49 protein-coding genes, 1 pseudogene and 1 riboswitch (1 of these 51 only partly in view) are annotated in these 57,477 nt (G+C 74.5%); of the genes and pseudogenes, 11 read left to right on the forward strand and 39 right to left on the reverse strand.

What is annotated here, in order from left to right:
• Positions 1 to 56 precede the first annotated feature (56 nt).
• Both AC0IVP_RS14995 and AC0IVP_RS15000 read right to left on the reverse strand, forming a co-directional pair.
• Positions 57 to 479 (reverse strand): universal stress protein, encoded by a 423-nt coding sequence (locus AC0IVP_RS14995; protein WP_471757524.1) that lies wholly within the window; start codon positions 477 to 479, stop codon positions 57 to 59.
• A 31-nt stretch (positions 480 to 510) separates the two neighbouring features.
• Positions 511 to 2,040: an APC family permease gene (locus AC0IVP_RS15000; RefSeq protein WP_471757526.1), complete on the reverse strand. Its 1,530-nt coding sequence runs from the start codon at positions 2,038 to 2,040 to the stop codon at positions 511 to 513.
• 156 nt (positions 2,041 to 2,196) lie between these two features.
• On the opposite strand from AC0IVP_RS15000, the gene AC0IVP_RS15005 reads away from it, so the two are divergent.
• Complete coding sequence (locus AC0IVP_RS15005; RefSeq protein ID WP_471757528.1) at positions 2,197 to 3,411, forward strand: saccharopine dehydrogenase family protein; 1,215 nt, start codon at positions 2,197 to 2,199, stop codon at positions 3,409 to 3,411.
• 56 nt (positions 3,412 to 3,467) lie between these two features.
• Here AC0IVP_RS15005 and AC0IVP_RS15010 read toward each other — a convergent pair whose 3' ends face one another.
• The 8 genes from AC0IVP_RS15010 to AC0IVP_RS15045 all read right to left on the reverse strand — a co-directional run bounded on the left by AC0IVP_RS15010 (position 3,468) and on the right by AC0IVP_RS15045 (position 15,774).
• Positions 3,468 to 7,448 (reverse strand): OmpL47-type beta-barrel domain-containing protein, encoded by a 3,981-nt coding sequence (locus AC0IVP_RS15010; protein WP_471757530.1) that lies wholly within the window; start codon positions 7,446 to 7,448, stop codon positions 3,468 to 3,470.
• A gap of 185 nt (positions 7,449 to 7,633) precedes the next feature.
• Positions 7,634 to 8,050, reverse strand: coding sequence for a LacI family DNA-binding transcriptional regulator (locus tag AC0IVP_RS15015; protein ID WP_200938861.1), 417 nt, complete (start codon positions 8,048 to 8,050; stop codon positions 7,634 to 7,636).
• A 25-nt stretch (positions 8,051 to 8,075) separates the two neighbouring features.
• The gene (locus AC0IVP_RS15020) at positions 8,076 to 9,167 is read right to left on the reverse strand and encodes an ABC transporter ATP-binding protein (protein WP_471757532.1); all 1,092 of its coding nucleotides are present in this window, start codon (positions 9,165 to 9,167) and stop codon (positions 8,076 to 8,078) included.
• Positions 9,167 to 10,201 carry a LacI family DNA-binding transcriptional regulator gene (locus tag AC0IVP_RS15025; RefSeq protein ID WP_471757534.1) on the reverse strand — a complete coding sequence of 345 codons (1,035 nt, stop codon included), beginning with the start codon at positions 10,199 to 10,201 and terminating at the stop codon, positions 9,167 to 9,169. Before AC0IVP_RS15025 ends, AC0IVP_RS15020 begins: the two co-directional genes overlap by 1 nt.
• A 74-nt stretch (positions 10,202 to 10,275) precedes the next feature.
• Complete coding sequence (locus AC0IVP_RS15030) at positions 10,276 to 11,163, reverse strand: carbohydrate ABC transporter permease (RefSeq protein ID WP_471757536.1); 888 nt, start codon at positions 11,161 to 11,163, stop codon at positions 10,276 to 10,278.
• Positions 11,160 to 12,104 carry a carbohydrate ABC transporter permease gene (locus tag AC0IVP_RS15035; RefSeq protein ID WP_471757538.1) on the reverse strand — a complete coding sequence of 315 codons (945 nt, stop codon included), beginning with the start codon at positions 12,102 to 12,104 and terminating at the stop codon, positions 11,160 to 11,162. The genes AC0IVP_RS15030 and AC0IVP_RS15035 overlap by 4 nt, the downstream gene beginning before the upstream one ends.
• A gap of 140 nt (positions 12,105 to 12,244) precedes the next feature.
• Positions 12,245 to 13,564 carry an ABC transporter substrate-binding protein gene (locus tag AC0IVP_RS15040; protein ID WP_056295371.1) on the reverse strand — a complete coding sequence of 440 codons (1,320 nt, stop codon included), beginning with the start codon at positions 13,562 to 13,564 and terminating at the stop codon, positions 12,245 to 12,247.
• 74 nt (positions 13,565 to 13,638) lie between these two features.
• Positions 13,639 to 15,774 (reverse strand): glycoside hydrolase family 36 protein, encoded by a 2,136-nt coding sequence (locus AC0IVP_RS15045; RefSeq protein ID WP_471757540.1) that lies wholly within the window; start codon positions 15,772 to 15,774, stop codon positions 13,639 to 13,641.
• Positions 15,775 to 15,891: 117 nt separating this feature from the next.
• Between AC0IVP_RS15045 and AC0IVP_RS15050 the strand changes: the two genes are divergently transcribed.
• Positions 15,892 to 16,914 carry an aldo/keto reductase gene (locus AC0IVP_RS15050; protein WP_471757542.1) on the forward strand — a complete coding sequence of 341 codons (1,023 nt, stop codon included), beginning with the start codon at positions 15,892 to 15,894 and terminating at the stop codon, positions 16,912 to 16,914.
• A gap of 60 nt (positions 16,915 to 16,974) precedes the next feature.
• On the opposite strand, the gene AC0IVP_RS15055 is transcribed toward AC0IVP_RS15050, so the two are convergent.
• The 12 genes from AC0IVP_RS15055 to AC0IVP_RS15110 form a co-directional block, all read right to left on the reverse strand.
• Positions 16,975 to 18,027, reverse strand: coding sequence for a C40 family peptidase (locus AC0IVP_RS15055; protein WP_471757544.1), 1,053 nt, complete (start codon positions 18,025 to 18,027; stop codon positions 16,975 to 16,977).
• A gap of 117 nt (positions 18,028 to 18,144) precedes the next feature.
• Entirely contained in the window at positions 18,145 to 18,450 is a 306-nt protein-coding gene (locus AC0IVP_RS15060; protein WP_471757546.1) for a hypothetical protein, read from the reverse strand.
• A gap of 112 nt (positions 18,451 to 18,562) precedes the next feature.
• Complete coding sequence (locus AC0IVP_RS15065) at positions 18,563 to 19,648, reverse strand: MSMEG_0565 family glycosyltransferase (protein ID WP_471757548.1); 1,086 nt, start codon at positions 19,646 to 19,648, stop codon at positions 18,563 to 18,565.
• Complete coding sequence (locus AC0IVP_RS15070; protein ID WP_056295383.1) at positions 19,645 to 20,460, reverse strand: carbon-nitrogen hydrolase family protein; 816 nt, start codon at positions 20,458 to 20,460, stop codon at positions 19,645 to 19,647. Before AC0IVP_RS15070 ends, AC0IVP_RS15065 begins: the two co-directional genes overlap by 4 nt.
• On the reverse strand, positions 20,457 to 21,785 hold the full coding sequence (locus AC0IVP_RS15075; RefSeq protein WP_471757550.1) for an MSMEG_0569 family flavin-dependent oxidoreductase: 1,329 nt from the start codon (positions 21,783 to 21,785) through the stop codon (positions 20,457 to 20,459). Before AC0IVP_RS15075 ends, AC0IVP_RS15070 begins: the two co-directional genes overlap by 4 nt.
• Positions 21,782 to 22,636, reverse strand: a complete 855-nt coding sequence (locus AC0IVP_RS15080; RefSeq protein WP_471757552.1) for a carbon-nitrogen hydrolase family protein — start codon at positions 22,634 to 22,636, stop codon at positions 21,782 to 21,784. Before AC0IVP_RS15080 ends, AC0IVP_RS15075 begins: the two co-directional genes overlap by 4 nt.
• Entirely contained in the window at positions 22,633 to 24,102 is a 1,470-nt protein-coding gene (locus AC0IVP_RS15085; RefSeq protein ID WP_471757554.1) for an MSMEG_0567/sll0787 family protein, read from the reverse strand. Before AC0IVP_RS15085 ends, AC0IVP_RS15080 begins: the two co-directional genes overlap by 4 nt.
• Complete coding sequence (locus tag AC0IVP_RS15090) at positions 24,099 to 25,139, reverse strand: MSMEG_0568 family radical SAM protein (RefSeq protein ID WP_471757556.1); 1,041 nt, start codon at positions 25,137 to 25,139, stop codon at positions 24,099 to 24,101. The genes AC0IVP_RS15085 and AC0IVP_RS15090 overlap by 4 nt, the downstream gene beginning before the upstream one ends.
• Positions 25,140 to 25,174: 35 nt before the next feature.
• Positions 25,175 to 25,708: an MSMEG_0572/Sll0783 family nitrogen starvation response protein gene (locus tag AC0IVP_RS15095; RefSeq protein ID WP_225232222.1), complete on the reverse strand. Its 534-nt coding sequence runs from the start codon at positions 25,706 to 25,708 to the stop codon at positions 25,175 to 25,177.
• A 33-nt stretch (positions 25,709 to 25,741) separates the two neighbouring features.
• A complete protein-coding gene (locus AC0IVP_RS15100) occupies positions 25,742 to 26,584 on the reverse strand; it encodes an amidohydrolase family protein (protein ID WP_471757558.1) in 843 nt (280 codons plus the stop codon).
• 136 nt (positions 26,585 to 26,720) lie between these two features.
• The gene (locus AC0IVP_RS15105; RefSeq protein ID WP_471757560.1) at positions 26,721 to 27,083 is read right to left on the reverse strand and encodes a Fic family protein; all 363 of its coding nucleotides are present in this window, start codon (positions 27,081 to 27,083) and stop codon (positions 26,721 to 26,723) included.
• Positions 27,071 to 27,277, reverse strand: coding sequence for a hypothetical protein (locus tag AC0IVP_RS15110; protein WP_056296523.1), 207 nt, complete (start codon positions 27,275 to 27,277; stop codon positions 27,071 to 27,073). The genes AC0IVP_RS15105 and AC0IVP_RS15110 overlap by 13 nt, the downstream gene beginning before the upstream one ends.
• A 186-nt stretch (positions 27,278 to 27,463) precedes the next feature.
• On the opposite strand from AC0IVP_RS15110, the gene AC0IVP_RS15115 reads away from it, so the two are divergent.
• Together AC0IVP_RS15115 and AC0IVP_RS15120 are read left to right on the forward strand one after the other, a co-directional pair.
• Positions 27,464 to 28,714 (forward strand): DNA polymerase III subunit gamma/tau domain-containing protein, encoded by a 1,251-nt coding sequence (locus tag AC0IVP_RS15115; RefSeq protein WP_471757562.1) that lies wholly within the window; start codon positions 27,464 to 27,466, stop codon positions 28,712 to 28,714.
• A gap of 251 nt (positions 28,715 to 28,965) precedes the next feature.
• Positions 28,966 to 30,864 (forward strand): hypothetical protein, encoded by a 1,899-nt coding sequence (locus tag AC0IVP_RS15120; protein WP_471757564.1) that lies wholly within the window; start codon positions 28,966 to 28,968, stop codon positions 30,862 to 30,864.
• A 102-nt stretch (positions 30,865 to 30,966) separates the two neighbouring features.
• On the opposite strand, the gene AC0IVP_RS15125 is transcribed toward AC0IVP_RS15120, so the two are convergent.
• From AC0IVP_RS15125 to AC0IVP_RS15135, 3 genes are all read right to left on the reverse strand, one after another.
• The gene (locus tag AC0IVP_RS15125) at positions 30,967 to 32,403 is read right to left on the reverse strand and encodes a glycine hydroxymethyltransferase (protein WP_471757566.1); all 1,437 of its coding nucleotides are present in this window, start codon (positions 32,401 to 32,403) and stop codon (positions 30,967 to 30,969) included.
• 20 nt (positions 32,404 to 32,423) lie between these two features.
• Positions 32,424 to 32,504: riboswitch (ZMP/ZTP riboswitch) on the reverse strand.
• 51 nt (positions 32,505 to 32,555) lie between these two features.
• A complete protein-coding gene (locus tag AC0IVP_RS15130; protein ID WP_471757598.1) occupies positions 32,556 to 33,935 on the reverse strand; it encodes a metallopeptidase TldD-related protein in 1,380 nt (459 codons plus the stop codon).
• Between the two features lie 5 nt (positions 33,936 to 33,940).
• A complete protein-coding gene (locus AC0IVP_RS15135; RefSeq protein ID WP_471757568.1) occupies positions 33,941 to 35,455 on the reverse strand; it encodes a TldD/PmbA family protein in 1,515 nt (504 codons plus the stop codon).
• Positions 35,456 to 35,498: 43 nt separating this feature from the next.
• Between AC0IVP_RS15135 and AC0IVP_RS15140 the strand changes: the two genes are divergently transcribed.
• Together AC0IVP_RS15140 and AC0IVP_RS15145 are read left to right on the forward strand one after the other, a co-directional pair.
• Positions 35,499 to 35,999: a low molecular weight protein-tyrosine-phosphatase gene (locus AC0IVP_RS15140; protein WP_471757570.1), complete on the forward strand. Its 501-nt coding sequence runs from the start codon at positions 35,499 to 35,501 to the stop codon at positions 35,997 to 35,999.
• 32 nt (positions 36,000 to 36,031) lie between these two features.
• On the forward strand, positions 36,032 to 36,829 hold the full coding sequence (locus tag AC0IVP_RS15145) for an MBL fold metallo-hydrolase (RefSeq protein ID WP_471757572.1): 798 nt from the start codon (positions 36,032 to 36,034) through the stop codon (positions 36,827 to 36,829).
• Positions 36,830 to 36,831: 2 nt separating this feature from the next.
• Here the strand turns inward: AC0IVP_RS15145 and AC0IVP_RS15150 are convergent, their stop codons facing one another.
• Positions 36,832 to 38,130, reverse strand: a complete 1,299-nt coding sequence (locus tag AC0IVP_RS15150) for an amidohydrolase family protein (RefSeq protein ID WP_471757574.1) — start codon at positions 38,128 to 38,130, stop codon at positions 36,832 to 36,834.
• A 51-nt stretch (positions 38,131 to 38,181) separates the two neighbouring features.
• Here AC0IVP_RS15150 and AC0IVP_RS15155 point away from each other — a divergent pair, with 51 nt between their 5' ends.
• The 4 genes from AC0IVP_RS15155 (at position 38,182) to AC0IVP_RS15170 (ending at position 42,115) form a co-directional block, all read left to right on the forward strand.
• Positions 38,182 to 38,895: a DedA family protein gene (locus tag AC0IVP_RS15155; RefSeq protein ID WP_082556903.1), complete on the forward strand. Its 714-nt coding sequence runs from the start codon at positions 38,182 to 38,184 to the stop codon at positions 38,893 to 38,895.
• Positions 38,892 to 39,569 (forward strand): HAD-IA family hydrolase, encoded by a 678-nt coding sequence (locus tag AC0IVP_RS15160; RefSeq protein ID WP_471757576.1) that lies wholly within the window; start codon positions 38,892 to 38,894, stop codon positions 39,567 to 39,569. The genes AC0IVP_RS15155 and AC0IVP_RS15160 overlap by 4 nt, the downstream gene beginning before the upstream one ends.
• Before the next feature lie 105 nt (positions 39,570 to 39,674).
• Entirely contained in the window at positions 39,675 to 41,498 is a 1,824-nt protein-coding gene (locus AC0IVP_RS15165) for a MinD/ParA family ATP-binding protein (RefSeq protein ID WP_471757578.1), read from the forward strand.
• Positions 41,499 to 41,503: 5 nt separating this feature from the next.
• Positions 41,504 to 42,115 (forward strand): alpha/beta hydrolase family protein, encoded by a 612-nt coding sequence (locus AC0IVP_RS15170; protein ID WP_471757580.1) that lies wholly within the window; start codon positions 41,504 to 41,506, stop codon positions 42,113 to 42,115.
• A 95-nt stretch (positions 42,116 to 42,210) separates the two neighbouring features.
• Here the strand turns inward: AC0IVP_RS15170 and AC0IVP_RS15175 are convergent, their stop codons facing one another.
• The 5 genes from AC0IVP_RS15175 to AC0IVP_RS15195 form a co-directional block, all read right to left on the reverse strand.
• The gene (locus tag AC0IVP_RS15175) at positions 42,211 to 43,107 is read right to left on the reverse strand and encodes an SRPBCC family protein (RefSeq protein WP_056295429.1); all 897 of its coding nucleotides are present in this window, start codon (positions 43,105 to 43,107) and stop codon (positions 42,211 to 42,213) included.
• Positions 43,108 to 43,209: 102 nt separating this feature from the next.
• Complete coding sequence (locus AC0IVP_RS15180) at positions 43,210 to 44,070, reverse strand: FAD binding domain-containing protein (RefSeq protein ID WP_056295431.1); 861 nt, start codon at positions 44,068 to 44,070, stop codon at positions 43,210 to 43,212.
• Positions 44,067 to 46,547: a xanthine dehydrogenase family protein molybdopterin-binding subunit gene (locus AC0IVP_RS15185; RefSeq protein ID WP_471757582.1), complete on the reverse strand. Its 2,481-nt coding sequence runs from the start codon at positions 46,545 to 46,547 to the stop codon at positions 44,067 to 44,069. The genes AC0IVP_RS15180 and AC0IVP_RS15185 overlap by 4 nt, the downstream gene beginning before the upstream one ends.
• Positions 46,544 to 47,050 (reverse strand): (2Fe-2S)-binding protein, encoded by a 507-nt coding sequence (locus AC0IVP_RS15190; protein ID WP_056295440.1) that lies wholly within the window; start codon positions 47,048 to 47,050, stop codon positions 46,544 to 46,546. Before AC0IVP_RS15190 ends, AC0IVP_RS15185 begins: the two co-directional genes overlap by 4 nt.
• Before the next feature lie 168 nt (positions 47,051 to 47,218).
• A complete protein-coding gene (locus AC0IVP_RS15195; RefSeq protein WP_471757584.1) occupies positions 47,219 to 48,448 on the reverse strand; it encodes an MFS transporter in 1,230 nt (409 codons plus the stop codon).
• On the opposite strand from AC0IVP_RS15195, the pseudogene AC0IVP_RS15200 reads away from it, so the two are divergent.
• A pseudogene (locus tag AC0IVP_RS15200) lies at positions 48,375 to 48,539 on the forward strand (hypothetical protein); the annotation flags it as partial. The gene AC0IVP_RS15195 and the pseudogene AC0IVP_RS15200 sit on opposite strands and share 74 nt — an antisense overlap.
• Before the next feature lie 123 nt (positions 48,540 to 48,662).
• Here AC0IVP_RS15200 and AC0IVP_RS15205 read toward each other — a convergent pair.
• The 8 genes from AC0IVP_RS15205 to AC0IVP_RS15240 form a co-directional block, all read right to left on the reverse strand.
• Positions 48,663 to 49,979 carry a sigma-54-dependent transcriptional regulator family protein gene (locus AC0IVP_RS15205; RefSeq protein ID WP_056295444.1) on the reverse strand — a complete coding sequence of 439 codons (1,317 nt, stop codon included), beginning with the start codon at positions 49,977 to 49,979 and terminating at the stop codon, positions 48,663 to 48,665.
• A 107-nt stretch (positions 49,980 to 50,086) separates the two neighbouring features.
• Positions 50,087 to 51,400, reverse strand: a complete 1,314-nt coding sequence (locus AC0IVP_RS15210) for a multidrug effflux MFS transporter (RefSeq protein ID WP_235564778.1) — start codon at positions 51,398 to 51,400, stop codon at positions 50,087 to 50,089.
• 57 nt (positions 51,401 to 51,457) lie between these two features.
• The gene (gene mftF, locus AC0IVP_RS15215; protein ID WP_471757586.1) at positions 51,458 to 52,867 is read right to left on the reverse strand and encodes a mycofactocin biosynthesis glycosyltransferase MftF; all 1,410 of its coding nucleotides are present in this window, start codon (positions 52,865 to 52,867) and stop codon (positions 51,458 to 51,460) included.
• Positions 52,864 to 53,247, reverse strand: a complete 384-nt coding sequence (locus AC0IVP_RS15220; protein ID WP_471757588.1) for a type II toxin-antitoxin system VapC family toxin — start codon at positions 53,245 to 53,247, stop codon at positions 52,864 to 52,866. The genes mftF and AC0IVP_RS15220 overlap by 4 nt, the downstream gene beginning before the upstream one ends.
• Complete coding sequence (locus AC0IVP_RS15225) at positions 53,244 to 53,480, reverse strand: type II toxin-antitoxin system Phd/YefM family antitoxin (RefSeq protein WP_471757590.1); 237 nt, start codon at positions 53,478 to 53,480, stop codon at positions 53,244 to 53,246. The genes AC0IVP_RS15220 and AC0IVP_RS15225 overlap by 4 nt, the downstream gene beginning before the upstream one ends.
• 28 nt (positions 53,481 to 53,508) lie before the next feature.
• Positions 53,509 to 54,930, reverse strand: a complete 1,422-nt coding sequence (locus AC0IVP_RS15230) for a purine-cytosine permease family protein (protein ID WP_471757592.1) — start codon at positions 54,928 to 54,930, stop codon at positions 53,509 to 53,511.
• Positions 54,931 to 54,962: 32 nt separating this feature from the next.
• Positions 54,963 to 55,658: a mycofactocin biosynthesis peptidyl-dipeptidase MftE gene (gene mftE, locus AC0IVP_RS15235; RefSeq protein ID WP_471757594.1), complete on the reverse strand. Its 696-nt coding sequence runs from the start codon at positions 55,656 to 55,658 to the stop codon at positions 54,963 to 54,965.
• Positions 55,655 to 57,477, reverse strand: partial view of an oxidoreductase gene (locus tag AC0IVP_RS15240; RefSeq protein WP_471757596.1) — the 3' portion only. 106 nt of this gene lie beyond the right edge of the window; only the last 1,823 of its 1,929 coding nucleotides appear in the window; its start codon lies off the right edge, out of view; it ends in the stop codon at positions 55,655 to 55,657. Before AC0IVP_RS15240 ends, mftE begins: the two co-directional genes overlap by 4 nt.

Below are 57,477 nucleotides of genomic sequence, written 5' to 3' on the forward strand. Positions count from 1 at the left end.
AGGGTGGACGGACTCTGATCAGGGACCCTGATCCAAGGTCCCGGGGGCGGGAGGGGTCAGGCGGCGGGGTCGGCGGGGACGCAGAGCACCGGGCGGGTCGACAGGTGCAGCAGCTTGTAGGCCACCGAGCCCAGGAAGGCACCCTTGAGCGGGCTCTCCCCGTAGGTGCCGACGACGATCACCCGGGCGTCGTGCCGGTCGCCGGCGGCCAGCAGGGCCGGCACCGGCTTCTCGGCCACGACCTCGACGACGGTGGTGACGTCGGCCGCCTCGGCCTCGGTGACGGCGTGCGCGAGCGCCGTCCGGCCGATCTCGGTGAGGGCCCTCGCGTGCTCACCGGCCTCCTCGCCCACGACGCCGGGCGGGGCCGCGCCGTAGACGAGCACGAGGGGCTCCTCCAGCTTCCCGGCCAGGTCGATGGCCAGTCCCAGGGCGCGACGGGCGCCCGGGGACTCGTCGTAGCCCAGCACGATGCTCACTCAGTTCTCCTCAGGGACGACGGGGCGGGGGTCACGGGGCTGGGTCCTCGACGGCGGCGGCGCTGCGGCCGGCGGCGATGTCGGCCTGCAGCCGCTCGGCCGTCGTCGTCTTCTCGGCCCAGAAGCGGGCGTCCTTGAGCCGCCAGACCAGCATGAAGACCACGCCGACCAGGAAGATGCCGACGCCGATGACCAGCGGCGGGCCGAGGCCGAACCAGGCCTCACCGCTGTAGGAGTTCGCCGGGTCGGCCAGGTCCCCGATGCTCTCGACGAGCAGCCAGATCAGCAGCAGCGAGCCGATGACCGGGCCGACCCCGATGAGCAGGAAGTCCTTCACGCTGCGGGTCAGCTGCCGGCGGTGGAACACCGCGCAGGCGATGCCGGTGAGGGAGTAGTAGAAGGCGATCAGCAGCGACAGCGCGGTGAGCGAGTCGAAGAGGGCGTTCTCGCTGATCAGGTTGACCACCAGGTACCAGGCGATGGCGATCGCCGCGACGGTCCAGGTCGACACGTCCGGGGTTCGGAAGCGCGGGTGGATCCGGGCCAGCGCCGGGGGCATCGCGTGCCGCCGGGCCATCGACAGGCCGGTGCGCGATGCCGGCAGGATCGTCGTCTGGGTGGAGGCGATGGCCGAGGTGGACACCGCCAGCAGCAGCACCCAGTCCCAGGGACCCATGACCTCGGTGGCCAGGGTCGCGAAGATCGTCTCCTCCTCCCCCGACCGGTCGGCCAGGAACGCCGGGCCGAAGTAGCTGAGGATCGCGATCGTCACGCCGAGGTAGGTGACCAGCAGGACGACGGTGGAGACGATCGCGGCCTTGCCGGGGGTGGACTCGGCGTCCGTGGTCTCCTCGGTGAGGTTCACCGCGGACTCCCAGCCCCAGTAGATGAAGACGCCCAGCAGCAACCCGCCGGTGAGTGCGGCGCCGCCGGCACCGAAGGGGTTCAGCCAGGACAGCGACGGGCTGAGGCTGCCACCCTCGGCGCCGTGGCCGCGCAGGCCCGCGGTCAGCGCGATGCCGGCGAAGACCAGCAGGGCGGCCACCTGGGCCACGATCAGGCCGTTCTGCAGCTTGGCGCTGATCTCGGTGCCCAGCACGCAGACCGCCGTCATGGCGATGATCAGCAGCACCGTCAGGGTCCGGACGACGAACACGTTGCCGGCCAGGCCGTCCAGCTGCAGGGCCAGCAGCCCGAACCGGACGCCGACGTCGGCCAGCGAGCCGATGACCAGCACCCCGGTCATGGCGATGGCCCAGCCGCCCAGCCAGCCGATCCACGGCCCCATCGCCCGGGTGACCCAGGAGAAGGTCGTCCCGCAGTCCTGGTCGGCGCGGTTGAGGTAGTAGAAGGCCGAGGCGATCAGCAGCATCGGGATGAACGAGGCCAGGAAGACCCCCGGCGCGTACACCCCGACCAGCGCCACCACGGCACCGACGACGGCGGCCAGCGAGTACGCCGGTGACGTCGAGGCCAGCCCGATGACGAGGGCGTCGACGAACCCGATGGCCCCCTGCTTCAGCTGGGGCTGGGCGTCGGCCCGGTCGGCCGGTGCGCTCACCGCTCGCTCTCAAGTCCGGTCATGCGACGGTTATCGCAGGTGCCGAGGGGCTGCACAAGGGTTTCGCGTGTTACGAGTTGGTGCGGCGACGGAAGCCGTCGCCAGTGACGACGATCTCCCCTAGGGTCGCAGCACCGTCCCCTCTGAGAGGTCCTCATGCGCATCCTGCTGGTCGGCGCCGGTGGCGTCGGCAGTGCCATCGCCGCCATCGCCGCCCGTCGTGACTTCTTCGAGGCCATGGTGGTCGCCGACTACGACGGCGCGCGGGCCGAGAAGGTGATCGCCGCCGCCGGGGGCGACGCCCGGTTCACCGCCGTGGGGTCGCTGGACGCCGGGGACGAGTCCGCCGTCGCGGCCGTGCTGGCCGAGCACCGCTGCGACGTGCTGATGAACGCCGTCGACCCGCGCTTCGTGATCCCGCTGTTCCGGGCCGCACTGGCCGCCGGGGCCGGCTACCTGGACATGGCGATGTCGCTGTCCAGGCCGCACCCGGAGGACCCGTACAGCAAGACCGGCGTGAAGCTCGGCGACGAGCAGTTCGAGATAGCCGGGCAGTGGGAGTCCGCCGGGCAGCTGGCGCTGGTGGGGATGGGCGTGGAGCCCGGCCTGTCCGACGTGTTCGCCCGGTACGCCGCCGACCACCTGTTCTCCGCCATCGAGGAGCTCGGCGTGCGGGACGGCGCGGACCTGCAGGTCGCCGGCTACGACTTCGCACCCTCCTTCAGCATCTGGACCACGATCGAGGAGTGCCTCAACCCGCCGGTGGTCTACGAGGAGGGGCGCGGGTTCTTCACCACCCCGCCGTTCAGCGAGCCCGAGGTGTTCGAGTTCCCCGAGGGCATCGGACCGGTCGAGTGCGTCAACGTGGAGCACGAGGAGGTGCTCCTCATGCCGCGCTGGGTCGACGCGAAGCGGGTCACCTTCAAGTACGGCCTGGGCGAGGAGTTCATCGACGTCCTCAAGACCCTGCACAAGCTGGGCCTGGACCGGACCGACCCGGTGACCGTCAAGGGCGTCCAGGTCAGCCCGCGCGACGTCGTCGCGGCCGCGCTGCCCGACCCGGCCACCCTCGGTGACGTGATGACCGGCAAGACCTGCGCCGGGCTCTGGGTGAAGGGCACCGGCCAGGACGGCGAGCCCCGCCAGGTCTACCTGTACCACGTGGTCGACAACGAGTGGTCCATGCGCGAGTACGGCCACCAGGCCGTCGTCTGGCAGACCGCGGTGAACCCGGTCGTGGCGATGGAGCTGCTGGCGGCCGGCACCTGGTCCGGCGCCGGCGTGCTGGGCCCGGAGGCCTTCGACAGCACACCGTTCCTGGAGCTGCTGACCGCCTACGGCTCCCCGTGGGGCATGCGCGAGGGCGGCTGACGCGCGGGCGCACCGTCGCGGGGGCCAGGGCTCCTCGCCCCCGCGACGGTGTGTCCTCAGCGGGTGACCGTCACCCGCCCCTGGGCCACCGGGTCACCGTCACTGCCCCTGGCGGTGAGGGTGGTGGCCCCGGCCACCGTGTCGGCCGGCACCTGGAAGGTGATCCGGGCGGACCCGTCCGCGCCGGTGAGCACGGTGGACACCTGCGCCGGTCCGAGGGAGAGCGTGGTCAGGTCCCACCGGTCGAAGCCGGCGACGGCCACCGTCAGGTACCCACCCGCCGCGACCCGGGACGACAGCGCCCGGACGCTGGGCGTGACGTCGGCGGTGATGGCCACCGTCAGCGACCGGACGGTGCTGACGTTCCCGGCGACGTCGGCCGAGCGGTAGCTGACCAGCGAGCTGCCGACGGTGTCGAACCGGACGCCGTCGGCCGGGGCAGCGGTCCACGCGCCGTTCCCCACCCGGTACTCGATCCCCGCCAGACCGGAGTGCGCGTCGGTGCCGGCGAAGGTGAGCCGGACCGGGTTGCGCGGGGTCCCCGATGCGCTGGGTAGCGCCGCCACCGAGACGGTCGGACGCGCGGTGTCGACCGAGACCGACACCTGCCCCTCGGACCCGGCGACGACCACGGAGGAGCGCAGCAGTCGGTGGTCCACCGTGTGCGCGCCGTTGGCGCTGACCGTGAACGGCCGGCTGTAGGTCCGCCAGCTGCCGCCGTCGACCCGGTACTGGACGGCCGACGTCGGACCGGCGGGCTCGGTCAGGGTGACCAGGACGGACCCGCCGTACCAGCCGGCCACCGGCTCGTCGGCCGAGGACAGGGACGCGGTGGCCCCCGCCACGGCGGCCTCGACGGTGGACTGCTGCCGGACCGAGTTGCCGGCGACGTCCGTGGTGCGGACGACGACGTCGGTCCGGGCGGCACCGACGGTCACCGGGGCGGTGTAGGGCGACCACGTCGTCCCACCGTCCAGCGACCACTCGGTGCCGGCGACCCCGGAGGTGGCGTCCGCGGCGGTCGCGGTGACCGTGCGGGCCGCCCGGTCGACCGTCAGGGTCGACGTCGGGTCGGTGGCGTCCACCTGGACCGGCACGTCCTGGACGGCCGAGTACTGGCCAGCGGAGTCGACCGCCCGGACGCCCACCACGTGCGGGCCGTCGGTGCCCACGACCAGGCCCGTGGTCGAGGCGGCCCACGCCCCCCCGTCCAGCCGGTACTCCACCGTCGGCGCGGGTGCGTCGTCGGTGGCCGTGCCGGTGACGGTGACCGGGCCGTCGACCCAGCCCGCCGCGTTCGGCGCCGGCGCGGACGTCGCGCTCAGCGTGGGCTCCGCGTCCGCGGTCGAGACCGTGGTCGGGGTGCCGAGCACCGTCGGGGCGATGGTGACGGCGTTGACGTCGGGGGCGAACGCCCCGGCGTTGCCGAACACCAGCGGTGCGTCCGACGTGGTGAGGGTGACCGGGATGGTCCGGTTCTGGAAGGAGTTCCAGGCGTAGGTGTAGCGGAAGTACGCCTCACCCACGGCCGTTCCCGCCTCGGTCACCTGCAGCCTGCGGTCGATGACCTGCGGGTTGTAGGCGTGCTGCCCGATCGTCTCGGCGTTGGCGTAGGAGACGACCACCTCGTAGTCGCCGGGGGCCGCGAACCCCGCCTGGCGGGGGATCGTCAGGGTGGCGCCCCGACCGAGGTAGCCCACGGAGGCCCCGCCGGTGACGTTGCTCCCGCTCGATGCGGCGATGGTGCCCACCCGGGCGCCGCCGGCGAGGACACCGGACTCGGCCTCGATGCGGGTGGCCGCCGCATCGGCGTCCGGGGTGCGGACGGTGCTGACCTGCTGCAGCAGGGTGCCCCCGGCGGAGCGGACCTCGATCTCGTTGATGCCCTCGGAGAGGAACACCCGCGCGGTCGACGCCCAGGAACCGGCGCCCGGTGTGGTCATGGCGGGCACGGCCCGGCCGTTGACCGTGATGGAGACCGACGAGGCGCCCTGGGTGACGTGGTCCAGGACGACGTCGTGGTAGCCGTCCTCCCAGGCGCTGACGTACAGGTCGGCGCGCTGGTCACCGCTGATGGAGGCGAACCCGCGGGCGTCCGGGGTGGTCCAGTCCAGCCCGGCCCCGTCGTAGAAGCGCAGCGTGCTGGCGGGGTGGACCGTCCGCTCGCCGTCGGTGACGTCGGTGAGCAGGAACCGGTCCAGGGTGATGTCGGCGTTGGGCAGCACCGTCGTGCCGTCGGCGCTGGCGCGCACGGACAGCGTGTGCGACCCCGCGGTCAGCTCGACCTCCATCTCGGTGGACCCCCGGTACTTCCACCGGCTGGTGTCGTTGAGCGCGAGGTTCGCGGCGTACTGCACCGTGCCGGCGGCAGCTCCGTCGACGAACAGCGCGTGCTGCCCGGGTCGACCGGGAGTGGCCCCGACGACCTGGAACCGGTACGTGCCGTCGCGGGGGACCTCGACGGTCCAGTCGGCCCGCGAGCCCGCGTTGTTGAACGAACCGACGTCCCGGCCACCGGAGGCCAGGAAGTTCCAGCCACCGTTGGCCGTGGGGCTCTGGGTGTAGACCTGCGCGCCGCTGAGCCGGGTGTCCTCCGCCTCGACGGCGGCCGACCAGGCCTGCTCGGCACCGACGGTGGAGTCCCCGGCCGGGGTCACGACGACCTGGTAGCCGGCGTACCGGTCCAGGTTCGACACCGTCAGGGTGAGGTCGCCGTCGGACAGGGCGACGTCCTGGGCCGCCTGCACGACCCGCGGGGTGGCGGAGAGACCCTCGGCCCCGGACAGCGGGGCCTCCCGGACCTCGACGTCCACGGCGCCGCCGAAGACGGCGGGGTCCAGGTCGGTCATGGCCACCTGGACCTGGTCGGCCGCGGACCCCCCGTAGAGCACGGTGGCCCGACGGTCGGAGGTGTCGACGGCCCCGATGCCCTGCAGGGTGTCGGGGACGTCGGGCTGCGGCGGGGTGACCGCCACGGTCCGGCTGCCCTCGAGGTCGCCGTACCACTTGAACAGCCACCAGCCGGCGTTCGCACCGTTGGCCCGCGCGGTGTTGTCCGACAGGTTGCCGGCGTAGTTCCAGTACGCGGTCTGGGCGTCGACCTTGGCGTCCTCGAACATCGAGAACCACTGGATCAGCTGCCCGGGCACGCTCATGTCGCGGAGCAGGCCGTACTCGGTGATGTTGACCGGGAGGTCGGCGATGCCCAGCCGGTCCTCGATGGCGCGGTACTCGGCCAGGTGGGCCGGGAACGTCGCCAGGTTGTCGATGCCCAGCTCGTGCCAGATCGCGATCTCGGGCAGGTTGCCCGCCTGCTGCGCATGGGTCATGAAGACGTCGGTGCGCTCGCGCTGCCAGGACGCGTCGCCGGGACCACCGATGCGCGGGACGGGCTTGCCGGCTGCGGTGTAGACCTCGCTGATGACGGCGTGGACGGCGTCCCAGTCGCCGAGGAAGAACTGGTCGAAGACCCCTCGGTCGCCGTACCAGTTGCCACCGTCGGGCTCGTTGAAGGGGATCAGCACGTAGTCCGAGGCACGGTCGGGGTCGCTGGCGAGCTCCGTGGCGACGATCCGCACGACCTCCAGGTAGTCCCAGGTGCCGTTGGGCTGGTTCGCGTACTCGCCGGTGGCCAGGTCGTAGCTGCGGTCGTCGCCCGGGCGGCGCCCGCCGTTGTAGGCCCAGTCCGGGTAGTAGTCCTGCATGTAGACGTACATGTCCTGGCCGTGCTTGGCGTAGAAGTCGCCCTGCACGTCGAAGATGTCGCCGCTGGGGTGCTGGGTGCCGAACGGCGGCTTCTGCGAGGTGTTGGTGACGTGGGCGCCGTTGACCAGGGCCCGGGTGGGTGCGCCGGTGTCCCCGAAGCCGTACAGGGTGCCGCTGGCCCCGCCGCGGAACTCCCCGGTGTCCTGGTCGAAGTCGACCGCGAGGGTCTCGCTGGTCGCGGCCGCCGCCGTCGGGGGTGGGACGGCGAGCGTCCCGCCGATCACGAGGCTGGCCGTCAAGGCGGCCAGGGTGGGGAGGGATCTCTTCGTCATGGGCGTCGTCGCTCCTGGACGTAGGGCCCGGTGTGAGCCGGGTCTCGCATGTCCCGCTCTGTGTAACCGCTTACAGAAAGCGGTGTCAAGCCCTGACGCGTCGCTGACCTGGGCTGATGCTTCGAGGTACCGGAACACGCCAGCAACCCCCTCCCGCATGCGGGAGGGGGTCGCAGGGAGAGCGGTCAGACGAGGACGACGACCACGCCGGGGCCCTGGTCCTGGGCCAGCAGGTGGGCCAACACCTCCGGCGAGGTGCTCGCCGGGACCTCGCGGAGCCTGAACCCCGCCGCGTACAGCGCCGCCGCGACGCCGGCGGGGACCGAGCCGGCCGCCACCACCGGGGTGCGCGACGGCGGGGCACTGCACCCCGGGTCCCCCGGCACCTCGCAGGGCAGGTCCGGTCGCGGGGAGTTGCGACGACCCAGCGCCTGCGCCGCCGGGTCGGGCGCCCAGTCCAACACCGTCATGGCCGCCTGCACCCGGGCCCGGGTGGCCACGGCGACGTGGGGGTGCTCGTTGAGCACGCGGGACACCGTCTGCCGGCTCACCCCGGCCATCCGGGCGACGTCCTCGACCGTGGTCGGGTGGTCCGGCGCCACCCGAGCACGGTCGAGCGCGGGCGGGTCAGCCCGCAGCGTCGACGCGGGCACCGTCGCCTCCCCGGAACAGGTGCACCTCGTCGGGCCGCAGACCCACGTGCACGGTGCTGCCGGCCCGCGGCGGGGTGCGCCCGTCGACCCGCACCACCAGGGGGCGACGGTCGTCGCCGGCCCCGAGGGAGCCGTGCAGGTAGGCGTCGGCGCCCAGCTCCTCCACGACGGCGACGTCGAGCCGCAGGCCGGTCCCGTCGCCGGTCAGGTGCAGGGCCTCGGGACGCACCCCGAGCTGGGCGCCCTCCCCCGACCCCAGGGCGCCGCGGGCCACCGGGCCGACCGGGACCGTGAGGTCACCCAGTTGCACCCCCTCCGCCGTCAGCGTCACCGGCAGCACGTTCATCGCCGGGGAGCCGATGAAGCCCGCGACGAACACGTTCACCGGCCGGTCGTAGAGCTCCCGAGGGGTGGCGACCTGCTGCAGCACCCCGTCCTTCAGGACGGCGACCCGGTCGCCCATCGTCATCGCCTCGGTCTGGTCGTGGGTGACGTAGACGGTGGTGGTGCCCAGCTCCCGCTGCAGCGAGGCGATCTCGGTGCGGGTCTGCACCCGCAGCTTGGCGTCCAGGTTCGACAGCGGCTCGTCCATCAGGAACACCCGCGGCGAGCGCACGATCGCCCGGCCCATGGCCACCCGCTGCCGCTGGCCGCCCGACAGCGCCTTGGGCTTGCGGTCCAGGTACTCGGTGAGGTCCAGCATCGCCGCGGCCCGGGCCACCCGGGTGGCGATGTCGGCCTTGCCGACCCCGGCCAGCCGCAGCGCGAAGCCCATGTTCTCCCCCACCGTCATGTGCGGGTACAGGGCGTAGGACTGGAACACCATCGCGATGTCACGGTCCTTGGGCGAGGCGTCGGAGACGTCGACCCCGTCGATCCGGATCTCCCCCGAGGTCACCTCCTCGAGCCCGGCCAGCATCCGCAGCGCGGTGGACTTGCCCGACCCCGACGGACCGACCAGCACCAGGAACTCCCCGTCGGCGATCTCCAGGGACAGCTCGTCGACCGCGGGGACCGGGTTGCCCGGGTAGAGCCGGGAGGCCTTGACGTACTCGACGGTGGACATCAGTGGCTCTCCGGTGCGGTCGGGGGTGGGGGTGCGGTGCTGTCCCGGAGGACCAGCAGGGGTCGGTCGGCGGAGAAGGCGGGCACGTCCTCGTCGGAGAGCAACGCCAGCAGCAGGCCGAAGGCCCGCCTGCCCAGGGCCGCGAAGTCCTGGGCCACGGTGGTGAGGCTGGGCGACCAGAGCTCGGCCAGCGGGTGGTCGTCGAAGCCGACGACGCTGACGTCCTCGGGCACCCGACGGCCGGCGTCGGTGAGGCCGCGGACCACGCCCATGGCGATCTCGTCGTTGCCGGCGAAGACCGCGGTCACCTCGTGGTCCTCGGCCAGCGCGCGGCCGATGGTGCGGCCGGTGGCCGCCGACCAGTCGGCGTCCCACAACGGGGGGACCGGGGCACCGGCGTCGGCCAGCGCCCGGCGCCACCCGGTGGTGCGCCCGTCCTCGTCGCGCGAGGGCGGGATGCGGACGTGGTGCACGGTCCGGTGCCCCAGGGACAGCAGGTGCTCGATGAGCTCGACCGCCGCGCTGTACTCGTCGAGGACGGCCTGGGGTGCGTCGCTGCCCGGCGCCCCACCGGCGACGACGAGGGGCACGTCGGCCGGGATGCGCTCACGCAGGGCCACCCCGGCCGGGTCGAACTTCAGCAGCACGATGCCCGCCGCGGTCTGGCCGAGCACCAGGTCGATGGCGCGGTCGACCTCGGCGTCGTCGGTGGTCTCGGCGACGGTGATGGACACCGTGTATCCCGCGGCGCGGGCGGCTTCCTCCACCCCGCGGATGGTCTCGGCGTAGCCGTAGTGCGAGGTGTTGCCGGCCAGCAGCGCGATGTTGCGGGTCTGCCGCAGCGACAACGCCCGGGCCGTGGCGCTGGGGCGGAAGTTCAGCTCGGCGATGGCGGCGAGCACCCGGTCCCGCTTGTCCGGACGGACCACGGCGGACCCGTTGAGCACCCGGGAGACGGTGGGCACGGAGACGCCGGCGAGCTTGGCGACGTCGGCCATGACAGCCGGCCGCTGACGTCGGACAGGAGGGGCCATGGGGGTCATGGTGCCGGGCTCCCCGGCACCCGCGGGTGCTGGATGCGGCGCGCTGGTGGGGGCGTGCGTGAGGGTCACTTCACCGCACCCCCGGTGATGCCCGAGATGATCTTCCGCTGGGCGATGACGAAGGTGAGCAGCAGCGGCAGGCTCATCACGATCACGTAGGCGAAGATCAGGTGCCAGTTCTGCAGGTACAGCCCGGCACTGGCCACCCGGAACAGGTTCAGCGGCAACGTGTCCAGCTGCCCGCCCAGCACGAACAACGCGTAGAACACGTCGTTCCAGATGTAGAGCACGATCAGGATCGTCGCGGTCGAGAGCACCGGGGTGAGCAGCGGCAGGATGATCGTGAAGAACACCCGGACCGGGCCGGCCCCGTCGACGCGGGCAGCCTCCTCCAGCTCGTGCGGGACCGTGCGGATGAAGCCGGTCACGAAGAACACGACCGTGGACAGGTACATCCCGGTGTAGACCCCGACCATCCCGGTGGGCGTGCCGGCCAGGCCGAGCTGACGCAGCAGCAACACGATCGTGACCACGGCGGGCGGCAGCACGATGCCGCTGATCATCAGCGCGTAGACCACGGCCATGCCCCTGCCGCCGCGGCGGGCCAGCACCCAGGAGGCCATGGACCCCAGCACCAGGACCAGGAAGACCGAGGGCGCGACGACCAGGACGCTGCCGAAGAACGCTCGGACCATGTCGCCGTCGGTGACCACCTCTCGCACGTTGGTGAGCAGCTGCCAGCTGCCCGGCGGGGACAGGTCGGGGTCGAAGGCCTCGGCCTGGCTCTTGCTGGCGGTGGACACCACCAGCCAGAACGGCACCCCCAGCAGCGCCAGGGTCGCCAGCACCGCGACGACCGGCTGCAGCGCACCGCGTCCGCGGCGGCGCCGGGACGCCGGCTGCCGGGTGGGGGCGCGCAGGTCGGCCGGGACGGGGGCAGCGGCGATCGTCACAGCACGTCCTCACGCTTGCGCAGGTACCAGATGACCGGGACGGCCATGAGCGTGACGGTCACGAACAGGACCAGGCTCATGGTCGTGGCCTGGGCGAACAGCCCCTGGCCGAAGGTCCGGAAGATGAAGATGTTGAGCAGCTCGGTGGTGCCGCCGGGCCCGCCCTCGGTGGTGGCCTGGACGACGTCGAAGCCGTTCATGGACCCGAGCAGGGCGGTGGCGAAGTTGAAGGTGACCGCCGGGGCCAGCAGGGGGAAGCGGATCCGGCGGAAGGTGTCCCACCAGGTGGCGCCGTCGAGGCGGGCGGCCTCCAGCACGTCCTCGTTGATGGTCTTGAGACCGGCGAGGTAGATGAGCATCGACAGGCCCATCCACTTCCAGGCGTGGATGAGCGCGACGACGACGATGGTCCAGGTCGTGTTGCCCAGCCAGGCGATCTGGACCTCGGTACCGGAGAGGAACCCCAGGGCCTGGTTGAGGCCGCCGTCGGGCTTCAGCAGCGCCTGGAAGACGTAGCCCACGGCGAGCGCGGACATGATCACCGGGATGAAGAACAGCACCCGGCAGAGCCGGTTGAGCCGGTTGTCCCGCTCCAGCAGCAGGGCCAGGACCAGGCCGAAGAGGTTCTGGAAGACCGCGACCAGCACCGCGTAGACGACGGTCACCCGCAGGGCGTCGAGCAGGGTGCCGTTGTCGAAGAGCGCCGTGAGGTTGTCGGTGCCGACGAAGGAGATCTCGGACTTGAAGCTGGACCAGTCGGTCAGCGCGTAGAAGAAGTTCGACAGCGTGGGCAGGAAGAAGAAGACGAAGACGACCACGAGGGCGGGGGCCAGGAACCACAGCGGGTGGTCGCTGCGTCGTCGTCGCTTGCCCCGGGGGGCCGCGGGTGGCTGGTCGCCGCCGTCCAGTCTCGGGCGTTCCCGCAGGTCGGTCATGGTCATCGCGAGTCCCTCGTCGGAGTCGGGAGGGGCGACCCGTGGCGGGTCCCCCACCTCGTCGTGGGTCGAGCTGGTGGTGGATCGGTCCGGGACGCGGACCGGTGGTGCCGGGGCGGGCGGTGCGCCCGCCCCGGCACCGTGGGTCAGAAGCCGTCGGCTCCCTGGGCGCGGGCCAGCTCGGCGAACTGCGCCTGCGTGGCCTCGGCGACCTCGGCCGGGGTCTTCGTGCCGGCGATCATGTCGGCGAGGTAGATGTACAGGTCCGGGTTGGCGATCGCCAGGGCCTGCATGGAGCCCACCGAGCCGGACACGGAGTCGGCCGCGGCCTGCAGGGCGTCCGGCACGGTGTCCGGCGTCGTCACGTCGGGCATCAGGGAGACCGTCGACTGGTCGTCGACGAAGTCCTGGTACCCGTCGCCCAGCCAGTAGGACAGCAGCTGACGCGCCGCGGCCTCCTGGTCGTCGTCGCCGGTGTTGAAGGCGACCAGGGCGTTGGTCTGGTCCGGGATGTAGGTGGCGGTGTTGCCCGAGGGCGAGATCGGGAAGAACCCGATGTCGGAGTTCAGGGTCTCGGTGTCGCTGAGCTCCTGCAGCTGGTTGAAGAAGCTGTTGACCTGCACGACCATCGCGGCGTCACCGGCGAGCAGGGCGGCGCCCTGGTCCTCGAAGGTGGCGGTGGCGATGTCCTCGTTGAACAGCCCCTCCTGGATGAGGGCGTCGTAGCCGTCGATCGCGCCCTGGATGGTCGGGTCGGTGAAGGACTCCTCGTTGGCGTTCACCCGGTCCCAGAGCCCGTCCTGCGCTGCGTCGGCGAGCTGCACCTGGACCCACCACTGGGTGGCCCAGCGGTCCCCGCCCATCTCGAAGAACGGCGTGACGCCCTGGCTGTCGAGCTGCCGGCCCAGCGCCAGGAAGGAGTCCCAGTCGGTGGGCAGGTCGGTGACACCGGCGGTCTCGAAGACGCTCTTGTTGTAGTAGACGCCCTCCACGGAGGGCATCGAGACCAGCGCCGCGTACCGGGTGTCGTCCAGGATCCCGGTGATGTCGCGCAGGTCCGGGTCGTAGCCGTCCAGCCACGGCGCACCGTCGAGGGACTGCAGGTTCTCACTGGCGTTGAGCGCGGTGAGCTGGGACGCAGTCGGCTGCCAGAAGGCCAGGTCCGGCATGTCACCGGTGGCCACCCGGGTCTGCACACCCTGCTCGTAGGGGTCGGCGATGGTCTCGACCTCGACCTCGGCGCCGGTGAGCTGCTCGAACCCGGCGATGACCGAGTCGGGCACCGAGGTGGAGTTCTGCGCCGCCCAGATGGTGAGCGTGGTGCCGGACAGGTCGCTGTCCTGGGCGGGCCAGGACGCGGCCTCCCCCGACCCGTCACCGCCGCCGGTACCAGGGTCGCTGCAGCCGGTGAGCGCCATGGACGCGGCCACGACGGTGACCGCCATGCCTCGCAGGGCCTTGGACATGGGTGTGCCTCTCTCGTACAGGGGACGTCCGGACCAACGGTGGTCCGGACGATCGTGCCGGTGGGGTCGTGGGCTCACGACGGTCTCGGGACGACGTCGAAGACCCGGGCGCCGACCCCGGGTGCGGGCGCGTGCACGGTGAGCACGCCGGCGGTGTGGTCCCAGGAGGTGTCCCAGGACGGGAGACCGGCCGGGAAGGCGACGGTGACGTCGACCTCGCGTCCGGCCAGGTGCGGGAGGTGCAGGTGCACCGGGGTGGCTGCCTCGCCGCGCTGCCAGACGGCCACGAGGTCGCCCTCGGCGGTGCGCAGGCCCAGCGACAGCGTGGGGTCGGTCCACCCGGGCAGGCCGGTCGGCCACACCGGGGACGACGTCCGGATGCGGTGCCGCAGGACCTTCGCGACCTCCACCGCCTCCACGACCAGTGCCAGCTCCGACGGGGCCATCCGGTTCAGGTAGCCGGACAGGTAGAACCGGCCGAGCAGCCCGGTGACCAGGCAGAAGGCCACCTGCTCGGGGCTCATGCCCGGCTGCGGGTAGGCCCAGTTGGCGACCTGCTCGGGCAGCACGGACAGCGGGGTGCTGGCCGCGATCGGCGGGTACTTCCACGGGTCCTGCTGGTCGGAGCTGGACTGCATGGCGCTGCGGGACAGGATGGCGGCGTCGGCGCGCATGGCGCCCGAGGAGCAGCTCTCCAGCACCAGGGTCGGGTGCCGGTCCAGGACACCGTCGAGCCAGGCCAGCACGGCGCGGCTGTGGCCGAGCAGCCCGTCGCCGAGGCTGTCGCTGTCGTGGTCGGTCCCCGCGCCGGGGTCGATGTTGTAGTCGAGCTTGAAGAACCCGACCCCGAACTCGGCGACCAGCCGGTCGACGACGGCGTCCAGGTGCGCGACGGCAGCCGGGTGCCGCAGGTCCAGGTGGTACCGGTCGTGCTCGACCACGCGCTGACCGTGCCGGAGCAGGAACGCCTCGTCGGGCAACCGGCCGGCCAGCGGGCTGGCGACCCCGACGACCTCGGGCTCCAGCCACAGGCCCGGCACCATGCCGGCTGCGCGGATGTGCTCGACGACCTCGCCCAGTCCGCCGGGGAAGCGGGTGGTGGAGGGCAGCCACTCACCGACGGAGTCCCACCAGTGCCCGCTGTCGTCGTACCAGCCGGCGTCGATGCAGAAGACCTCGGCACCCACCGCCGCCGCGGCGTCGACGAGCGGGAGCAGCTTGTCCGTCGTCGGGTCGCCGTCGAGGGTGTTCATGTAGTCGTTGAAGACCACGGGCATCGCGGTGTTGTCCGCGTGCTCGCGGCGGGCGGCCCGGCGGTGGGCGGTGAGTGCCGCAGCAGCCCCGGGCAGTCCCGCCCCGACGGCCACGGTGGCCGGCACCGAGGTGAACGAGGCGCCGGGCGCCAGCACGCGGGTCCACCCGGCGAGCCGCTCGGTGGGTCCGGACAGGGTCAGCGTCCACCCGGCCGTGTTCTCGGCGACCTCGGTGGCCCAGGGGCCGTTGTGCTCCACCTGCCAGGCCCAGGCCAGGTCCCACGGCTCGGAGACCAGCAGCCCCACGGGGAGCGGACCCGAGGTGGACCAGGTGCCCGTCGAGCTGGCCGTGTGGGCGTCCCTCGGGTCGTGACCGGTCAGCTCCTCGGCCAGCTCGGGGAACAGATCGGCCCGCAGCGACCGGGTGCTCCAGCGGTTCTCGGCGAGCCAGTCACTGCGCCCGGAGACCAGCTGCCACTCCGCGGGGAGGTCACCGGTCGAGCCGGCCGGGACGCCCAGCGACATCGACCAGGAGGGGACCGCCTGCAGCACGAGGGGCCGGTCGGAGGTGTTGGTGACGGTGACGGTGGCGCGGAAGGCGGCCACCCCCTCGTGGGCCTGCAGGCTCAACCGGGCGCGGAGCGCGCCGTCCGGGGTCTCCTGGTCCACGACCAGCCCGTCGTCGACCAGCTCGTGACCGGTGTACCGGAGCCGGCCGCCCAGGGTCGTGTGGTCCAGCCGGGGCGACGCCGGTGCGTGCCCACCCCCGACCGCCAGCAGCTCGACCACCGGGACACGGTGGGCGAACCGGACGTCGTGGTCGGGGGTGCGCACAGCGGCCAGCGACACGGGTCCGTCGATGGGTCGGTCGAGGGTCAGCGTCAGCTCGGACGAGCCCCAGACCAGCACAGGTGCCTGCTGGTCGGTGCTGCTCGCACGGTCTGTGATTGCGGTCACGAGCACAAGATACCGATTTCAAGGCGCTTTGCAAGCGCTTTCTCCGCGGTGGCTGACACGTGTCGTGCCTCGACGTCCGCTGGTGAAACCGCTTGCACCACGTGCATGATGCCGGGCATGCAGACACGAGCCCTCGGGCGCAGCGGATGTGCGGTCTCGGCCCTGGCACTGGGCACCATGACCTTCGGGGCGGAGGCCGACGAGGACACCTCGCACGCCCTGCTGGACGAGTTCGTGTGCGCGGGCGGCACGCTCGTCGACACCGCCGACGTCTACGGCGCCGGGGTGTCCGAGGAGATCATCGGCCGGTGGCTGCGGACCCGACCCGCCGACGTCACCGCCGAGGTGGTGCTGGCCACCAAGGGCCGGTTCCCGATGGGCGAGGGTGCCAACGACGTGGGCCTGTCCCGGCGACACCTGCGCCGCGCCCTGGAGGACTCCCTGCGCCGCTTGGGGGTCGAGCACGTGGACCTCTACCAGGTGCACGGCTTCGACCCGGCCACCCCGCTGGAGGAGACGCTGTCCTTCCTCGACGACGCCGTGCGCAGCGGCAAGGTCTCCTACGTCGGGCTGTCGAACCACACCGGCTGGCAGGTGCAGAAGACCGTCGACCTCGCCGTCCACCGGGGTCTGACCGTGCCGGTGACGCTGCAGCCGCAGTACAACCTGCTGGTCCGCGAGGTGGAGTGGGAGATCGTGCCCGCATGCGTCTCCACCGGGCTGGGGCTGCTGCCCTGGGGCCCGCTCGGCGGCGGCTGGCTGACCGGCAAGTACCGCCGGGACGAGCAGCCGACCGGGGCGACGCGGCTCGGTGAGGACCCGGCCCGCGGGGTCGAGCACTGGGCCCGGCGCAGCAGCCGGGAGCGGACCTGGGACGTGGTCGACGCCGTCGTCTCCGTCGCCGACTCCCGTGGCTGCACCCCCGGCGAGGTGGCCATCGCCTGGCTGCTGGCCCGCCCCCAGGTCAGTTCGGTGCTCCTGGGCGCCCGGGACCTCGCGCAGCTGCGGGCCAACCTCCCCGCCGCCGACCTTGTGCTGGGAGCGGAGGAGACCGCCGTCCTCGACCGGGCCAGCGACCCCGCTCCGGCCGACTACCCCTACGGGGCGTTCGGCGAGGAGCAGCGGGCCCGCTCGATCTGAGCCCCGGACACGACTGCGCCCCCGGGCCCCGACAGGGCACGGGGGCGCAGCCCGGAGAGGTCAGGCGGTGGGGCGGCGCGCGCCGGCGTAGCCGGGCTTGTCCACGCTGGTGACGGCGACCGGGCGGCCGGAGACGCTGGCGTGCACCATCTGGCCGTTGCCGATGTACATGCCGACGTGGCTGACCGGGCTGTAGAAGAACACCAGGTCACCGGGCTGCAGGTCACCGCGGGAGACGGCGGGGCCCATGCCGGACTGGGTGCGGCTGGAGTGCGGCAGGGAGACGCCGGCCGCGGCGTAGGCGTACTGGGTCAGGCCGGAGCAGTCGAAGCCGTCGGGGCCGGCGGCGCCGACGACGTAGGGCTTGCCGACCTGGGCGAGAGCGGTCTGCACGGCGATGGCGGCGGCCTCGGTGGGCGCGGCGGCCGGGGCCGCCTCCGCGGCGGCCGCGGTGGCGTCCTCGGACACCTCCGGGCCCACGACGGTGCGGAAGACGGTGGCCTGCGCGGTGGCGGTGAGCCGGGCGAAGTCGGCCTCGTAGCCGGCGAGCTGGGTCTCCAGCTCGGCCTGCTGCGCCTGGACGGCGGCCAAAGCCGCGGTGGCGGTCGCGGCGGCCTCGTCCGCGGCGGACCGGGCGGCGGCGGCCTCGGCCTGGGCGGCGGTGAGCTCCCCGACGGTGGCGTTGGTGCTGCGGGTCAGCTGCTCCAGCGTGGCCAGCCGGGTCACCAGGTCCTCGGCGGACGTGCTGGTCAGCATTGCCTCGAGGCCCGAGGGGGTGCCGCCCATGTAGCCGGTGGTGACGATGGCGTGCACCCGCGGGGCGAGCTGGGCGACGGCGGCGTCCGCGGCGTCGGCGAGGGCGTCGGCCTGCGCGGCGGTGGCCAGCTGGGTGTCGGCGGCCAGCTGGGCGTCGTTGACCTGCTCGCCCAGTGCCTCGACCTGCTGGGCGGCGGCGGCCACGGCGGCAGCGGCCTCGGCCGGGGTGTCGGGGGCCGCCGTGGCGGTCCCGGGCACCAGGGCCACGGCGAAGCCGGCCGCCACGGCGAGCGCGGCGACGCGGGTGCTGCGTCGGGTCGTCCAGGTCACGAGGGCCTCCAGCGGTGCGCCGTCCACCGGGGAAGGGGTGGATCTCCGAGCGCGTCTCGACGGACGGTAACGACGAGTTGGCTCAGCGTGTGCTCGCCACGCGGGGCACGATCGACGTGTCGACCGGCGCGTCGGGCTCGACGATCAGCCGGCGGCCGGCTCCTGGCACTCCAGGGCGGCGACGGCGGCGGTGTCCCGGAGCACGGCGAGGAGCTCGGCCGACGTCCACGGCTCGCAGCAGTCGCACTCCCCGCCGTCGGCGAAGCTGCGCAGCCCGAGGGTGCCCCCGGCCCCGTCCTCCCTGATGCGGAGCTGGCCGTCGGCGGGGTCGCGGTGGCACGCGCACTGGGAGGCACACATGCCCAGCCCCCAGCCGGCGACGACGGTGGCGTCCCCGTCCTCGCGGACCTCGCCCAGTTGGAAGACCGACGGCTTCTGGCTCCGCGTCACGCTGCTGCCCCCTCGCCCCGCCCCGTCCTGGACGGACTCGTTCCTGCCGGGCCCCGAGTCTGGGACCGGGTCGTTTCCGGGCCGTGTCGGTGCCGTGAGAGGTGGGTTCCGATCACCGCAGGTCGTCGTAGAGCCCCAGGTGGGCAGCGGCAGCGGCATCCCAGTCGTGCGCCCCCGCCAGCACCCGGCCCGCTCGGGCACGGGCCGGGTCGCGGGTCGCGGCGGCGCTCACCAGCGCGTCGGCGAACCCCGGCGGGTCAACGGCGAAGGCGGCCGTGGCACCGAAGACCTCGCGCAGCACCGGCAGGTCCCGGGTCACCACCGGCACCCCCGCGGCCAGGGCCTCCATCGCGGCCAGCCCGAAGCCCTCCTTGGTCGAGGGGAAGGCGAACACGGCCGCGCCGGCGACCAGCGCGGGCAGCTCGTCGTGGTCGACCGGGCCCAGCACGACCGGCCGGACGCCGAGCTCCGCGGCCCGGGCATCGACCTCGGCCCGGTAGGTCCGGTAGTCGAAGAGCGTCTCCCCGCCGGCGACGACGAGCGCGAGGTCGGGCCGCTGCCGGTGGACCAGGGCCATCGCCTCGACCAGGTCGCGGGTGCCCTTGCGCGGCTCGATCCCGCCGACGGCCAGCACGTAGGCCCCCAGCCGGTCCCGCCACCGTCGTCGCCCGGCCGCGCCCGCCGGGCCGGCGGACCGGGCGAACCGGGCGGCGTCCACGCCGTTGGGGATGACCGTGGCCACCCGGCCCCAGCCGGTCGCCACCTCGGCGGCCACGGCGGCCGAGACGCAGACCAGTGCCCGCGGTTCGACGACGGCCCGCTCGTGGCAGGCCGCGAGCTCCGGGGTGGTGAACACGTCCAGGTGGTGCACGGTGCGGACGCAGCCGGGCACGGCGTTGGCCGAGATGCAGTCCTGGGCGTGCACGACGTCGTAGGCCTCGTCCCGGAAGGCCGCGCCCAGCACCGCGATGGAACGCAGGATCCGCGCCCCGACGTCCTCACCCGGGACGTCGGGGAAGGGCACCAGCCGCAGGGTCACCCGGGGGTCGACGGCGCGGAAGAACGCGCTGTCCCCGCCGCGGCCCAGCGACCAGACGTGCACGTCGTGACCGGCCCGGGCCAGCGCCTCGGCCAACGCCAGGGTGTGCACGACCCCGCCGCGGGGCTTCGTCGAGTAGGTGAGCAGCGCGAGCCTCACGAGTAGGCGTCCGGACGGCGCTCGCGCAGGTGGGACAGCACCAGCCGGGAACGGCTGACCTCGCCGGCGACGTCGAGATCGGCGACGGCGAGACCGGCCTTGGCCCAGGTCCGGGCCAGCACGTCACCGCCGGGTCCGACCACCTTGGACTGGCCCAGGAACCGCAGTCGGCCCATCGTGCCGGTCTGGTTGGCCGAGACCACCACGACCTGGTTCTCCGCGGCCCGGGCGCAGTCGTAGAGGTCGAAGAGCCGGGACTGCCGGTCCTGCAGCAGCCGCGGCGCCCGGTCGGTCAGCGAGGCCGGCCACGCCGACAGGCAGGCCAGCAGGTGGACGCCGTCCCCGGCGAGGGCGCGGGCGGCCTCGGGGAAGGTCTTGTCGTAGTCGACCAGCATGCCCAGCCGGCCGACCGGGGTGTCGAAGGCGGTGAACGCGTCACCGGCCGAGTAGGCGGCCACCTCGCCCGCGGGCTGGTGCACCTTGCGGTGCCTGCCCAGCACACCGTCCCCGGTCAGGCAGACGGCGCTGTTGAAGAACCGGCCGTCAGCGGCCTCGCGGTAGGCCAGGCAGACCACCGTCGGACCGGCCGCGGCGGCCACCCGGGCGAAGACCTCGTCGTCGGCGGCCAGCGCCGGCGGCAGCCCGGTCTCCCCCACCGCACCGAACCCGCCGAGGTAGCCGCCCAGCGTGGCGTCGGGGAAGACCAGCAGGTCCACCCCCTGTGCCCGGGCGTCGGAGGTGATGGCCTCCACCTTGGCCACGCAGGCGCCGACGTCCCGGCCGAAGTGCGCCGAGACCGCGGCGAGCCTCACGCCGTCCGGGACGCCGACGCCGCGGCGGCCGTGTCCGGTGCGCTGCCCAGCCCGGTGCGGGTACCCGCCGCCGTGAGCTCGGTGATCCGTTCGGCGACGAACTCGGCGTCCCGGGCGATGCCGGCGAACCGGCCCGATCCCCAGGTGTGCAGCCACGGCAGCCCGAGCACGAAGAGCCCGGGCGCGGCGGTGACCCCACGGACGTGGGTGGGGTACCCGGCGCCGTCGAAGACCGGCACGTCCACCCACGACCAGTCGGCCCGGAACCCGATCGCCCAGACCACGCTGCTGATCTCGGCGACGTCGAGTGCGGTCGGGTCCTCGTGGGGTGCCCAGACCGGCACGTAGCGGGGCTCGGTGGGCGCGTCGATGCCGGCGGCGTCCACGTGCCGGTCGATGACGTCCTTGGCGCTGTCGTCCACGGCGTCCGCGCGGTCCAGGTGCTCGGTCAGGTTCGGCGCGAAGGTGAGGGTCGTGCCGGCCAGCCCGGTGAGCGTGCCGTAGAGCCGCATGCCCTCCGCGGCGAACGCGCGCAGGTCGATGTCGCGGCCGCCGTCCCGGCCGGTGACGTAGTGGTTGGTGCCGACCCGGGCGGCCTCGCCGTCCCGGTGCTGCTCGACGGGCAGGTCGTAGTGGCCCATGTCGTGCAGCCAGGCGACGACGTCGCGGCCGCGGTACCGGCGCGCGATCCGGGGCGCGCTCCCCACCGCCAGGTGCACCCGGCGGCCGGCCAGGTGCAGGTCCTCGGCGATCTGCGCGCCGGACTGCCCGGTGCCGACGACGAGCACCTCGCCGTCGGGCAGCTGCCCGGGGTTCCGGTAGGCCTGCGAGTGCAGCTGGGTGATCCCGTCGGGCAGCGCCGAGGCGTAGGGCGGGACGACGGGCAGGTGGTAGCCGCCGACGGCCAGCACGACCTGGTCGGCGTGCAGCTCCCCGGCGCTGGTGGCCAGCGTGAAGCCGCCCCCGGCGGCGGGGGCGAGCCGGGTGACGGCCACGCCCTCGTGCACCGGCGGGTCGAACGACGCCGCGTAGGACCGCACGTAGTCGACGATCTCCTCGCGCAGCATGAAGCCGTCGGGGTCGTCACCGGCGTACGGCCAGCCCGGGAGCTGGCACTGCCAGTTGGGCGTGACCAGGCAGAAGGTGTCCCAACGGGCGTCGACCCACTCGTGTGCGACGGTCTCCCGCTCCAGCACGACGTGCTCGACGCCGCGCTGGACCAGGTGCCAGCTGATCGACAGCCCGGCCTGGCCCCCGCCGACGACCGCGACCGGCACGTGTGCCGGCAGGCCGGTGCGGGTGCCGGCGGCCTCGGTGAGCGTCATGCCGGCACCGCCAGCCCGTAGGTCTCGGGACGGCGGTCCCGCAGGTGCCCCATCGACCGCCGCGCCCCGGCGAGCACCTCGCCGACGTCGACGGTGGCGACCGCGGTCCCGGGCGCGACGCCGGTCGTGGCCAGCACGTCACCGCCCGGTCCGACCACCTTGGCGCTGCACACGAAGCGCAGCGAGCCGAAGGTGCCCGACTGGTTCGCCGACACCCAGACGATCTGGTTCTCCAGCGCCCGGGCCTGGTCGAACAGGTCGAACCGGCGGGTCCAGCGGTCCTCCGCCAGGTCGGCGGCAGCACCGGTCCGCGAGCCGGGCCAGGCAGACATGCAGACCACGATCTCGGCCCCGTCGACGGCCAGCGTGCGGGCCGCCTCGGGGAAGGCCTTGTCGTAGCAGATCATCATCCCGATCCGGCCGACCGGCGTCTGGAAGGCACGGAACCCGTCGCCGGCCGCGTAGGAGTTCGACTCCCCCAGCGGTTGGTGCACCTTGCGGTGCACGCCGAGGACGCCGTCCCCGGTGACGGCGACCGCGGTGTTGTACCGCCGGGTGCCGTCGGACTCGCAGAACCCGGCGGTGACCACCACGTCGCCGGCGATCGCGGCCAGCCGGGCGACCTCGGGTCCGTCGACGTCCAGGGCGGGGGGCAGGGCGTGCTCAGGAAGCACCTCGGTCACGCCGTGGTCACCCAGGGATGCCAGGTACCCACCGAGGGTGGCCTCGGGCAGGGCCAGCAGGTGGACGCCGCGGGCCCGGGCGTCGTCCACCAGGGACTGGATCCGGGCGAAGGTGGCGTCGAGGTCGCGGCCGAACGGGGCGGCGACGGCGGCGAGCGTGGTGCTCACGAGCTCTCCTGGAGGTTGCCGGGTGGAGTGCCACGGCGCGGGATCTGCGTCCCTGCCACTCCACGGGAGGCGCCCAGACCGGTCACCGGACCGGTCAGGGCGGAGGTGGTGGAGCCGTCGGGCCAGCGCAGTCGCACGCCGGAGCCGGGGACGAGCTCGCCGCAGGTGCCGGTCGTCGCCGGCCCGGCGGGGGCGACGGCGCGGTCGGCGTCGTCGGTGGTGAGGAAGGCCGAGCCGGGGAAGCAGGTGAACCAGTCGCCGACGTTCGCAGCGTCCGGTCGGGGCACGGCCGCGACGTCCAGGACGGCGCCGCACCCGCTGGCCTCGGCGAGCATCCCCAGCGTCCCGACCAGGCCGGCCATCGAGACGTCCTTGGCCGCGGCGGGGGCGGTCCGGGCGACGACCGAGCCCATCAGCTGCAGCTCGGCCGTCGTCCGGCCGGTGGTGGAGTCCCACTGCCGGCCGGTGGCACCGGGCCGCCAGTCCCCGCCGAGGTCGGCCGTCAGCCGGACCTGCTGGCCCGGTCGCCCGCCCGAGGCCGGGACCGGGCGGTCGGTACGACCCAGCGCGGTCACGCTCAACGCCGCGGGGACGCCGAGCTGGGTGTGCCCGCCGAGCACCGGCACGCCCCAGGCCTGCGACCCGGCGCGCAGGCCGGCGACGACCCGGGCCGCGAAGGAGGCGTCCCGCGCGCCGACGGAGTCCAGCAGCCCGAGCGGGGCCGCACCCATGGCGCTGAGGTCGTTGACGTTGACCAGCACGCCGCACCAGCCGGCCCAGCCCGGGTCGCGCTCGACCATCGAGGGCAGGATCGCGTCGCACGCGGCGACGACGTCGGTGCCCGGGACCGGGGCGCCGTCGTCGCCGACGAAGCCCGGGCCGCCCAGGTGCAGGCCGGCCAGCAGGCCGCCCAGCGGGGACTTCGTCGCCTGCGCCAGCGCGGCCAGCCGGCCGATCGGCCAGGTGACGGCGGTGTGCGGCCGCCCGGCGACCTCGGCGGGGCCGACGGTCAGCCAGCCGAGCCGGGTGAACATCGACACGAAGCGGTCCTGCACGGTCGCGTCGAAGCGCAGCGCCCCGGCCTGCTCGGCGCGGGCGCAGGCCGCGGCCACCAGGGCCGGCCCGGTGCCCGGTGCGCTGCCCGGGGCGACGACCAGGCGGGAACCGGTCCACCAGCCGACGTCCGGGCCGTCCGGGTCGGCGGGGGCGAGCCGCACGCCGCCCAGCACCTCGCCCGTTGTTCCACGTGCAACCAGGACGACGGTCCGCCCGTCCAGGTCGGTCGCGTCCCGGTCGGAGCCCTCGAAGAGGCCCTGGTCCTCGACGAACGCCCGCCGCCGGAGCTGCTGGTGCGCCCGGACCCCGTCGTCGTCGGCCTGCTCGAGGCGCCACGCCGGCGGCACGGCGGGCAGCCGGTGGTCGACCAGCAGCACGTTGCGCTCGAGGGAGTCCACGGGCGCCCTCATGCTCCGGCCGCCTGGAGCGCACTGCAGGCACCGCACGCCGCGCAGCCGGCGCCCTGGTCGGCACCGCGCATGCCCAGCGCGCGCAGCCCCGCCGCGACCCGGGTGGTGACGTCCTCGAGCACCGCGGGGTCCGGGGCACCGACGCCGTCGGCCACCGCCAGCGTGCCGGCGAGCGGGCGGTAGGGGACGACGAAGGGGTAGACACCGCGGCGGGCGAGGTCCAGCGCGCCGGCGACCAGCTCGTCGGGGTCCTCCCCCAGCCCGACCAGCAGGTAGGTCGAGACCCTGTTGCGCCCGAAGACGCGCACCGCCTCGTCCCACGCGGCGTCGTACTGGCTCATCGGCACGGTGGCCTTGCCGGGCATCCAGCGGGCCCGTACGTCGTCGTCCAGGGACTCGACGTGGATGCCGATCGCGGTGGCCCCGGCGTCCTTCAGCTCACCGATGGCATCCAGGTCCTGCGGGGCCGGCGGCTCGCACTGCACCTGGACCGGCAGCCCGGGCACCGCCGCGGTGACCGCCCGGACGCAGCGGGCCAGGTGCCGGGCGCCCCGGTCGCGGCCGTTGGTGGTGCCGGTGGTCATCACCATCTGCGCGACGCCGTCCAGCCGCACGGCGGCCTCGGCGACCTCGGCCAGCTGGGCCGGCGTCTTCACCGCGGTGGTCGACCCGGCCGTCAGCGAGGCCTCGATGGCGCAGAACCGGCAGCGGTCGGCCTCGTCGTACCGGATGCACGTCTGCACCACGGTGGTCGCCAGCACGTCCTTGCCGTGCAGCCGGGCCAGCTGCTCGTAGGGGACACCGTCGGCGGTGGTGAGGTCGTAGAAGCGGGGCCGCTCGATCGCCTCGGCGTCCAACCCGAGGTCGGCGCCGTCGAGCAGCAGCCGGCCGCCGCTGATCGAGTAGGGGCTGTCGGCGTTGAGCGGCACCGCCGTCCCCATGCCGCCGAGCAGCACGTGGCCGTCGTCGGAGGGCCCCGCCCCGGCCCGTCTCCGGACCGGGGCGTCGACCCGGACGCCGAGGATCGCGACGTCCACGCGGGTACTCGTCGTCCGGGTCATGGCCGCGCGACTCAGAGGTTGTAGGTGCTGTTGATGATCGCGCCCTTGCGGGCGTAGTGGATCAGCGCGTCCTGCACGTCCAGCGGGTGGCAGGGGATGCAGCCGGCGATCAGGTCCTCCTCGCGGAGACCGTGCAGGGAGAGCCCGAAGCGGCAGACGTAGACCGTGCCGCCCTCCTCGATGAACTTCTCGATCTGGCTGTTGATGTTCTGCTCGCCCGGGAAGGCGGAGTCCCCGGTGGTCGGGAAGCCGCGGGTGGCCATCGCGTTCATGGCTGCCGGGCCGTAGAAGTACAGGACCGACTCGTACCCCTTGCGCAGGGCGCGCAGCGCCTGCAGACAGGCCACGAAGCTCACCGAGGACTCGTGCGCGATGCCGTGCACCAGGGTCAGGTAGCTCTCGCCCTCGCCCGCCTGGTAGTCGGGGAAGATCTTGGTCGAGCCGTACAGGTTGCTGCCCTTGGGCAGCGAGGGGTGCGGGATCTCGGCGAGGCTGGCCTCCGCGTTGGCCTTGATCTCCTCGGGCGATGCGAGCGGGGTGGTCACAGGGTTCCTCCGTGGGTTGGGGTGCTGCGGGGGTCAGGTCAGGCGGTGGAGCTGCTCGAAGTTGCGGCGGAAGACCAGGTCGGCGAGCTCGCCGTCCCCGGTGGCCGCCGCGAGGCGGGCGTGCTCGCCCGCGAAGTCGCCCCAGGGCTGGTCGGAGGCGAACAGCACCCGGTCGTGGCCGACGCCGTGCCGCTCGATCTCGGCGGCGAACCAGCGCGGGGCGAAGCCGATGGCCCAGCTGGTGTCGGTGTAGACCCGCTTGCCCCCGGCGACCCAGGCGAAGAACTTCTGGCCGATCAGCTTGATGTGGCCGCTCATCCCGCCGCCCATGTGCACCAGGTGCACGGCGACGTCGTCGGCGTACCGGTCGACCAGCAGGCCGACCTCGTCGATGTCGCTGGCCGCGCCCGGACTGGTGTGCACGTGGACGACGAGGTGGTGCTCGCGGGCCGCTGCGAAGATGCTGTCCAGCTGCGGTCGGCAGGCCTCGTCGGTGGCCCGACCACCCAGCAGGAAGGACAGCTTGAGCGCGCTGACGCCCTGCTCCCCGGCCAACGCCAGTGCCTGCGCCGTGGCGTCGGCGTCCTGGGGGCGGGGGCTGGTCCACAACCCGGCCCGGATCCGCTCGTCGGTCTGGGCGGCCTCGACGACCAGCTCGTTGAGCGCGAAGGACGCCGTCGGGTCGGGCACGCCGTAGTTGGGGATGACCAGGGCGAACTCGGTGCCCTCGCGGTCCAGGTCGGCCTGCAGCTGGGCGATCGTGCCGCGCGCCGTGGTGTCCGGGTTGACCGGCGGGCCGCCGTAGAAGGGGTGAGCGGGCAGCACGCCGAGGTGGCGGTGCGCGTCGTGCACCCGCTGCCGGGCCCCCGTGGTCATGGGGAGAACGGTGGTCGCGCGCGGTTTCGGTGTGGTGACGTCCGGAACGAGATGTCGTTACGTGTGACGGGCTCCGGGGGGCCGTGCGTCTCGCCGGTGTTGCCGAGTGCGCACGGCCCCGCCCTCAGCCCTGCCCTCAGCCCCGCAGGGCCGCGGCGATCGCGCCGACGTCCTCGACCTTGCCGGTGACGATCGACGTCACCAGGGCGACCGCGGCCTCGTCGGAGATGCCGGCGGGCTCGTCCTCCATCGCCATCAGCGCGAGCGTCGCGGCCAGCGCGAAGGGCCGGTTGCCGTCCACCAACGGGAACGAGGTGGCCAGGGAGTGCAGCAGGGCCGCGCCCTTCTCGGCCACCGTCGGGTAGACCTCGACCCCCGCCGCGGTCGCCCGGGTCCGCGCCAGGGCGGCCACCAGCAGCCCCGCGTCACGCACCCGGACGTCCTCGCCGACCACCCGGGCGGCGATCTGCAGCAGGTCCTCGACGGTCAGTCCCTCCACCGGCCGAGCTCCTGCAGTGCCACCCCGTGCCGGGAGATCTCGTCGTCGAGCACCAGGTCCAGCGGCGTGCGCCGGTCGTGGGCGGCCAGGTACTCCGTCAGCGCCCGCTTGGCGACCTCCTGCATGGAGGCGTGCTCTTCCTGCGCGCGGCGCCGCAGCGCCTCGGTCTGCGCGGCGGTCAGCCGCAGCGTCATGGCCATCTGAACCCCCGACAGAGTGATACCACCAGCGGTACCACTCCGAGCCGTTTGTGCCGTCTCGTGACTCTGTGCACCCGGGACGGAACGGTTCGTGCCTGGTTTCAGCGCGACACGCCGTCATCGTGCCCGATCCGGGGTGACGGGTGGTGATCGGGGTCACGGCTTCCTAGCTTTCGCCCCGTGACCCAGCCCGCCGTGCCCACCGAGGACGGCCGCCCGCCGTCCGGTGGCCGGCCGTGGCTGCGGCGCGTGTTGACGGGAGCCGTCCTGGGCCTCGGTTCGGCCGCCGCCCTCACCGCCCTCGCCGGACCCGCGGCCGCCGACGACCAGTCGCCCGCGGAGGACCCGGTCGCCACCCAGAGCACGGCCCAGCCGGCACCCGGGGACGGGCCGTCGCCCGCCGACGCCGACCCGGGCGCGGTCCCGGACGCGGCCACCACCAGCCTCCCGGTCGACCCGACGGCCCCGGCCGACCCCGGGCCCGCACCAGGGTCCGCGGACGACGCGTCCGCCGCGACGGCGCCGGCCGGCGACCCACCACCCGCCGACGAGCCCGGCGACGGCGACGGCGACGGCGACGGCGCCACGACCCACACGACCCCGACCGGCGCGGCATCGTCCGCCGTCACCACCACCGCGGCAGTCCTCGACGGGGACACGGCGGTGGCCCCTGCCGACCCGACCCCGGACACCACCGGGACCACCACCACCGGGACCACCACGACCGCCGGCACCCCGTCGACCGCGGGTCCCTCGACGGCGGGTCCCTCGACCTCGGGTCCGCCGACCGAGGACCCGACCGCCGGCACCGCGACGGCCCCGGCCACCGACGACACCCCGGCCGAGGCCGACGGCGACCCCCGCACCGTCGACGGCGCCGCCGGGTCGACCGCCACCCCGGCCGCGGACGGCACCGTCGCCACCGTGGCGGCATCCGACACAGCGACCGCGGACGGCGCCCTGCCGGTCGCCGTCGCCGGCACCGCGGTCGACCCCGGCGTGCACTGCCTGGCCCCCGCCGGCACCGCCGCCGCGGCGGGTCCCGCCGGCGGCGCCCGGTCGGCTGCGGCCGGCGCCGAGCGCGGGGCCCGCCCGACGCACGCCGGCACCACCGCCACCGCACTGACCGAGTCCGCCCAGCTGCTGCCCACCCCGGCCGGCTCCGCGGTGCCCGCCGGGGCGGACACCGGCCTCCCCCTGGTCCCCCTCGCCCCGGTGCCCGGCAGCCCGGAGGCCCCCGTGGCCGTCTCGGCCGGGTGCAGCACCAGCAGCGCCGGGACCACCGGCAGCGGCCCGGTCGGCGCCCCCAGCGTCGTCGTCCCGCACCCCCCGTCGTCGGCCCTGCTGGCCGGCACCGCCACCGCGCGCAGCCTCGCCGCCGTGGCCCCGGTCGTCGCCGTCGCCGACGACCCCAGCGCCCGCCCCGACTGACCCGGTCGCCCGCGCGCCTCGCCCCGTCCCCGCTGTGTCCGCGGGGGGCACACCACGACGGGCGACCCGGCAGGCAGAACCGGACTGCCTCCCGGACCGCGCACACGGCCCCGCCCACCGAGCACCGCTCGGGACGCCGGCACCACGGGTTCGCGCCACCCACGGGGGCTCGACCGCACCACCCCGCAGCACCCATCCCGCACCACCGTTCGTGCGCAACGACGCACACAGCGCGAAGGAACACGACACAGATGAAGCGAACAGTGCGCAACGGCCTCGCCGTCGCGACGATGGCCGGAGGGCTCTTCCTCCTCGGCCAGGCAACCGCCAGCGCAGAGGACGTCAGCGCGACGTCCGAGGCCGTCGGCTCGACCTCCGTCACGGTCGTCGACGTCGGCACCGCCGCCGGGGGCGGCGAGGCCGTGGGCAACACGGCCAGCAACTCCGGTGACGTCACCGGCGGGGACGGCGACAACTCCGGCTCCGCCACCAGCTCGGCCACCACGGTCGTGGCCTCGGTGGACGTGCACAGCGACGGCAACTCCTCGCCCACCACCAGCTCCGGGCCGGCGACCAACACCAGCGACGGCGGGAACGGCGGGGCGGCCACGAACACCACCACCGCCACCGGCGACACCACGGCGGGAGGCGGCACCGCGACCGGCGCCGACGTCGACGCCAGCTCCGAGTCCGTCGGCGGCGGCGGCGGCTCCTCCGAGGGCGGAGCCGGGGGCGGCGCGGTGACGGCGGTCGACGCACCGACCGTCGCCGGCGGCGGCGAGGCGGTCGGCAACGAGGCCGACAACAGCGGCGACGTGACCGGTGGGGACGGCGACAACTCCGGTGCGGCCACCAGCGGGGCCGGTGGGCTCGTCCTGTGCGCGAACGTGCACAGCGACGACGACTGCAACCCGGAGACCTCGTCCGGGGCGGCCACCAACACCAGCACCGGCGGCAACGGCGGGGCGGCCGGCAACACCACCACCGCCAGCGGCACCACCAGCGCGGGCGGCGGCACGGCGACCGGCTCGGACGTCGACGCCTCCTCCGAGAGCGTGGACCTCAGCGCGTTCCTGGAGTGGCTGGCCGGCCACCTCGGCGGCCAGCAGGGCACCGGTGGCTCCGGGGGTGCCGGGGCCGGGACCGTCGTCTACGCCCCGACCACGGCCGGCGGCGGGACGGCGACCGGCAACACCGCCGTCAACAGCGGGGACGTGACCGGTGGAGACGGCTGGAACAGCGGCTCCGCGGACAGCAGCGCCACCGTCTACGTCGTCTGCTTCAACTACAAGAGCGACATGAACTGCAACCCGGTGACCACCACCGGGCCGGCCACGAACACCAGCACCGGGGGCAACGGCGGGAACGCCGCGAACAACACCTCGGCGTCGGGCAGCACCTCGGCCGGTGGCGGCAAGGCCGTCGGCGGCGGGGTCTCCGGCAGCTCGGAGTCCGTGGGCGGTGGCGGCGCGGGCACCCTGGTCATCGCCCCGACCGTGGCCGGCGGCGGCAGCGCCGAGGGCCAGTACGCGCACAACAGCGGCAACGTCACCGGCGGCAACGGCCACAACAGCGGCTCCGCCACCAGCAGCGCCACCGTCTACGTCATCTGCTTCAACTACAAGAGCGACAACAACTGCAACCCGGTGACCACCACCGGCGCCGCCACCAACACCAGCACCGGCGGCAACGGCGGCTCCGCCACCAACGGCACCTCGGCCTCGGGCAACACCTCGGCCGGCGGTGGCTGCGCGGTGCACGCCGCCGGCGGCTGCCCGGTCGACCACGTGGCGCAGCCGGGCACCCCGGCCCACCCGGGCACCCCGGCCCAGCCCGGCACCCCGGCGCACCCGGAGACCCCGGCTGCCCCGGCCGCCCCGGTCGTCCACCCGGCGGCCCCGGCCGTCGCGCCGGTCGCCGTCCACCCGGTCGCCGTCGTCCACCCGGTCGCCGTCGTCCACCCGGCCTCGGCCGCGGCGGTCCACACGGTCACCACCGGCTACACGCCCGTCGCCGCCGGCTCGTCCTCGGACTCGCTGGCCTACACCGGTGCCGACCTCGCCGCCCCGCTGTCCCTGGGCCTGCTGGCCCTGGGCGCCGGTCTCGGCCTGTCGCTGGTCTCGCGCCGGCGTCAGCTGCAGGAGGTCTGACCCACCCCCGGACCGCCGTCCCCTGCCCCGGGGCGGCGGTCCGGAGCACCACCCACGACTGCCCCGTCCCCGCTCCGGGGGCGGGGCGGTCGCGCGTGCGGGTCAGACCAGCTCGACGCCGGGGTACAGCGGGTGGGCACCGACGATCTCGGCCGCGCGGGCCCGGGTGCGCTGGGCGACGGCGGCGTCCAGCCGGTAGCGCACCTTGGACTCCCCCTCGGCCTGCGTGGCGGTGAGGACGTCGGCCACCAGCTCGCCCACCTCGGTCAGCTCGGCCTCCCCCAGCCCGCGGGTGGTCAGCGCGGGGGTGCCGAACCGGATGCCGGAGGTGTACCAGGGGCCGTTCGGGTCGGCGGGCACGGCGTTGCGGTTGGTGACCAGCCCGGCCTCCAGCAGCGCCGCCTCGGCCTGGCGCCCGGTCAAGCCGGCGGCCCCGACGTCGGCGAGCACCAGGTGGTTGTCGGTGCCACCGGTGACCAGCCGGACGCCGCGGCGCAGCAGCCCCTCGGCCAGCGCCCGGGAGTTGGCGACGACCGCCTGCGCGTAGTCCGCGAAGTCGGGACGACGGGCCTCGGCGAAGGCGACGGCCTTGGCCGCCATCACGTGCGGCAGCGGCCCGCCGAGCACCAGCGGGCAGCCCCGGTCGACCGAGGGCGCGTACTCCGCGGTGCACAGCACCATCCCGCCGCGCGGCCCGCGCAGCGACTTGTGCGTGGTGGTGGTGACGACGTCGGCGTGCGCCACCGGGTCCAGGTCACCGGTCAGCACCTTCCCGGCGACCAGTCCGGCGAAGTGCGCCATGTCGACCATCAGGGTGGCGCCGACCTCGTCGGCGATCTCCCGCATCGCGGCGAAGTCGACCAGCCGCGGGTAGGCGGAGTACCCGGCGACCAGCACCAGCGGGCGGAACTCGCGGGCCTGGGCGCGCAGCGCCGCGTAGTCGATCAGCCCGGTCTCCGGGTCGGTGCCGTAGCTGGCCTGCTCGAACATCTTGCCGCTGATGTTGGGCCGGAACCCGTGTGTGAGGTGGCCGCCGGCGTCCAGGCTCATGCCCAGCATCCGCTGGTCCCCCAGCGAGCGGCGCAGCACCGCCCAGTCCTCGGTGGTGAGCGCGTCGACGTTCTTCACCCCGGCCTCGGCGAGGGCCGGGGACTCCACCCGGTGGGCCAGGATCGACCAGAAGGCGACCAGGTTCGCATCGATCCCCGAGTGCGGCTGCGGGTAGGCGTGCTCGGCGCCGAACAGCGCGCGGGCGTGCTCGGCGGCCAGCTCCTCGACGGTGTCGACGTTCTGGCAGGCCGCGTAGAACCGGCGCCCGGGGGTGCCCTCGGCGTACTTGTCGGAGAACCAGTTGCCCATCGCCAGCAGCACGGCGGGTGAGGCGTAGTTCTCGCTGGCGATGAGCTTGAGGCTCTCGCGCTGGTCGGTGAGCTCCTGGCCGATCGCTGCGGCGACCCGCGGCTCGACCTCGGCGATGACCTCGAGGGCGCTGCGGAAGGCGGTGCTCGCGGTGGACACGGTGGACGGGGTGCTGGTCATGACGGGTGCCTCCGGGCTCCGGTGGGTGCCCAGGCGCGCGGCGTCACGACGGGACCGCTCCCCGGTGGTGACCCACCTGTGCGCCAGTCACGGCCCGCGGCGAGGGTACCCGGCGGCACCGGGCACCCTCGCGGTCTCAGCCGGCCGGCGTCTCAGCTGGCCGGGCTGACGGAGCTCATGTTGAAGTCCGGCACCCGCAGCATCGGCATCCGGGCCCGGGTGAACCAGTCGTTCCACTCCCGGGGCAGCGTCTGCTCGCTGCGGCTGGCCTGGGTGGCCCGGCCCAGCAGAGACACCGGGGACTCGTTGAACCGGAAGTTGTTGACCGCACCGGTCACCTCGCCGTCCTCGACGAGGAAGACGCCGTCCCGGGTGAGCCCGGTGAGCAGCAGCGACTGCGGGTCGACCTCGCGGATGTACCAGAGCGTGGTCAGCAGCAGCCCGCGCTCGGTGGAGGCGATCATCTCCTCGGTCGACACCGTCGACGTCGGGTCCTCCAGCACCAGGTTGTCCAGCGCGGCGGTGGCCGGGGCGGTCTGCTGCAGGGCCCAGGCGCGCGGCCGGATCAGGTTGGTCAGCGTGCCACCGGAGATCCAGTCGATCGCCGGGGTGGCCATCCCGTTGTCGAACACCGAGGACATGCCCGAGGAGCCACCGACCACCTGGAAGGGCGCGCACTCCAGGCCCGGCTCGTTCGGGTCGCTGCGCAGGGTCAGCGGCAGCGCCGCGATCCGCTCGCCGATCCGGTTGCCGCCGCCGGCCCTGGCGTAGACGTTGCGGCCCTCGTCGGCGTCCCGGGCCTCCATCGTCCAGTAGGCGTAGATCATCAGGTCGCTGACCGTGGAGGGCGGCAGCAGCGTCTCGTAGCGGCCGGCAGGCAGCTCGACCCGGCGCTGGGACCAGGCCATCTTGCGCTGCACGTCGGCGGCGAGGGCCTCGACCGAGACGTCGGAGAAGTCCCGCGTCCCGACCCCCGCCCACACCGAGCGGCCGAAGTCGCGGCTCTTGCCGTTGAGCTCCACCCGGCCGGTGGGCTGGTCGTGCCGCAACCGCAGGCCGGTCGAGGTGCCCAGGTAGGTGGTGGACATCTGGTGCTCGGCGAACCCGAACAACAGCTCGTCGCGGGCGCCGGCCTCGCCGAAGGCCTGGCCCAGCGCGGGGGCGAAGTCCCGGAAGACCTCGATGGAGGTGGAGGCGGGCTCGGCGTCCCAGTCCCCCGACCCCGGGGGCACGTCGCTGACCAGCGGCACGGCGTCCTCGGCCGGGCCCGCGTCGCGCGCGGCCTGCTCGCTGGCGGCGACCAGCGCGGCGACGTCCGGGGTCCCGGTGCGGGCGACCGTGCCGGTGGCCATGCCCGCGCCGCCGTCGACGAAGCTGATGACGACGACCTGCCGCGAGCGCATCGCGCCGTTGGTGGTCAGGCTGTTGCTGGCCCAGCGCAGGTTCGCCTCGGAGCTGTCGACGACGTAGGTGACCTGCCCGTCGACGGTGGAGGCGGCCAGCGCGGCCTCGACGATCTGCTGTCCGGTCATGGCGCTCACTGACCGCCCTCCTGCACCGTGTTGAGGATGGTCGTGTTCTCGAACAGCGCGCTCGGGCAGCCGTGGCTGACCGGCGCGACCTGGCCCGGCTGGGCCTTCCCGCAGTTGAAGGCGCCGCCCAGCACGTAGGTCTGCGGACCGCCCACCCGGGTCATCGAGCCCCAGAACTCCGTCGTCGTCGCCTGGTAGGCGACGTCCTTGAGCTGGCCGGCGAGCTGGCCGCCCTCGATCCGGTAGAACCGCTGCCCGGTGAACTGGAAGTTGTACCGCTGCATGTCGATCGACCAGCTCTTGTCACCGACGACGTAGATCCCGCGGTCGACGCCGGCGATGATCTCCTCGGTGCTCGGCCCGCCGGGTGCCGGCTGCAGGGAGACGTTGGCCATCCGCTGCACCGGCACGTGCGCGGCGCTGTCGGCGAAGGCGCAGCCGTTGCTCCGGGAGAGTCCGCCCTTGGGCGCCGTGTTGCGGTCCACCTGGTAGCCGACCAGCACGCCGTCCCTGACGATGTCCCACTGCTGGCCGGCGACGCCCTCGTCGTCCCAGCCGACGGTGGACAGGCCGTGCACCGCGGTGCGGTCCCCGGTGACGTTCATCAGCGGCGAGCCGTACTGCAGGCTGCCCAGACCGTCGACGGTCGCGAACGACGTCCCGGCGTAGGCGGCCTCGTAGCCCAGCGCCCGGTCCAGCTCGGTGGCGTGCCCGATGGACTCGTGGATGGTGAGGAACAGGTTGGACGGGTCGACGACCAGGTCGTAGCGGCCGGCCTCGACCGAGGGCGCCTTCGTCTTCTCCCGCAGCAGCTCGGGGATCTCGGCGAGCTCGCCGCGCCAGTCCCAGGTGTCGCCGGTCAGGTACTCCCAGCCGCGCCCGGCCGGCGGCGCCAGCGTGCGCATCGACTCGAAGCCGCCGGTGGCCCGGTCGACGGTCAGCGCGGTGAACGTCGGGTGGATCCGGACCCGCTGCTGGCGGGTGCGGGTGCCGGCGGTGTCGGCGTAGTACTTCTGCTCCTTGACGTGCATGACGTCGCTCTGCACGTGCTCGACGCCGTCGGCGGCCAGCAGCCGCTCGGACAGCTCGACCATCAGCCCGGTCTTCTCCGCCTCCGGGACGGCGAACGGGTCGACCTCGTAGGCCGAGACCCACTCGGCGTCGGGGTACACCGGCTCGGGGGCGAGCTCCACCCGGTCGGTGTTCACCGCGGCCGACACCTGGGCGACCAGCACCGCCTCCTCGGCCAGCCGGACCGCCTCCGCGGCGGTCAGCACGACCCCGGCGGCGAAGCCCCAGGTGCCCTCGTGCACGACCCGGACGGCCAGGCCCAGGTCCTCCCCGTCGGCGGCCGCCTCGACCCGGGCGTCACGCAGCCGCAGCGTCTGGGTGCGGATCCGCTCCACCCGGATGTCGGCGTGCTCGCAGCCCAGGTCGACGGCCCGGGTGAGGGCCGCGTCGGTGAGCGCGGACAGCGGGAGAGCGAGGAACGACTCGTCGACCGAGCGGTGTTCTGCCACGTCCCTTGTCTACCAGCCGGGACCGACGGAGGAGACTCGGTTCGTGAGCACTGCTGAGGACCCGTACCGCGTCTCGATGGTCTGCCTGGGCAACATCTGCCGCTCCCCGATCGCCGAGGTGGTGCTGCGGCAGATGGTCGAGGACGAGGGGCTCGGGGACCGGGTCGTCGTCACCTCGGCCGGCACCGGGCACTGGCACGTGGGCGGCCCGATGGACCCCGGCTCCGCCACCGAGCTGCGCGCGCACGGCCTGGACCCCTCCCGGCACGTGGCCCAGCAGATGACGGCCGACCGGGTCGGGGAGTTCGACCTGCTCGTCGCGATGGACACCGCCAACCTCGCCGACCTGCAGGAGATGGTGGGCGACCGGCGCCGTCCCCGCGTCGTGCTGCTGCGCGACCTGGACCCCGACGGCGACCCGGACCAGTCCGTCCCGGACCCCTACGGCGGGGGCCCCGAGGGCTTCAGCACCGTGTACCGGCAGGTCGAGGCAGCGTGCGCCGGCCTGGTCGCCCGACTGCCGGAGCTCCTCGCCGACCGGTGAGTCGCCCCGGGGACGCCGGGTAGGGCCTCGGGGTGCCCGGAGACGACGTCACCCTGACCTTCGGCGGGACCGCGACGACCCTGCTCCGGCTGGGCCCGTTCACCCTGCTCACCGACCCCAACTTCCTGCACCGCGGCCAGCTCGCCCACCTCGGGTACGGGCTGCGCAGCCGCCGGCTGACCGACCCGGCGATCACCCCGGCCGACCTGCCCGAGCTCGACGCCGTGCTGCTCAGCCACATGCACGGCGACCACTGGGACCGGGTCGCCACCGCCGAGCTGCCCAGGCCGCTGCGGGTGGTGACGACGCCGGAGGCCGCGCGCTGCCTGGCCGACCGCGGGTTCACCGCCACCGAGGACCTCCGCCCCTGGCAGACCACCACCCTCGACCGGGACGGCGCCACGCTGCGGGTCACCTCGGTGCCCGGCGTGCACGGCCCCGGCCCGCTGGCCCGGCTGCTGCCGCAGGTGATGGGCAGCGTGCTGGAGCTGGTCCGGGACGGCGCGGTCACCTGGCGGGGCTACGTCACCGGGGACACCCTGCTGCGCCCGGTGCTGGCCGAGGTGCTCGAGCGCTGCGGCCCGCTGGACGCGATGGTGCCGCACCTGGGCGGCACGAGGATCGGACCGTTCCTGGTGACCATGGACGCCCGTCAGGGCACCGACCTGGTCGAGCTGCTGCGCCCGGGGCTGACCGTGCCGGTGCACTACGACGACTACGGGGTGTTCCGGGACCCGCTGGGGGCCTTCGTGCAGGAGGTGGCCCGGCGACGGGCGCCCGGCGTCGTGCGGACGGTGGCGCGCGGGCAGACCGTGGACCTGCGCCCCTGAGCTCAGCCGCGGGCCTCCGCGGCCAGCCGCATCGCCCGCTCCTGCACCTGCGCACGCAGCTCCCGCTCGTCGACGGTGGTGGAGACGCCGTCCCGGACCACCTGCCGGCCGGCGACCCAGGTGTCGCGCACGTGCCGGGAGCCGACCGACCAGACCAGGTGGGTGAGCAGGTCGGTGGGGTCCCCGACCGGCACGAAGGCGATGTCGTCGCTGTCCACGTGCACCAGGTCCGCGCGCCGGCCCGCGGTCAGCTGGCCCAGGTCGGGCCGGTCGACGGCGGCGGCGGCCGCGCCGGTGGCCAGCCAGAAGGCCTCCGGCGCGGTGATCGCGGTGGCGTCCCGCTCGCGCAGCCGGGCCAGCTGGGCGGCCAGCCGGAGGTCCTCGAAGAGGTCCAGGTTGTCGTTGGACGCCGGCCCGTCGGTGCCCATGCCGACCCGGATGCCCAGGTCCAGCATGTCCCGCAGCCGGGCGGTGCCACTGGCCAGCTTGGTGTTGGAGCCCGGGCAGTGCGCGACAGCGACGTCGTACTCCCGCCACAGCTCCAGGTCGGCGTCGTCCATGTGCACGCAGTGGTCGGCCAGCACCCGGCCACCGAGGACGTCGTGGGCGGCCAGCAGCTGCGGGACGCTCAGCCCGTGGGTGGCCAGCAGCTCGTCGCCTTCGGTGGCGGTCTCCGCGACGTGGATCGTCAGCAGCAGGCCGTGCTCCCGGGCTGCCACACCGGCGTCCCGGAGGACCTCCAGGGGCACCGTGTAGGCCGAGTGCGGGCCGATGCCGAACTCGACCTGCGGGTCCGAGGAGGCGGCCAGCGACACCGCCGTCTGCAGCTGCTCGTCGAAGGTCCCGTAGCCGGACAGCCCGATCAGCGGGTTGGCCACGATCGTCCGGGCGCCGGTGGCCCGCACCGCCGTCGCGATCCGCTCGGGCTGGAAGTACATCTCCACGCTGGTCGTCACGCCGTGCCGCAGCATCTCCGCCGACGCCGCGGTCATCGCGACCTCGATGTCCTCGGGGGTCAGCCGGGCCTCGCGCGGCCACATCACCTCGCGCAGCCAGCGGTCCAGCGGCAGGCCCTCGCCCTGCCCCCGGAACAGCACCATCGGCGCGTGCGAGTGGGTGTTGACCATGCCGGGGGTGAGGACGCCGGGGAGGGCGGTCACCTCGGCCCCGGGGGCCTCCGGGGCGTCGCCCGCGGGGCCCACCCAGCTGATGACGCCGTCCTCGACGTCCAGCACGGCGTCGGGGACGACGGTGCCGGCCCGGTCCCCGAGGACGACGGCCCGGGCGGTGAAGCGCTGCATGTCCCCGGACGGTAGTGCGCCTGACGCCGACCCCGCCGATACCGTGGGCCCATGTCCGTCCTCGCCGCAGCAGCGTCCGCCGACCAGGGCGGGATCACCGGGTGGTTGCTCGACGTCGTCCAGACCCTGGGCCCGGTGGGCGTCGGGTTCGCGATCCTGCTGGAGACCGTCGTCCCGCCGATCCCCAGTGAGGCCGTCCTCGGCCTGGCCGGGGTGCTGATCAGCGAGGACACGAGCCTGCTCGTCCCGATGATCGTGGCCGCCACCCTCGGGTCCGTCGTCGGAGCTGCCGTGCTCTACCAGGTCGGCCGGTCGCTGGGCCCCCGTCGCTCGCACCTCTTCCTGGACCGGCTGCCGCTGGTCAAGACCGAGGACGTCGACCGCACCTTCGACTGGTTCGTGCGGCACGGCCGGTCCGCGGTGTTCTTCGGCCGGATGGTGCCGATCGTGCGCAGCTTCGTCTCGGTGCCCGCGGGCGTGGTGAAGATGCCGTGGCCGCAGTTCCTGCTCTACACCGCGGCCGGGTCGCTGATCTGGAACAGCCTGCTGATCGGGCTCGGGGTCGCCCTGGGCCCGGTGGTCAACGACTACCTGCACTACGTCGACTACCTGATCTACGTGGCCGTCGTCGGCGCCGTCGTCTGGTTCGTCTACCGGGCCGTCAAGGAGAAGCGCGAGCAGCGCCGCACCGGCCCGCCCGGCCGGCACTCCGCCGACCGGGTCGTCGAGCGGCACGGCGAGCGCGAGGACGTCGACACCCCGTGACCGGGCGGTCCCGGCCGCGGGTCGTGGCCTTCGACGTCAACGAGACGCTGCTGGACCTGACCCCCGTCCGGGACGCCCTGGGCGAGCGCGGCGTGCCCGGCGAGCTGTTCGGCACGGTCTTCTCCCGCACCCTGGGCACCGGGTTCGCCGCGGCGACCGCCGGCACCTGGTGCTCCTTCCGGGAGGCCTTCGACGCCGCGCTCACGCAGCTGACCGACCTCTCCGCCGCGGACCGGTCCGGCGTGGCCGACGCCTTCGGTGGGCTCTCCCCGCACCCCGACGTCGCCCCGGCGTTGCAGCTGCTGGCCGACGCCGGTGTCCGGGCCGTCACGCTGACCCACGGCGCACCCGGGGTCGCCGAGGCCGGCCTGGCCCGCGGCGGGGTGGACCACCTGGTCGAGCGGTCGCTGTCCTCGGAGGCGATCCGGGCCTGGAAGCCGGCCCGCGAGGTGTACCTGTGGGCCGCGGGGGTGTGCGACGTCGTCCCGGCGGACCTGGCGCTGGTCGCCGTCCACGCGTGGGACGTGCACGGCGCCCAGCAGGCCGGGCTGACCGGTGGCTGGGCCGCCCGGGCCGAGCGCCGGCACGCCGCGGTGTTCGGCGAGCCGCACGTGCGCGGCGCGGACCTCGTCGAGGTGGTCCGCGGCCTGCTGGCACTGCCCCCCACCGGGTGAGCGGACCTGCCGGGACCGGATGGCTGCACTAGCGTGACCGCGACGCTCACCGGCGCCTCGCCGGTGCCTCTCCGAGCACGATGCAGACCACGATGGGGGCCACCCGTGTCCGACCGCCCAGACGACCGCCGAGCCGACGACGACGCCGGCCGAGGCGCCGGGGACGACGTCGAGGCCCCCTCGCAGGACGCCCCGCGCCGCACCGACGGCGACCGGTGGCAGGCCTCGGTGGACAGCTGGTCCGGCAGCGGGACCGAGAGCCCCACCGAGTCCACCCGGGAGATCCGGCTCGACGGCTCCCCCGAGCCGGCACCGGCTGCCGCGGACTGGGCGCAGTCGGCGAGCTGGGAGCAGTCCAGCTGGCAGACCCCCGCCGCCGCCCCGGCGGCCGCGTCGTGGGAGCAGTCCGCCGCGCAGCCCACCAGGCCGGCCGACGAGCGCAGCTGGGAGCAGACCCAGCAGGACCAGATCGCCTCCTGGCAGCAGCCGCCGTCCTGGCAGCAGGACGCGCAGGCCGAGAGCGCGAGCACCCCGGCCCAGCCCGCGAGCCCGGCCCAGCCCGCGAGCCCGGCGCCCGCCGCGGAGAACGGCGCGGCCTCCTGGCGCCCGGCCGACCAGCCGCCGCCGGCCTGGGAGCCCAGCGGCGCCTGGCAGTCCCCCACCGCGACCCCGGGACAGCCGTCGGCCCCGCAGCAGCAGGCCCCGCAGCAGCAGGTTCCGCAGCAGCAGGCCCCTCAGCAGCAGGCGTGGGAGCCCCCGCCCGGCGCCCGTCCCTGGGAGCAGCAGGACGGTGCCCGGCACCAGCCCCCGGCCACCCCGCCCCAGGGCCAGCCGCAGGGACAGCAGGGCCCCTACGGCCAGCCCGCCCCGCAGGACCAGTCCGGCCAGCAGGGCCAGCAGTGGGGTCAGCAGCAGCCGTCCTCCGGCGGGTGGGGCAGCCAGGGCAGCACGTCCTCGGGCTGGCAGCCGCAGGGCCAGCAGTCGGCCGGCCCGCCGCCGTCCCTGACCTCCCAGTCGCTGCTGCGCCAGACCACCGAGACCCCGACCCGGGGCTGGCGCCGGTTCGTGCACAAGGCCAGCGGCGGCACCTACAACCCGGGGCTCTCCCCCGCCGAGGTCGAGCACCGGGCGCTGGTCGCCCGGGTGACCACGCCGGTGCGTGGCAGCAACCGGATCGCCGTCGTCAGCCTCAAGGGCGGCATCGGCAAGACCACCACCACCTGCTGCCTGGGCCTCACGCTGGCCCACCACCGCGGGGACCGGGTCGTCGCCGTCGACGCCAACCCCGACGCCGGCACCCTGGCCGAGCGGCTGACCAACGTCACCGACGTGACCGTCCGCGACCTGCTCGCCGCGGTCGAGGAGATCCGGTCGTTCACCGACGTCTCGGCGTTCACCTCGCTGGCCGGTCGCCTGCAGGTGCTCGCCTCCGACCAGGACCCGGCGCTGTCCGAGGCGTTCAGCGAGGAGGAGTACCGCACCGTCGCGGACATCCTGGCCCGCTACTTCAACATCATCCTCACCGACTCGGGCACCGGCCTGCTGCACTCGGCGATGTCCGGGACGCTGGCCATCGCCGACTCCCTCGTCGTCGTCGGCGCACCCTCCGTGGACGGCGCCAGCCGGGCCAGCAAGACCCTGGACTGGCTGATCGCGCACGGCCACGAGGAGCTCGTGTCCCGCTCGGTCGCCGTCATCTCCAGCGTCCGGCCCAACACCGGCGACGTCGACATGGGCATGGTCCGGGACCACTTCGCCGCCCGCTGCCGCGCCGTGGTCGAGATCCCCTACGACCAGCACCTGGTCACCGGCGGGCTCATCGACCTGGACCGGGTCGGCGCCCCCGCCCGGCAGGCGTTCCTGGAGCTGTCCGCGCACGTCGCCGACGGCTTCGCGATGCCCCCGCTGCAGCGCAAGCCCGTCGCCTGACCCCGGTGCAGCGGCTCGTCGACACCCCGCACGGTCTCGCGCGGGTCACCGTCGACGAGCCGGCCGGGGCCGTCGTCGGCACCCTGCTGCTGGGGCACGGCGCCGGCGGCGGCATCGAGGCCCCGGACCTGCTGGCCGCCACCGCGGCCGGCACGGACGCCGGGTGGCGGGTGCTGCGGGTCGAGCAGCCCTGGCGGGTCGCCGGCAAGCGGATCGCCCCCGCCCCGCCCCGGCTGGACGAGGGCTGGCTGGCGGTGCACGCCGGGGTCACCGACCTGCTGGCCGGCCCGGTCGTCCTCGGGGGCCGCAGCGCCGGTGCCCGGGTGGCCTGCCGGACCGCCGCCGCACTGGGCGCGGCCGGTGTGCTGTGCCTGGCGTTCCCGCTGCACCCGCCCGGCAGGCCGGAGAAGACCCGGATCGCCGAGCTGACCGGCGTCGTCGTCCCCGCGCTGGTGGTGCAGGGCCGCACCGACGCCTTCGGCGGGCCCGACGAGGTGACCGCCGCGCTGGCCGGTCACCCGGCGCTGGTGGCCCCCGTCCGCGGCGACCACGCGATGAAGGCCGACCCGGACGCCGTCCGCGCCGCCGTCGCCGACTGGCTGCCCACCCTCGGCTGAGCCGCCCTCACCCGAGCCGGACGCACCTGCCCCCCCGGACGCACGACCGCCCGGCACCTGACGGGCAGGTGCCGGGCGGTCGGGACGTGCAGGGCTCAGCGGCGGAAGCGGCGGACCACCAGTGCCACCAGGACCAGGGCACCGACGCCGATCGCGGCGGGCTTGGCGAACTGGGTGAACGCAGCACCGCCGGCGACCTCGAGCAGGTCGATCGGCTCGGGCTCGGACTGCACCGGGCGCGGGCGCGAGGCGGCCGGGCCGGAGGTGCCGGGCTTGTTCGGCGGGGCGGTGGTGCCCGACGGCGGCTTGCTGGGTGCCTTCGCGGCCGAGGATGCCTTGTCCGCGGCCTTGTCGGCGGCCTGGGCGGTGGCCGCCCCGGCGGTGCGGGCGGCCTCCGCGACCGGGTTGTCGGCGTCGGTCGAGGCGACCGACTCGGCCACCTCGCCCACGGCACCGGCAGCCGTCGCGGCGGCCTCGGCGACCGCGCCCTTGACGGTGGGCTCCTGCTTCTCGGCAGCGGCGGCCTGGTCCAGGGCGTGCTGCTCGTCGCTGGTGCCCAGCTGGGCGGCGAGCTTGTCGGCGAACTGGCCCAGCAGCTTGTTGCCCACGTCGGTCATCACGCCGCGGCCGAACTGGGCCGGGCGGCCGGTGATGTTGAGGTCGGTGAGCACGTTGACCCGGGTCGAGGTGCCCTCGTCCTGCAGCTGCGCGGTCACGACGGCGGCGGCCGTGCCGTTGCCGCGCTGGTCCTTGCCGCGGGCGTCGATGACGGCCTTGTGGGTGGCCTCGTCCTTCTCGATGAAGGAGGCCTTGCCCGCGTAGGTCAGGTTGATCGGGCCGAGCTTGACCTTGACCCGCCCGGTGAAGTCGTCACCGGTGACGGAGTCCAGGGCCGCGCCGGGCATGCAGGGCGCGATCCGCTCGATGTCCAGCAGCACCCGCCAGGCGTCGTCGATGGGCACGGGGACGATGAACGAGTTCTCCAACTGCACTGCTGGACCTCCAGGTGGGTGGCGGACAACGGCCGGCCCGCCCCTCTCGGGACGGGCCGGCCGGTGCACGAGGAACTGCTGTGGTGGGGCCTTGATCCGACGCTACAGCCCAGCGGCCGCGGTCACAGCTCGTCGGGTGAGCACCCGGGCGAGGTGCTGGCGGTAGTCGGCCTGGGCGTTCAGGTCGCTGCTGGGCTCGGTGCCCTCGGCGGCCTGGGCTGCGGCCGCGGTGACCGTCTCCAGGCTGACGTCGGCCCCCACGAGGGCCGCCTCGACCGCGCGGGCGCGGATCGGGGTGGACCCCATGTTGGTCAGTCCGATGCGGGCCTCGGTGATGCGCGAGCCCTCCCGGCGGACGGCCGCGGCGACGGCCACGATCGACCACGCCTGGGCCACCCGGTTGAACTTCTCGTACCGGACGCCCCAGTCGCTGCCCAGCTTGGGCACCCGGACCTCGACGAGGAGCTCACCGTCGGCCAGCGCGGTGGTCAGGTAGTCCACGAAGAACTCCGTGGCCGGCACCGTGCGCCGCGCGCCGCCGAGACCGGCGATGACGAACTCGGCGTCCAGGGCCAGCGCCACGGCCGGCAGGTCACCGGCCGGGTCGGCGTGCACCAGGGCGCCGCCGAAGGTCCCGCGGTGCCGGACGGCGGGGTCGGCCACGGTCTCGGTGGCCTCGGCGATCAGCTTCCCGTACTGCGCGATCAACGGGTCGGTGATCACGTCGTGGTGGGTGGTCATCGCACCGATGACCAGGCTGTCGCCGTCCTCGCGGACGCCGCGCAGCTCGGTCACCCGGGTGATGTCCACGACCGTCTCCGGTGCGGCCAGCCGCAGCCGCATGACCGGGATGAGCGACTGCCCACCGGCCAGGATCTTCACGTCCTCCCCGCCGGCGGCGATGGCCTGCAGGGCCTCGTCGACGGTGGTGGGGCGGGCGTAGGCGAACGACGCTGGGATCACTTGGCTGCCTCCTCGATGCCGGACTCGGTGGTGCGGGCGCCGCCGTAGGCGTTGCTGCCCTCGGCAGCGCGGGCCCCGCCGTCCCCGCCCTGGTGGATGGCCCGCCAGACCCGCTCGGGCGTCATCGGCATCAGGATGTCCTTCACGCCCAGGTGCCGGACGGCGTCCAGCGCGGCGTTGACCACGGCCGGGGTGCTGGCGATGCAGCCGGCCTCGCCGACGCCCTTGGCACCCAGCGGGTTGTCCGGGGCGGCGTGCGTGGTGTTGCCGGTGTCGAAGTGCGGCAGGTCCATCGCCGAGGGCACCAGGTAGTCCACGAACGTGCCGGTGGTCAGGTTGCCGTCGGCGTCGTAGATGGCCTCCTCGTACAGGGCCTGGCTGATGCCCTGGGCGAGCCCGCCGTGCATCTGCCCCTCGACGATGATCGGGTTGACGATGTTCCCGATGTCGTCGACGCAGGCGTACTTGCGGATCTTGACGAAGCCGGTGTCGGTGTCGACCTCCATCGCGCACAGGTGGGTGCCGTGCGGGAAGGAGAAGTTCGTCGGGTCGAACGCGGCCTCGGCGTCGATCGAGGGCTCGATGCCCTCCGGGTAGTCGTGCGAGGCGAAGATCGCCAGCGCGATCTCCTGGATGGCGAGCCCGGCGCCCGGCGTCCCCTTGACCGAGAAGCGACCACCGGAGAACTCCAGGTCGTCCTCGCTGGCCTCGAGCAGGTGCGCGGCGACCTTGCGGGCCTTGGCGACGACCTTCTCGGCGGCCTTGACCACCGCGGTGCCACCGACGACCAGCGAGCGCGAGCCGTAGGTGTCCAGGCCGCGGGCGCTGACGGCGGTGTCACCGTGCAGCACCTCGACGTCGTCGAAGGGCACGCCCAGCTCGTCGGCGACGATCTGGCTCCAGGCCGTCTCGTGGCCCTGGCCGTGCGGGGTGGAGCCGGTGACGACCTCGACCTTGCCGGTGGGCAGCATCCGGATGGAGGCCTGCTCCCAGCCGCCGGCGCCGAAGGACAGCGAGCCGAGCACCCGGGAGGGGGCCAGGCCGCACATCTCGGTGAACGTGGAGATGCCGATGCCCAGCTGGACCGGGTCGCCGGACTCGCGGCGGCGCGCCTGCTCGGCCCGCAGCTCGTCGTAGCCCAGCAGCTCGAGCGCGGCCTGGGTGGCCTGCTCGTAGTCACCGGAGTCGTAGGACAGCCCGGCCACCGTGGTGAACGGGAACTCCTCGGCGTTGATCCAGTTCTTGCGGCGCAGCTCCATCGGGTCCATGGACAGCTCGACGGCGAGCTCGTCCATGATCCGCTCGATCGCGAACGTCGCCTCGGGCCGGCCGGCGCCGCGGTAGGCGTCGGTGGGCACCTTGTTGGTGAAGACGCCGTCGCACTCGAAGCGGTAGGCCGGGAACTTGTAGATGCCCGGGAACATGAAGGCGCCCAGCGCCGGCACACCCGGGGTGATCAGGCGCAGGTAGGCGCCCATGTCGGCCAGCAGCCGGACCCGCAGGCCCTTGACGTTGCCCTCGCGGTCGGCGGCGACGTCGATGAACTGCACCTGGTCGCGCCCGTGGTGGGCGGTCATCAGGGACTCCGAGCGGGTCTCGGTCCACTTGATCGGCTTGCCCAGACGGCGCGCGATCAGCAGGGCCAGGATCTCCTCCGGGTTGACCTGCAGCTTGCCGCCGAAGCCGCCGCCCACGTCGGGGGCGATGACGCGCAGCTTGTGCTCGGGGATGCCGGTGGTCAGCGCCGCCATCACGCGCAGGATGTGCGGGATCTGGGTCGCCGACCACAGCGTGTAGTTGTCGCCGGTGACCCCGACGACGACCGAGCGCGGCTCCATGAACGCAGGGATGAGGCGCTGCTGGACGAAGCGGCGGGACACCACGACCTCGGCGGCGTCGAACGCGGCGTCGGTGTCGGTGCCCGTGCCGGCCTCGCCGGCGTCGAAGACGAAGTGGTAGCTGGTGTTGGACTCGGTGTGGTCGTGGACCAGCGCCGAGCCCTCCTTCACCGCCTCCTCCATGTCCAGCACGACCGGGAGGGGCTCGTAGTCGACGTCGATGGCCTCGACGGCGTCCACGGCGGCGGTGCGGCTGCGGGCCACCACGATCGCCACGGCCTCACCGACGTGGTTGACGCTGTCCACGGCGATCGAGGGGTGCCCCGGGTTGACCATGTCGGGGGTGACCGGCCACGCGCAGGGGATCGAGCCCTGCTCGTCCTTGAAGTCCTGGCCGGTGTAGACCGCGACCACGTTGGGCCGGTCCTTCGCCGCACTGACGTCCAGGTTGCTGATCGTCGCGTGCGCGATGGGGCTGCGCAGCACCGACATGTAGAGCATGCCGGGCTGGACCATGTTGTCGGTCCAGGTGGTCTTGCCGGTGATCAGCCGGGCGTCCTCCTTGCGGAGTCGCGCCGAACCGACCTCCTTGGCCGGGGCGTCCGGTGTCGCGGTGCTCGGGTCCTCGGTGAGGGTCATGCCTGCGCTCCCGTCGTCTCGACGGAGTGGGCGCCCGCCGAGCTCATCTCGCCGGCGGCCTGCTGGACCGCCTTGACGATGTTCTGGTAGCCGGTGCAGCGACAGAGGTTGCCCTCGATGCCCTCGCGGATCTCGTGCTCGCTGGGGTCCGGGTTGTTCTTGAGCAGGTCGATCGAGGCCATGATCATCCCGGGCGTGCAGTAGCCGCACTGCAGTCCGTGCTGCTCGTGGAAGGCCTTCTGCACCGGGTGCAGGGTGGCGCCGTCGGCGACGCCCTCGATGGTGGTGACCTCGCTGCCGTCGGCCTGCACGGCCAGGACGGTGCAGGACTTCACACTCTCGCCGTCCAGGTGCACGGTGCAGGCGCCGCAGTTGCTGGTGTCGCAGCCGACGACCGTGCCGACCTTGCCGAGCTGCTCTCGCAGGTAGTGGACCAGGAGGGTCCGGGGCTCGACGTCGTCCGAGTAGGACGCCCCGTCGACCCGCACGTTGATCTGCGTCATGTCCTCCGCCTCGTTGCAGGGTGCTGTGGCAGCGGTCACCCGCTCCGCCCTGGAGTGTGCCGACGCACACAGTCCTTAGGCCACGCTTACCTGTCAACGACGCGAGGACCACACCCGCACGGGCGTCGCTGCGACCCACTCTGGGCCGCAAGCACGGGCGATCCGGCCTCAGGCGTCCGCAGTCGCCCACGGGGGCAACGTTGCAGGCCGTTGCAGCTGACGGGCCTCCCGGCGCCGCAGCACCGCCGAGACGGCGAGCACCCCGAGCCCGACGACGGCCAGCGCCACGCCCACCGGCGACGTCGCGCGGTACCCCAGGCCCGCCGCGATCACCGACCCGCCGAGCAGCGCGCCCAGCGCGTTGGCCGCGTTCAGGGCCGAGTGCCCGGCCGCCGCGCCGATCAGCTCGGCGTCCCCGGCGACCTCCATCAGGCGCAGCTGCAGGGTCACCACGAGCACCGAGGTCACCACCGAGACCAGGCACGCGAGGACCAGCAGGGACACCGGGTGCAGGGCGGCGACGCCCATCAGGCCCAGCAGCAGACCGGTCGCCACCATCGCCCCGACCAGCGAGCGGAACAGCGCGACGTCGGCCAGCTTCCCGCCCAGCAGGGTGCCCAGCACGCCGCCGATGCCGAAGGCCAGCAGCACCACGGGCACGAAGCCCGCGCCGGCGCCGGTGACCTCGGTGGTGATCGGCGCGATGTAGGCGTAGAGCGCGAACACCCCGCCGAAGCCGAACACCGCGGCCCCGATGGTCAGCCAGACCTGGGGCAACCGCAGCGCGGCCAGCTCGGTGCGCACGGTGGCCTCCGGGGTCCCCGGCGTCCGCGGGACGACGGCGACGACGGCCACCGCGGTGAGGACGGCGACCACCGCGACCGCCACGAAGGCCGACCGCCAGCCCAGCTGCTGCCCCAGCCAGGTGGCGGCGGGGACGCCGGCGAGGTTGGCCGCGGCCAGCCCGAGCATCACCGCGCTCACCGCCCGGCCCTTGAGGCCCGGGGCCACCAGCGAGGCGGCGACCAGCGACGCGACGCCGAAGTACGCACCGTGCGGCAGCCCGGCCAGGAAGCGGGCGACCAGCAGCGTCCCCTGGCCGGGGGCGAGCACGGTGAGCACGGTGCCGGCCAGGAACGCGGCCAGCAGGCCCAGCAGCAGGGCCCGGCGGGGCAGCCGGGCGGCGGTGGTCGCGATGACCGGCGCCCCGACGACGACGCCGAGCGCGTAGGCCGACACCAGGTGGCCGGCGCTGGGGATGTCGACGTCGACACCGCGGGCGATCTCGGGCAGCAGGCCCATGGTGACGAACTCGCTGACCCCGATGCCGAAACCGCCCAGGCTCAACGCGCCGATCGCCAGCGCCACCTGCAGCCGGCCGAGCTCCCGCGGCGTCACGGGTCGGGTCGCCGTCGCGGCGGGCTCGGCGCTCAGGGGCTCGGTGCTCAGGGGCTCGGTGCTCAGGGGCGCGGTGCTCAGGGGCGCGGTGCTCAGGGGCGCGGCGCTCAGGGGCGCGGCGCTCAGGGGCGCGGCGCTCAGGGGCTCGGTGCTCACGGAGCAGGCCAAGGGCAGCGGGGCGCGGGCCATTCCGCCGGTCAGCCGGTCGGGCCGGTCAGCGGGAGGGACGCCGCAGCCGCAGCAGCTGGCCGGCGGCGGCCGCCCGCCGCGGGGAGCTCACCGGGAGGACGTCGAGCAGGCCCTGCCAGACGGCGGCGTCGTCGGCGGCCTCGGGCAGCCGGCTGTAGCGCAGCAGCAGCTCCGGGCGCTGGGAGCGCAGCACGGCCGAGCGCAGCGAGCCGGTGAGCCGGGCCCGCGCGGTGCGCACGCCGGGGGCCTCCGATCGGGGCAGCAGCGCCCCCGGGTAGCGCTCGAGCGCGGGGCCCACGGCGCCGCGGGCCAGCAGCCGGCGGACCTGGTCCAGGTCGGTGTCCAGCGCGCTGGTCAGCCGGTAGGGCCGGGAGCCCAGCAGCTCGGTGCCCTCTCCGAGCAGCCGGCGCAGCCGGGACAGCTCGGCGCGCACGGTGACCGCGGCGGCGTCCCCGGGGTGCACCTCGACGGCGAGCTGCTCGGCACTGCGGCCCTCACCGGCGACGGCGGCCTCGGCCAGCAGCAGGAGCAGCTCGGAGTGCCGCAACGACAGCTCGGTGCGTCCGGCCGGGGTGGTGAGCCGGGCGCGCTCGCGGCCCAGCACCTCCAGCAGCGGGCTGACCGGCCGGGCGGCCGGCGGCGGCGCGGACGAGCGGCCCAGCTGGTCGCGGTGCAGCCAGCGCAGCTCGGACTCCGCGGCGGCGACGGTGGCCCGGACGAGGGTGAGCACGTGCGGGCTGGCGACGTGGTCCCCGCCGGTGACGTCGATGGCGCCCAGCACCAGGCCGGTGACCGGGTCGTGCACCGGGGCCGCCGAGCAGCTCCAGTGCTGCACCGGGCGGCTGTAGTGCTCGCCGCCGTAGATCTGCACCGGGGTGTCCAGGGCCAGGGCGGTGCCCGGGGCGTTGGTGCCGGCGACGTCCTCGCCCCAGCGGGCGCCGGCCACGAAGTGCATCCGCTCGGCCTGGCCACGCAGCTGGGAGTCCCCCTCGACCCAGAGCATCCGGCCGGCCGCGTCGGTGACCGCGACGATCATCTTGTCGGCCTCCGCGTCGGCGACCAGCAGCCGGCGGATGACCGGCATGACCGCGGCCAGCGGGTGCGCCTCGCGGTAGGCCAGCAGCTCGTCGTCGAGCAGGTCGACCGGGGGCGGGGCACCGTCGGGGTCGACGCCGTTGCCCAGGCTGCGGCGCCAGGAGTCCCAGACCACCGAGCGCACCTGGTCCCGGCGGGGGGCGCCGCCCCGGGTGACCATCGCCTCGTGGGCGGCCCGCAGCCGGCGGGTGGCCACGGCGGTGGGCGCGCCGTCGGGCAGCGCGAACCAGGGGTTCAGCGTCGTCACGCGTCACCCTGCCCCGTCGTGCCCACCCAGTGGCTCATGTCACGCCCATCGTGACCGGTGCGACCCGATTCCGCCAGGAGTGCCGTCCCCGGTGGGGGGGGGAGGGGTCAGTCGCCGGTCTCCCAGGCCGGCAGCTGCCACGGCCGGACGACGGTGGCCAGCACGACCCCCGCGAGGGCGAAGGCAGCGACCACGACGGTGCCGATGGCGGCGCCGTCGTTGCCCAGCACCCCGACCAGCGGGGCGACGACGGCGCCGACGCCGAACTGGACGGCGCCGAGCATCGCGGCGGCGGTGCCGGCGGACTCCCCGTGCCGGCTCAGCGCGATGGCCGGGGCGTTGGGCAGGGCCAGGCCGCTGCCGGCGAGCACGACCCAGATCGGGATCGCGACGCCGAACAGGCCGCCGGTGCCGGTGGAGGCGAGCACCAGCAGGACGACGCCGGCGGCCCCGGCCAGGGCCAGGCCGCCGACCAGGATCGCCTGGGGCTGGAAGCGGCGCAGCAGCAGCGGGTTGAACTGGGTGGCCCCGATCAGCCAGATCGCACCGGCACCGAAGAGCAGCCCGAACTGCTGCTCGTCGAGCCCGAACTCGTCCTGGTAGACGAACGAGGCACCGGAGACGTAGCTGAACAACCCGGCCATGGTCAGCCCGGCGACGACGACGAGACCCACGAACACCCGGTCGCGGAACAGCCCGGCGTAGGCCCGGACGGTGACGCCGAGCCCGGCCGCGGCCCGTCGCTCGGGCGGCAGCGTCTCCGGCAGCGCGGCGCCGACGACGAGCACCAGCAGCAGGCCGTAGACGGCCAGCGCGACGAAGACGCCCCGCCAGGAGGTGTAGCGCAGCAGCTCCCCGCCCAGCGTGGGCGCGAGGACGGGCGCCGCGCCGATGACCAGGAACAGCCGGGACAGCAGCGTCGCCGCGGCCCGCCCGGTGTAGAGGTCGCGGACCACGGCCAGCGCGATCACCGCGCCGGCGGCGGTGCCCACGCCCTGCAGCACGCGCAGGGCCCCGAGGACGGCGATGTTCGGCGCGATGAGCACCAGCAGCGAGGCGACCACGTGCAGCGCGGTGCCGGCGATCAGCGGGCGCTTGCGGCCGAAGCGGTCCGAGAGCGGGCCGAGGACCAGCTGGCCCAGGGCGAGCCCGAGCAGGGTGCCGGTGAGGGTGAGCTGCACGGTGGCCGACGACGTCGCCAGGTCCTCGGCGATCGTCGGCAGCGCCGGCAGGTACATGTCGATGGTGAGCGGCCCCAGCGCGACGAAGGCGCCAAGGGTCAGGGCCAGCTTGGCCCGACCGGGCGGCGGCTTCGTGCCCGTGCGGGCGGTCTGCTGGGTGTCGGTGGCGGTGCTGATGGCGGTGCTCCTCGCGTCGTCGTCGTGCCGCCCCGGAGGAGGACACAGCAGACGCCAAGCCACCGGCGGACGGTCCTGTTCCCCGACCCGCCCGACGTCACCCGCTGTTCACGTCGGCGCTCAGCCGCGCGGCGGCCTCGCGGGCAGCAGCGCCCGGACGTCCCGGGCCCGCCAGGCCCCGCGCCAGAGGCCCACGCCGTAGGCCAGGTCCTCCAGCCGGCGGGCCGCGGCGAAGCGGAGCAGCCCGACCCGCTGCCGGTGCGGCCACCAGGCCCCGACGGCGTCCACGGTGGCGGCCAGCAGCACCAGCCGGCGGGCCCGGCGGCTGCCCAGCAGCGGGACGGCGAGCGGCCAGTGGTGCCGGGTGACCGAGCGGGCCAGCGTCCGGCCGGCCGCGAACGACCCGCGGACGACCAGCGTCGCGGCCAGCCCGGTCGGTGGCGGGTCCCCCAGCCGACGGGCCAGTCCCCGCGTGGCCACCGAGAGCACCCCGGCCGCGGCCAGCGCCCCCGCCCGGCCGCCGAGCAGCACCAGCGCCCAGGCCGCCGCCGACCACGGCGACATCACCACCGGGGCCACCGCCGAGCCGTGCCGCTGGGCCAGGAGTGCCGCACCGGTGCCGTAGAAGGCGCGGCGGCGCAGCCACTCCCCGGTCCGGGCGGGGTGCTCGTGGGCGACCCGGGCGGCCGGTTCGTAGCGGACCCGCCAGCCGGCGGCGGCCAGCCGCCAGACCAGGTCGACGTCCTCGGCGACCTGCATGGACTCGTCGAAACCGTCGCCGAGGGCCTCCCGGCGGGCCAGCAGGGCGGCACTGGGCACGTAGGACACCCCGGTCAGCGGGGCGACGGCGGCCGGGTGGTCCCCCATGTCCAGCGCGCTGACGGCGTCCTCGTAGCCGGTGACCCAGCCCGGCCGCTCCCCCGGCAGCGCCGAGATCCGCGGTGCCACGAGGGCCAGCCGGGGGTCGGCGAGGTGCGCGGCGAGCACCCCGAGCCAGCCCGGTCGCGGCACGCAGTCGGAGTCCAGGAAGGCGACGGCACCGGTCCGGGCCGCCCGCAGTCCGGCGTTCCGGGCGGCCGAGGGGCCCCGGCTGGTGTCGTGCCGGAGCACGTCGGCCCGGTGCCGGGCGCTGACCGCGGCGAGCCCGGCCGGGTCCGCGGACCCGTCGTCGACGACGGTGACGGGAAGGTCCGCGGTCTCCGGGTCGGCGCGCAGCGCGGCCAGCAGCCGGTCCAGCTCGGCGGCCCGGTCCTTGACCGGCACGACCACCGTGACGTCGGCGGGGACCACCGGCGTCGGCCGGGGGTGGGCCAGGCCGCTGTCCAGCAGCCGGGCGGCCAGGGTGCCCGTCGTCCGGTCCCGCACGGTGAGCCCGCCCTCGACCAGCAGCGCGCGGGCGCGCGGGGTGAGCCGCAGCAGCCGCAGCGGGGAGCCGCCGAGCAGGGTCCCGCCGTCGTCCCGGTGCCGGGTGCGGGGGTCCAGGACGACGGCGAACCCGTCGGGCAGCCGGGCGTCGGGCGCCGGCCTCACCGGGGCGGGAAGACCGGGACGTCGCACCTGTGGACGGAGTCGTCCACGGTGACGAGGACCAGCCCCTCGACGAGGGCCTGGGCGATGAGCATCCGGTCGGAGGGGTCCCGGTGGTGGGGCGGGAGGTGAGCCAGCACCGCTGCGTGTGCCGACGTGAGGGGCAGTTCCGTGAACGACTCGTCCGGGCTGGTCCCGAGCAGGTGGTCGACGACGTCGAGCTTGCCGAGAGCGGACTCGACCGCCAGCTCGGCGGTGGTGACCGCCGAGAAGAACACGTCGTCGGTCGAGTCGGCCAGTGCCCGCCGCACCGGGTCCGGGAGCAGTGACTCGTCCCCTCCGGCCCACCGGACCAGGACGTGGGTGTCGCGCAGGAACCTCACTCGCCGTACCAGTCCTTCTCGTCCTGCTCGGTGGACTCGTCGGAGTCCGGCGCCATCTGGATCTGGCCCTTCCAGCGTCCGGGGGCGCGGCTCGGGACGGCGTCCACGATCGGGGCCAGCCTCGCCACGGACCGCCCGTGCCGGGAGATGACGATCCCCTCACCCGCCTCGACCCGCTTGAGCAGCGCGGACAGCTGCGCCTCGGCGTCGTACACGCTGACGACCGTGGTCATGACGCCCAGGATGTCTGGTCGGAGTTGGTCAGACCAGTTCCTGCGCCGCCACCGCGGGCCGCCGGAGGGCCAGGGTGCCCAGGAACCCGACGAGCAGGGCGAGCAGCACCCCGAGGTTGGCGTAGGCCCAGTCCCCGGTGCGACCGCCCAGGCCCAGCGGACCCAGCAGGTAGCCCTGCCAGTCCAGCCAGCCGGCCATCGCGTTGGTGACCAGGCCCCAGCCCAGCAGCGTGCCGACGACCAGCAGCGCCAGCGGCACCGGCGGGACCGAGCCGTAGCGGCCCCGGGCGTCGTAGAGGTCGGCCTCGGCGTAGTCGCGGCGTCGCAGCGCGATGTCGGCCAGCACCACCCCGCACCAGGCGGCGACCGGGACGCCCAGGGTGATCAGGAAGCCCTGGAACTGCACGATGAAGTCGCCCTCGGCGACGAAGACCACCCAGACGGCGCCCAGCACCATCAGCACGCCGTCGACGCCGGCCGCGGCCGCGCGCGGGATGCGGACACCGGCGGCCAGCAGGGCCAGGCCGGAGGAGTAGATGTCCAGCAGCGCGCCACCGACCAGGCCGAGCACCGCCACGACGACGAAGGGCACCAGGAACCAGGTCGGCAGCAGCTCGCCCAGCGCGCCGATCGGGTCGGCGCCGATGGCGGCGGCGAGGTCGCTGTCCGAGGCGGCCAGCAGCAGGCCGGTGACGAGCAGGACCACCGGGGCCAGCGCGGAGCCGAACGTGGTCCAGCCGACGACGCCGCGGGTGGAGGCGGTGCGCGGCAGGTAGCGGCTGTAGTCGGCCGCGGCGTTGACCCAGCCGAAGCCGTAGCCGGTCATCACGAAGACCAGCGCGCCGACGACGAACGCCGTCGACCCGGCGGGCACCGCACCGACCGCGGCCCAGTCGACCTGCGGCAGCACGAGCACCAGGTAGACCACGGTCAGCACGCCGCTGACCACGGTGATCACCGTCTGCATCCGCAGGATCGTGTCGAAGCCCAGCACGCCGCCGACCACCACGAGCCCGGCGACGACCAGCAGCGCGACCACCGTCGTCGCCGTCCCGCCGCCCCAGCCGAGCTGGGTGAACACCGTCGCGGTGGCCAGGGTCGCCAGGCTGGTGAGCACCGTCTCCCAGCCGACGGTCAGCACCCAGGAGAGCACCGCCGGCACCCGGTTGCCGTGCACCCCGAACGCCGCCCGGGACAGCACCAGGGTGGGCGCGGAGCCGCGCTTGCCGGCGATCGCGATGAACCCGCACAGCGCGAAGCTGACGACGATCCCGACCAGCCCGGCCAGCGTGGCCTGCCAGAACGAGATGCCGAAGCCGAGCACGAACGAGCCGTAGGACAACCCCAGCACGCTGACGTTGGCCCCGAACCAGGGCCAGAACAGCTGCCTGGGGGTGCCCCGCCGTTCGTCCTGGGCGATCACGTTGATGCCGTTGGTCTCCACCGCCACGGCGGGACCCTACGTCCGCCGCGGTGCCGCGCTCAGCCCAGCAGCCGCCCGGCCGGGTCGACCCGCCAGGTGCGGACGGCGCCGACCAGCCGGTCGACCATCCCGGCGAGCAGGACGGCGCCCTCCCCGGCGGAGGCCCCGGTCGGGTCACCCAGCACGCCGTTCGGACTGACCCCGGCCACGCCCTCGGCCCGCAGCCGGGGCAGCAGCGCACCGATCGGCGTCGTCTCCCCGGGCTCGGCGAGGTCCTCCCGCACGGCGCGCGGTTCCACGTGCAACAGCAGCGAGGTCTCGGTCCGGCCCGCGTGCGCGTCGCCGCCGGGGACGCCGCAGGGGAACCACGCGACGTCCCGGCCCTCCTGGCGGAGCAGCGGGACGGCGCTGCGCAGCGCCTCCAGGTTGCCGCCGTGGCCGTTGACCACCAGCAGCCGTCCGGCCCACCGCCCGGCGGAGCGGCCGTACTCGACCAGCAGCCCGGTCAGCGCCTCGGTGCCCAGGGAGATCGTGCCGGGGAACCCCTCGTGCTCACCGCTGGCGCCGTAGGCCAGGGCGGGGGCGAGCAGCAGGTCGCCCAGCTCGTCGACGGCGGCCTCGGCCACGGCGCAGGCCACGGTGGTGTCGGTGCCCAGCGGCAGGTGCGGACCGTGCTGCTCCACCGACCCCAGCGGCACGACGACGGTGGGCAGTGGCGGCAGCTCGGGCGAGCGGGCGGTGCGCAGGACGCTCACAGCTCCCCCGCCACCCGGTCGGCCTCCACGCTCGCCGCGACCGCGGTCCGGGGCGCCAGCACGTCACCGACCCGGTGCACCTCCAGGCCACTGGCGGCCAGCTGCGCCCACAGCGCGTCGTCGGGGGTCGGGGGGACGGCGGTCACGACCCAGTCCACCACCCGGGTCTCCTCGACCCCGGTCAGGTGGTGCAGCAGCCGGACGACCCGGCGTCCGTCGCTGCGGGCGTGCACACCCAGGACGACCCGCTCCACGGTCTGCGCGATGCCCGCGACGGCCGCCCGCCGGTGCCAGAGCTCCCGGTCCAGCGTGGGCCCCAGGTCCTGCGCGGACACCAGCGCCCCGGTGACCACCTCGACGGTGCACCCCGCCGCAGCCAGCGCCTCCGCGGTGGAGGGGGCGTGCGGACCGCCCAGCTCGTCGACCACCAGCACCGACCCGGAGGGTGTGACGGACCGGTCCAGCACCGCGCGGACGTCGGCCACCCGGGCGTCGTCCCCAGCCCAGTCGGGTCGCGCCGGGCGGGCGCCGGTGGCCAGCACGACGACGTCGGCGTCGGTGGGGACGCCGTCCACCCGGCAGCCGGTGCGCACGGTCACCCCGGCCCGGTCGCAGTCGGCCACGGCCGCCGTCACCAGGCCCCACAGCTCGCCCCGGCCCGGCGCCCGGACGGCGTCGCGCAGCTGGCCGCCCACCTCGTCGGCGGCCTCCAACAGGCACACCCGGTGGCCCCGGCGGGCGGCCGCCGCAGCGGTGCGGAGCCCGGCCAGCCCGGCGCCGACGACGACCACCGACCGCGGCCGGGTCGGGAACGGCAGCGGGACGGACTCCCGGCCGGTGCGCGGGTCCTGCAGGCACCCCAGCCAGCGGTTGGCGCCGACCCGGGCGGCGCACTCGCCGTTGCAGCCCACGCACGGCCGGACCGGCTCCCCGCGCCGCGCCTTCGCGACGAAGTCCGGGTCGGCGACCTGGCCACGGACCACCCCGACCAGGTCGCAGTCCCCGCGCTCCAACGCCGCCTCGGCCTGCTCCGGGGTGGTGACCCGGCCGACCCCGACCACCGGCAGGTCGACGGCGGCCCGGATCCTCGCCGCCAGCGGCAGCGCGTAGCCCGCCGGCGTCGCCATCGAGGGCTCGACCAGGTAGAGCGACTCGGTGGCGACGCCGACGGTGGTGGACAGCCAGTCGACGTCGCCGGTGGCCGCGAGCAGCCCGGCGACCGCCACGGCGTCCTCCGTCGTCGTCCCGCCGGGCTCGGCGGCGGCCAGCCGGACGCCGAGCAGCCGGTCCGGCCCCAGCACCCCGCGGACCGCGGCGACGACGTCGAGCAGCAGCCGGGCCCGCTGCTCGACCGGGCCGCCCCACCGGTCGGTGCGCCGGTTGGCCGCCGGGGACAGGAACGCCCGCAGCAGCGAGGACTGGCTGGCCTGCAGCTCCACGCCGTCCATCCCGCCGGCGACGACGTGCCCGGCGACCAGCTCGAACCCGGCGACGACGGCAGCCAGGTCGGCGTCCGTGGCCTCCCGGGGCACCTCGCGGAACAGCGCGTCGGCGACCGGGGAGGGCGCCAGCAGCGGCACCCGGGACAGCAGCGAGCTGCCCTGCCCGCCGTTGTGGCCGAGCTGGGCGACCACCAGCCCGCCGTGCCCGTGCACGGCGTCGGCGATCGCGCGGCAGCCGGCCACCACGGCCGGGTCGGTGCCGTCGACGACCTTCTCGTAGGGCCGGTCGTCGGCCGACACCGACAGCTCCTCGGTGACCACCAGCGCGGCCCCGCCGGCGGCGCGGGCGGCGTAGTAGGCGGTGTGCGCCGGCGTCA

The organism is Klenkia sp. AC732, assembly GCF_979256525.1.

Bases quoted from the DNA above. Each gene is read 5' to 3' on its own strand.
- AC0IVP_RS15005 (WP_471757528.1), top strand. From the start codon at position 2,197: ATGCGCATCCTGCTGGTCGGCGCCGGTGGCGTCGGCAGTGCCATCGCC.
- AC0IVP_RS15010 (WP_471757530.1), bottom strand. From the start codon at position 7,448: ATGACGAAGAGATCCCTCCCCACCCTGGCCGCCTTGACGGCCAGCCTC.
- AC0IVP_RS15020 (WP_471757532.1), bottom strand. From the start codon at position 9,167: ATGTCCACCGTCGAGTACGTCAAGGCCTCCCGGCTCTACCCGGGCAAC.
- AC0IVP_RS15025 (WP_471757534.1), bottom strand. From the start codon at position 10,201: ATGGCCCCTCCTGTCCGACGTCAGCGGCCGGCTGTCATGGCCGACGTC.
- AC0IVP_RS15035 (WP_471757538.1), bottom strand. From the start codon at position 12,104: ATGACCATGACCGACCTGCGGGAACGCCCGAGACTGGACGGCGGCGAC.
- AC0IVP_RS15040 (WP_056295371.1), bottom strand. From the start codon at position 13,564: ATGTCCAAGGCCCTGCGAGGCATGGCGGTCACCGTCGTGGCCGCGTCC.
- AC0IVP_RS15050 (WP_471757542.1), top strand. From the start codon at position 15,892: ATGCAGACACGAGCCCTCGGGCGCAGCGGATGTGCGGTCTCGGCCCTG.
- AC0IVP_RS15075 (WP_471757550.1), bottom strand. From the start codon at position 21,785: ATGACGCTCACCGAGGCCGCCGGCACCCGCACCGGCCTGCCGGCACAC.
- AC0IVP_RS15085 (WP_471757554.1), bottom strand. From the start codon at position 24,102: ATGAGGGCGCCCGTGGACTCCCTCGAGCGCAACGTGCTGCTGGTCGAC.
- AC0IVP_RS15100 (WP_471757558.1), bottom strand. From the start codon at position 26,584: ATGACCACGGGGGCCCGGCAGCGGGTGCACGACGCGCACCGCCACCTC.
- AC0IVP_RS15110 (WP_056296523.1), bottom strand. From the start codon at position 27,277: ATGACGCTGCGGCTGACCGCCGCGCAGACCGAGGCGCTGCGGCGCCGC.
- AC0IVP_RS15120 (WP_471757564.1), top strand. From the start codon at position 28,966: ATGAAGCGAACAGTGCGCAACGGCCTCGCCGTCGCGACGATGGCCGGA.
- AC0IVP_RS15125 (WP_471757566.1), bottom strand. From the start codon at position 32,403: ATGACCAGCACCCCGTCCACCGTGTCCACCGCGAGCACCGCCTTCCGC.
- AC0IVP_RS15130 (WP_471757598.1), bottom strand. From the start codon at position 33,935: ATGACCGGACAGCAGATCGTCGAGGCCGCGCTGGCCGCCTCCACCGTC.
- AC0IVP_RS15150 (WP_471757574.1), bottom strand. From the start codon at position 38,130: ATGCAGCGCTTCACCGCCCGGGCCGTCGTCCTCGGGGACCGGGCCGGC.
- AC0IVP_RS15155 (WP_082556903.1), top strand. From the start codon at position 38,182: ATGTCCGTCCTCGCCGCAGCAGCGTCCGCCGACCAGGGCGGGATCACC.
- AC0IVP_RS15185 (WP_471757582.1), bottom strand. From the start codon at position 46,547: ATGACCCTCACCGAGGACCCGAGCACCGCGACACCGGACGCCCCGGCC.
- AC0IVP_RS15190 (WP_056295440.1), bottom strand. From the start codon at position 47,050: ATGACGCAGATCAACGTGCGGGTCGACGGGGCGTCCTACTCGGACGAC.
- AC0IVP_RS15225 (WP_471757590.1), bottom strand. From the start codon at position 53,480: ATGACCACGGTCGTCAGCGTGTACGACGCCGAGGCGCAGCTGTCCGCG.